At 58.0% G+C, this 57,671-nt stretch carries 46 protein-coding genes, 1 tRNA gene and 5 pseudogenes (1 of these 52 only partly in view); 31 read left to right on the top strand and 21 right to left on the bottom strand.

Annotated elements, in window-relative coordinates; genetic code table 11:
- Together ACYVG8_RS18500 and ACYVG8_RS18505 are read left to right on the top strand one after the other, a co-directional pair.
- Positions 1-316: the final stretch of an NAD(P)H-quinone oxidoreductase gene (locus ACYVG8_RS18500; RefSeq protein ID WP_028498256.1), read on the top strand. The gene continues 653 nt to the left of window position 1, outside the view; 316 of the gene's 969 nt are visible here — the last part of the coding sequence; its start codon lies beyond the left edge, outside the window; its stop codon occupies positions 314-316.
- 27 nt (positions 317-343) lie between these two features.
- Positions 344-571 (top strand): annotated as a pseudogene (locus tag ACYVG8_RS18505) (type II toxin-antitoxin system RelE family toxin); the annotation flags it as partial.
- 9 nt (positions 572-580) lie between these two features.
- On the opposite strand, the gene ACYVG8_RS18510 reads toward ACYVG8_RS18505, so the two are convergent.
- From ACYVG8_RS18510 to ACYVG8_RS18540, 7 genes are all read right to left on the bottom strand, one after another.
- Complete coding sequence (locus ACYVG8_RS18510) at positions 581-1,282, bottom strand: MOSC domain-containing protein (protein WP_281660299.1); 702 nt, start codon at positions 1,280-1,282, stop codon at positions 581-583.
- A gap of 14 nt (positions 1,283-1,296) precedes the next feature.
- Positions 1,297-2,406: a PrpF domain-containing protein gene (locus tag ACYVG8_RS18515; protein WP_281660300.1), complete on the bottom strand. Its 1,110-nt coding sequence runs from the start codon at positions 2,404-2,406 to the stop codon at positions 1,297-1,299.
- Complete coding sequence (locus ACYVG8_RS18520) at positions 2,403-3,623, bottom strand: multifunctional CCA addition/repair protein (protein WP_028498258.1); 1,221 nt, start codon at positions 3,621-3,623, stop codon at positions 2,403-2,405. Before ACYVG8_RS18520 ends, ACYVG8_RS18515 begins: the two co-directional genes overlap by 4 nt.
- 5 nt (positions 3,624-3,628) lie before the next feature.
- Positions 3,629-4,342 carry a MarC family protein gene (locus ACYVG8_RS18525; protein WP_051528670.1) on the bottom strand — a complete coding sequence of 238 codons (714 nt, stop codon included), beginning with the start codon at positions 4,340-4,342 and terminating at the stop codon, positions 3,629-3,631.
- A 122-nt stretch (positions 4,343-4,464) separates the two neighbouring features.
- On the bottom strand, positions 4,465-5,706 hold the full coding sequence (locus ACYVG8_RS18530; protein ID WP_199489755.1) for a nucleoside recognition domain-containing protein: 1,242 nt from the start codon (positions 5,704-5,706) through the stop codon (positions 4,465-4,467).
- Positions 5,707-5,787: 81 nt separating this feature from the next.
- A complete protein-coding gene (locus ACYVG8_RS18535; protein WP_028498261.1) occupies positions 5,788-5,991 on the bottom strand; it encodes a 2-hydroxymuconate tautomerase family protein in 204 nt (67 codons plus the stop codon).
- Positions 5,992-6,004: 13 nt separating this feature from the next.
- Entirely contained in the window at positions 6,005-7,159 is a 1,155-nt protein-coding gene (locus ACYVG8_RS18540) for a YbfB/YjiJ family MFS transporter (protein ID WP_028498262.1), read from the bottom strand.
- 109 nt (positions 7,160-7,268) lie between these two features.
- Here ACYVG8_RS18540 and ACYVG8_RS18545 point away from each other — a divergent pair, with 109 nt between their 5' ends.
- The 11 genes from ACYVG8_RS18545 (at position 7,269) to ACYVG8_RS18595 (ending at position 18,249) form a co-directional block, all read left to right on the top strand.
- The gene (locus ACYVG8_RS18545) at positions 7,269-8,174 is read left to right on the top strand and encodes a LysR family transcriptional regulator (RefSeq protein ID WP_028498263.1); all 906 of its coding nucleotides are present in this window, start codon (positions 7,269-7,271) and stop codon (positions 8,172-8,174) included.
- A gap of 32 nt (positions 8,175-8,206) precedes the next feature.
- Entirely contained in the window at positions 8,207-9,154 is a 948-nt protein-coding gene (locus ACYVG8_RS18550; protein WP_028498264.1) for an alpha/beta fold hydrolase, read from the top strand.
- A gap of 21 nt (positions 9,155-9,175) precedes the next feature.
- A complete protein-coding gene (gene rseP / locus ACYVG8_RS18555; protein ID WP_036385228.1) occupies positions 9,176-10,522 on the top strand; it encodes an RIP metalloprotease RseP in 1,347 nt (448 codons plus the stop codon).
- Between the two features lie 10 nt (positions 10,523-10,532).
- Positions 10,533-12,830 (top strand): outer membrane protein assembly factor BamA, encoded by a 2,298-nt coding sequence (bamA, locus tag ACYVG8_RS18560; RefSeq protein WP_028498266.1) that lies wholly within the window; start codon positions 10,533-10,535, stop codon positions 12,828-12,830.
- Positions 12,831-12,844: 14 nt separating this feature from the next.
- Entirely contained in the window at positions 12,845-13,330 is a 486-nt protein-coding gene (locus ACYVG8_RS18565) for an OmpH/Skp family outer membrane protein (RefSeq protein WP_028498267.1), read from the top strand.
- A 64-nt stretch (positions 13,331-13,394) separates the two neighbouring features.
- Complete coding sequence (lpxD, locus tag ACYVG8_RS18570; protein ID WP_028498268.1) at positions 13,395-14,432, top strand: UDP-3-O-(3-hydroxymyristoyl)glucosamine N-acyltransferase; 1,038 nt, start codon at positions 13,395-13,397, stop codon at positions 14,430-14,432.
- A gap of 67 nt (positions 14,433-14,499) precedes the next feature.
- Complete coding sequence (gene fabZ / locus ACYVG8_RS18575) at positions 14,500-14,958, top strand: 3-hydroxyacyl-ACP dehydratase FabZ (protein WP_028498269.1); 459 nt, start codon at positions 14,500-14,502, stop codon at positions 14,956-14,958.
- Position 14,959: 1 nt separating this feature from the next.
- On the top strand, positions 14,960-15,733 hold the full coding sequence (lpxA, locus tag ACYVG8_RS18580; RefSeq protein ID WP_028498270.1) for an acyl-ACP--UDP-N-acetylglucosamine O-acyltransferase: 774 nt from the start codon (positions 14,960-14,962) through the stop codon (positions 15,731-15,733).
- A gap of 3 nt (positions 15,734-15,736) precedes the next feature.
- A complete protein-coding gene (lpxB, locus tag ACYVG8_RS18585) occupies positions 15,737-16,909 on the top strand; it encodes a lipid-A-disaccharide synthase (protein WP_028498271.1) in 1,173 nt (390 codons plus the stop codon).
- A 146-nt stretch (positions 16,910-17,055) separates the two neighbouring features.
- Positions 17,056-17,131, top strand: a tRNA-Thr gene (locus ACYVG8_RS18590).
- 116 nt (positions 17,132-17,247) lie between these two features.
- Positions 17,248-18,249 carry a site-specific integrase gene (locus ACYVG8_RS18595; protein ID WP_460746528.1) on the top strand — a complete coding sequence of 334 codons (1,002 nt, stop codon included), beginning with the start codon at positions 17,248-17,250 and terminating at the stop codon, positions 18,247-18,249.
- Positions 18,250-18,983: 734 nt separating this feature from the next.
- Here ACYVG8_RS18595 and ACYVG8_RS18600 read toward each other — a convergent pair.
- Entirely contained in the window at positions 18,984-19,334 is a 351-nt protein-coding gene (locus ACYVG8_RS18600) for a helix-turn-helix domain-containing protein (RefSeq protein ID WP_460746529.1), read from the bottom strand.
- A gap of 215 nt (positions 19,335-19,549) precedes the next feature.
- On the opposite strand from ACYVG8_RS18600, the gene ACYVG8_RS18605 reads away from it, so the two are divergent.
- Positions 19,550-20,167, top strand: coding sequence for a hypothetical protein (locus ACYVG8_RS18605; protein ID WP_460746530.1), 618 nt, complete (start codon positions 19,550-19,552; stop codon positions 20,165-20,167).
- A 97-nt stretch (positions 20,168-20,264) separates the two neighbouring features.
- Here the strand turns inward: ACYVG8_RS18605 and trfA are convergent, their stop codons facing one another.
- Complete coding sequence (gene trfA / locus ACYVG8_RS18610; protein ID WP_460746532.1) at positions 20,265-21,371, bottom strand: plasmid replication initiator TrfA; 1,107 nt, start codon at positions 21,369-21,371, stop codon at positions 20,265-20,267.
- Between the two features lie 1,106 nt (positions 21,372-22,477).
- Here trfA and ACYVG8_RS18615 point away from each other — a divergent pair.
- The gene (locus ACYVG8_RS18615) at positions 22,478-22,702 is read left to right on the top strand and encodes a transposase (protein ID WP_460746533.1); all 225 of its coding nucleotides are present in this window, start codon (positions 22,478-22,480) and stop codon (positions 22,700-22,702) included.
- Between the two features lie 446 nt (positions 22,703-23,148).
- Here ACYVG8_RS18615 and ACYVG8_RS18620 read toward each other — a convergent pair whose 3' ends face one another.
- The gene (locus ACYVG8_RS18620; RefSeq protein WP_460746534.1) at positions 23,149-24,153 is read right to left on the bottom strand and encodes a GlxA family transcriptional regulator; all 1,005 of its coding nucleotides are present in this window, start codon (positions 24,151-24,153) and stop codon (positions 23,149-23,151) included.
- Between the two features lie 116 nt (positions 24,154-24,269).
- On the opposite strand from ACYVG8_RS18620, the gene ACYVG8_RS18625 reads away from it, so the two are divergent.
- The 3 genes from ACYVG8_RS18625 to ACYVG8_RS18635 are packed head-to-tail and all read left to right on the top strand — an operon-like array spanning position 24,270 to position 26,072.
- Positions 24,270-25,091 (top strand): alpha/beta fold hydrolase, encoded by an 822-nt coding sequence (locus tag ACYVG8_RS18625; protein WP_460746536.1) that lies wholly within the window; start codon positions 24,270-24,272, stop codon positions 25,089-25,091.
- 24 nt (positions 25,092-25,115) lie between these two features.
- A complete protein-coding gene (locus ACYVG8_RS18630) occupies positions 25,116-25,733 on the top strand; it encodes an FMN-dependent NADH-azoreductase (protein ID WP_460746538.1) in 618 nt (205 codons plus the stop codon).
- A 27-nt stretch (positions 25,734-25,760) separates the two neighbouring features.
- Positions 25,761-26,072, top strand: coding sequence for a YciI family protein (locus ACYVG8_RS18635; protein WP_460746540.1), 312 nt, complete (start codon positions 25,761-25,763; stop codon positions 26,070-26,072).
- Between the two features lie 95 nt (positions 26,073-26,167).
- Here the strand turns inward: ACYVG8_RS18635 and ACYVG8_RS18640 are convergent.
- Positions 26,168-26,380 (bottom strand): annotated as a pseudogene (locus tag ACYVG8_RS18640) (DDE-type integrase/transposase/recombinase); the annotation flags it as partial.
- On the opposite strand from ACYVG8_RS18640, the pseudogene ACYVG8_RS18645 reads away from it, so the two are divergent.
- Positions 26,376-26,603: pseudogene (locus tag ACYVG8_RS18645) on the top strand (integrase core domain-containing protein); the annotation flags it as partial. The pseudogenes ACYVG8_RS18640 and ACYVG8_RS18645 overlap by 5 nt on opposite strands.
- Positions 26,604-26,625: 22 nt before the next feature.
- Here ACYVG8_RS18645 and ACYVG8_RS18650 read toward each other — a convergent pair.
- On the bottom strand, positions 26,626-28,608 hold the full coding sequence (locus ACYVG8_RS18650; protein WP_460746542.1) for a hypothetical protein: 1,983 nt from the start codon (positions 28,606-28,608) through the stop codon (positions 26,626-26,628).
- A 312-nt stretch (positions 28,609-28,920) separates the two neighbouring features.
- Between ACYVG8_RS18650 and ACYVG8_RS18655 the strand changes: the two genes are divergently transcribed.
- The 6 genes from ACYVG8_RS18655 (at position 28,921) to ACYVG8_RS18680 (ending at position 37,781) form a co-directional block, all read left to right on the top strand.
- Complete coding sequence (locus ACYVG8_RS18655; RefSeq protein ID WP_460746543.1) at positions 28,921-30,501, top strand: hypothetical protein; 1,581 nt, start codon at positions 28,921-28,923, stop codon at positions 30,499-30,501.
- Positions 30,488-31,222 carry a hypothetical protein gene (locus tag ACYVG8_RS18660; protein ID WP_460746544.1) on the top strand — a complete coding sequence of 245 codons (735 nt, stop codon included), beginning with the start codon at positions 30,488-30,490 and terminating at the stop codon, positions 31,220-31,222. The genes ACYVG8_RS18655 and ACYVG8_RS18660 overlap by 14 nt, the downstream gene beginning before the upstream one ends.
- A gap of 1 nt (position 31,223) precedes the next feature.
- Positions 31,224-32,018 (top strand): hypothetical protein, encoded by a 795-nt coding sequence (locus ACYVG8_RS18665; protein ID WP_460746546.1) that lies wholly within the window; start codon positions 31,224-31,226, stop codon positions 32,016-32,018.
- 16 nt (positions 32,019-32,034) lie between these two features.
- Positions 32,035-33,170 (top strand): IS3 family transposase gene (locus ACYVG8_RS18670; RefSeq protein ID WP_301753625.1). Its coding sequence is split into 2 segments (ribosomal slippage): positions 32,035-32,287 and positions 32,287-33,170, totalling 1,137 coding nucleotides; the frame shifts between segments, so codons are not numbered across the junction.
- The gene (locus ACYVG8_RS18675) at positions 33,088-36,777 is read left to right on the top strand and encodes a coiled-coil domain-containing protein (RefSeq protein WP_460746547.1); all 3,690 of its coding nucleotides are present in this window, start codon (positions 33,088-33,090) and stop codon (positions 36,775-36,777) included. The genes ACYVG8_RS18670 and ACYVG8_RS18675 overlap by 83 nt, the downstream gene beginning before the upstream one ends.
- On the top strand, positions 36,774-37,781 hold the full coding sequence (locus ACYVG8_RS18680; RefSeq protein WP_460746549.1) for a Wadjet anti-phage system protein JetD domain-containing protein: 1,008 nt from the start codon (positions 36,774-36,776) through the stop codon (positions 37,779-37,781). The genes ACYVG8_RS18675 and ACYVG8_RS18680 overlap by 4 nt, the downstream gene beginning before the upstream one ends.
- Before the next feature lie 103 nt (positions 37,782-37,884).
- Here ACYVG8_RS18680 and ACYVG8_RS18685 read toward each other — a convergent pair whose 3' ends face one another.
- Complete coding sequence (locus ACYVG8_RS18685) at positions 37,885-38,205, bottom strand: hypothetical protein (protein ID WP_460746551.1); 321 nt, start codon at positions 38,203-38,205, stop codon at positions 37,885-37,887.
- 58 nt (positions 38,206-38,263) lie between these two features.
- Positions 38,264-39,145 carry a helix-turn-helix transcriptional regulator gene (locus ACYVG8_RS18690; RefSeq protein ID WP_460746553.1) on the bottom strand — a complete coding sequence of 294 codons (882 nt, stop codon included), beginning with the start codon at positions 39,143-39,145 and terminating at the stop codon, positions 38,264-38,266.
- Between the two features lie 83 nt (positions 39,146-39,228).
- Here ACYVG8_RS18690 and ACYVG8_RS18695 point away from each other — a divergent pair, with 83 nt between their 5' ends.
- The 5 genes from ACYVG8_RS18695 (at position 39,229) to ACYVG8_RS18715 (ending at position 45,014) form a co-directional block, all read left to right on the top strand.
- Positions 39,229-40,419, top strand: coding sequence for a ComEC/Rec2 family competence protein (locus ACYVG8_RS18695; RefSeq protein ID WP_460746554.1), 1,191 nt, complete (start codon positions 39,229-39,231; stop codon positions 40,417-40,419).
- 5 nt (positions 40,420-40,424) lie between these two features.
- Entirely contained in the window at positions 40,425-42,674 is a 2,250-nt protein-coding gene (locus ACYVG8_RS18700) for a ThiF family adenylyltransferase (RefSeq protein ID WP_460746556.1), read from the top strand.
- A gap of 12 nt (positions 42,675-42,686) precedes the next feature.
- Complete coding sequence (locus ACYVG8_RS18705; RefSeq protein ID WP_460746557.1) at positions 42,687-43,352, top strand: hypothetical protein; 666 nt, start codon at positions 42,687-42,689, stop codon at positions 43,350-43,352.
- Complete coding sequence (locus ACYVG8_RS18710; protein WP_460746559.1) at positions 43,349-44,215, top strand: ComEC/Rec2 family competence protein; 867 nt, start codon at positions 43,349-43,351, stop codon at positions 44,213-44,215. Before ACYVG8_RS18705 ends, ACYVG8_RS18710 begins: the two co-directional genes overlap by 4 nt.
- 178 nt (positions 44,216-44,393) lie before the next feature.
- Positions 44,394-45,014: a DUF6037 family protein gene (locus ACYVG8_RS18715; RefSeq protein WP_460746560.1), complete on the top strand. Its 621-nt coding sequence runs from the start codon at positions 44,394-44,396 to the stop codon at positions 45,012-45,014.
- 450 nt (positions 45,015-45,464) lie between these two features.
- Here ACYVG8_RS18715 and ACYVG8_RS18720 read toward each other — a convergent pair whose 3' ends face one another.
- The 5 genes and pseudogenes from ACYVG8_RS18720 to ACYVG8_RS18740 all read right to left on the bottom strand — a co-directional run.
- Complete coding sequence (locus ACYVG8_RS18720; protein ID WP_460746562.1) at positions 45,465-45,740, bottom strand: helix-turn-helix transcriptional regulator; 276 nt, start codon at positions 45,738-45,740, stop codon at positions 45,465-45,467.
- Between the two features lie 225 nt (positions 45,741-45,965).
- Positions 45,966-47,176 (bottom strand): annotated as a pseudogene (locus ACYVG8_RS18725) (IS3 family transposase); the annotation flags it as partial.
- A 1,130-nt stretch (positions 47,177-48,306) separates the two neighbouring features.
- Positions 48,307-48,753, bottom strand: coding sequence for a hypothetical protein (locus ACYVG8_RS18730; RefSeq protein WP_460746563.1), 447 nt, complete (start codon positions 48,751-48,753; stop codon positions 48,307-48,309).
- 899 nt (positions 48,754-49,652) lie between these two features.
- On the bottom strand, positions 49,653-50,285 hold the full coding sequence (locus ACYVG8_RS18735) for a hypothetical protein (RefSeq protein ID WP_460746565.1): 633 nt from the start codon (positions 50,283-50,285) through the stop codon (positions 49,653-49,655).
- 302 nt (positions 50,286-50,587) lie between these two features.
- A pseudogene (locus tag ACYVG8_RS18740) lies at positions 50,588-51,052 on the bottom strand (integrase core domain-containing protein); the annotation flags it as partial.
- Positions 51,053-51,758: 706 nt separating this feature from the next.
- On the opposite strand from ACYVG8_RS18740, the gene ACYVG8_RS18745 reads away from it, so the two are divergent.
- Positions 51,759-55,019: an EAL domain-containing protein gene (locus tag ACYVG8_RS18745; RefSeq protein WP_460746566.1), complete on the top strand. Its 3,261-nt coding sequence runs from the start codon at positions 51,759-51,761 to the stop codon at positions 55,017-55,019.
- A 7-nt stretch (positions 55,020-55,026) separates the two neighbouring features.
- Here the strand turns inward: ACYVG8_RS18745 and ACYVG8_RS18750 are convergent, their stop codons facing one another.
- Both ACYVG8_RS18750 and ACYVG8_RS18755 read right to left on the bottom strand, forming a co-directional pair.
- Positions 55,027-55,551, bottom strand: coding sequence for a GTPase family protein (locus ACYVG8_RS18750; protein ID WP_460746568.1), 525 nt, complete (start codon positions 55,549-55,551; stop codon positions 55,027-55,029).
- Between the two features lie 354 nt (positions 55,552-55,905).
- Positions 55,906-57,156 (bottom strand): cystathionine gamma-synthase family protein, encoded by a 1,251-nt coding sequence (locus tag ACYVG8_RS18755; RefSeq protein ID WP_460746569.1) that lies wholly within the window; start codon positions 57,154-57,156, stop codon positions 55,906-55,908.
- Positions 57,157-57,671: the final 515 nt, after the last annotated feature.

Consider the following 57,671-nt stretch of genomic DNA (forward strand, 5'->3'; position numbering starts at 1 on the left):
GTCACGCAACCTGGCCTGCATGAATCCGGGCGGCCGGCTGGTCGTCATCGCCTTCATGGCCGGTCGGCTGGCCGAACTCGATCTGGCGCAACTGATGGTCAAGCATCTGACGCTGATCGGCTCGACCCTGCGCAGCCGGCCGCTGGCCGACAAGGCGCGGCTGGCCGGGCGGCTGGGCGATACCGTGTTGCCGGCCCTGGCCAGTGGGCGAGTCCGCATCACGCTGGACAGCTCGTTCCCGCTGGCCAGGGCGGCCGAAGCCCATCGTTATGTCGAGGCCAACCGCAATCTGGGCAAGGTCGTGCTGACGGTATAAGGGCCGCGGCTTGACGGCGCAGTCCGGGCGCAGTTCAAGAAAAAGCTTGCGGAAAGGCTGCGCCATCCACACGTGCCAAAATCCCGCTTGAGCGGCATGAAGGACGGCTACAAGATCAGGCTGCGGCGTGCGGGCTATCGCCTGGCATACCGGGTGGACGGTGACGGGATCCTCGTCACCGTCCTTGCCATCGGTCGGCGGGAAGGCAACGAAGCCTGTGCCGTGGCTGCCGGGCGAACAGGCAGTGGCGACTGAGGCGTCGCCTCAGCCATGGGCGCCGGGCGTATGTGCCGGCGGCCACTGCACGCTGTCAGCCTGGTTCTGCTGCAGCCAGTCGGCACGGTCGAGCAGGCGCTTGCGCCAGGAGGCGGTCAGCGCCGGCACGGCGGCGGCACGCAACTGCGCCGGGTCGGGGCGGTGCGAGGCCATCAGTACCATCAGCGCGTCCAGGGTCAGGGCCTCGCTGTCGCCGGGCAGGGGCTCGATGCGGCTGTCGAGGTGGATGCCGCCGGTCTCGATCACCCGACAGTACCAGCCGGTCAGCCGCTGACGGGCAACGGTCGCCGCCACTCCCTTGCAACCGAAACGGGCGTCGATTTTCCAGCACGGGCTGCGCGGCTGGCTGACTTCCAGCAGCGCCTCGCCGACACGCAGCCGGTCTCCGACGCGCAGCGTCGTTTCCAGCAGGCCGGTCAGGGACAGGTTTTCGCCGAGAAAGCCGGGGCCGAGCCGGTCGGCCACCGCCGGATAGGCTTCGGCCAGTCGCGCGTAGTGTTCTGCCGGGTACAGATGCACCGCCTTGTCCGGACCGCCATGCACGCTCAGATCGGCCTGCTGGTCACCATCCAGTCCGGTCGGCCCGATATGGGCGGAGGAAACCGCGCTCTTGACGATGGCGGACAGGCGGCCATCGTCGCCGAGCGGGGCGGCGCGGCCGGTATACAGACCTAGCAAGCGAATGGACATGCGGACTCCGGGGATCAGTAGTCGAGAGGGATGAACAGTTCGCCGCGCATCAGCGGCCGGGCGGTGCGGGTCATCACCACCTCGTCGATGCGCCAGTCGCTGCCACTGCGGCTGACCACGGCGCTGAGCGTCTGGCTGCCGGCGGCGTGGCTGAAGCACAGCGGTGTGGCCGGCGCATCCAGCAAACGGCTGGCCAGCGTGTCCGGCAGGGCGGCGGCGGCAGCCAGGCCGATGGCGCCGGTGCCGGTAAAGGCATGATGCAGCCGGCCCATCGACAGGATGCGGGCATTCAACTGGCAGTCCGGGCGTCGTGCCCGGCTCAGAAAAGCGATTTTCGGCGTGGCCGGACGCTGGCGACTGGCCTGTTCCAGGCTGTCGGCCAGACCCATTGCCACGCTGCCGGCTGCGCGCAGGTGTTCGAGGGCGGCCTGGGTGGCGGCATCGATGCGATCCGCGGTTTCATCACCAGCCAGACCCAGTGCGGCGGCATCGATCAGCACCAGCGGATTGCCGGCGTCGATCAGCGTCGCTTCGATGGCACGACCGTCCGGCAGCCGCAGCGTATCGATGGCGCGGCCGGTCGGGAACAGGCGCCCGGCACCGCCGCCGGCCGGATCGAGAAAGCGCAGCCGGATCGGCGCGGCCGGGAAGGCGACGCCATCGATGGCACAGTCGCCGGTCCAGCACGGCTGCCCGTCACGGACATCGAGTCCGGCAATGATGGTCTTGCCGATATTGGCCTGCCAGATGCGGATTTCGGCCGGGCCGTCGTCACGGGCTACCAGCCCCTCCATCAGCGCAAACAGCGGCACGGCGGCAGTCAGGTTGCCGCAATTGCCGGACCAGTCGATCAGCGCCTCGCGGATGGCCACGTGACCGAACAGGTAGTCGACATCGTGGCCGGGACGTTCGGAACGGGACAGCAGCACCACCTTGCTGGTGCTGGAAATGCCGGTGCCGAGGCCGTCGATCTGCGAACCATAGGGATCGGGACTGCCGATGGCGCGGATCAGCAGCGACTCGCGCAGTGCCGGCGCAACCGGCAGCCGGTCGGCCCGGAAAAACAGCCCCTTGCTGGTGCCGCCGCGCATCAGCGTGGCCGGCAGGATATGGATGGCGGTCATGACGGGAAGGCAGCCTGGGCGGTGGTGATGGCGGCGACGCGTGCGGCGTCGACCTGCTGCGGAATCGAGGCCTTGTCCGTGCAGGCGGCGGCGATGGCGCCGGCATCGACGGCGCGGGCCGCCGCGAGCAGGGCGAGCAGATAGTCGGCCTGCGGATACACGGCATCGGCATAGCCGGTGCGGCCATGGCAGTCGGCGCGGCAGACGGCGAGAAAATCCAGAAAGCGCGCCGGCCGGCGCAGCGCATCGGCATCGCGGAACAGCTTCAGCACCGTGGCCGGACGCAGCTCGCGCGCCCGGTGAACGTGGGTGTGGAAGCGGCAGGTGATCAGCGCCAGATCACGGCATTCGGCCGGCACTTTCAGTCGTGCCGACAGGGCCTCGACCGGGGCAACCCCTCGCTGTTCGTGGGCGATATGGCGCGGCAGCACATCGGCCGGCGTCAGCGCCTTGCCGAGGTCATGGCACAGTGCCGCGTAGCGTGCCGCCAGCGGCAGCCCCTCGCGGGCCGCCGCATCCAGAACCAGCTCCATATGGATGCCGGTATCGACTTCGGGGTGGTAGTCGGCCCGTTGCGGCACGCCGTACAGGGCATCGACCTCGGGCATGACCCGGGCCAGCGCGCCGCATTCGCGCAGGGTCGAGAACAGGCGCGACGGGCGGTCTTCCATCAGTCCCCTGGCCACTTCCTGCCACACCCGTTCCGGCACCAGTGCGTCGACCTCGCCATCGGCAACCATGCTGCGCATCAGCGCCAGCGTGTCCGGCGCGGTGGCAAAGCCGAAGCGGGCGGCGAAACGCGCCAGACGCAGGATGCGCACCGGGTCCTCGACAAAGGCGGGGCCGACATGGCGCAGCATGCCGGCCTGCAGATCTTCCTGGCCGTGGTACGGATCGATCAGCCGGCCATCCTCGTCTTCGGCAATGGCGTTGATGGTCAGGTCGCGGCGGGCCAGATCCTGTTCCAGCGTCACGTCCGGGGCCGCGTGGAAGCTGAAGCCGTGGTAGCCGCGCGCGGTCTTGCGCTCGGTGCGCGCCAGTGCGTATTCCTCGTGTGTCTGCGGATGCAGGAATACCGGAAAGTCGCGCCCGACCGGCATGAAGCCGCGCGCGAGCATGTCTTCGGGCGAGGCGCCGACCACGACCCAGTCGCGGTCGCGTACCGGCAGCCCGAGCAGGCGGTCGCGCACCGCGCCACCGACGATATAGGTTTTCATGTCACTCATTTGACGAAGCCGCTGAGGTGGGCCAGGCCGAACTGCAGCACGAGCTGGGTCAGGCCGTCCCAGATGATCTGCACGCCGAGGCACATCAGAATGAAGGCCGACAGACGCATGAACACCATGGTACCGGTATTGCCGAGCACGCGGAGCAGGGTATCGGCATAGCGGTAGCAGGCGTACAGCGAGAAGGCGATCAACCCGGTGCCGACCAGACTGGCCAGTACCAGCACCGTCACGTGCTGGAGGCTGGCGCTGGCCAGCGTGCCGCTGCCGCGCAGGTTGGCGGCGACGGTGATGGCCACGGTGGTCGCACCCGGCCCGACGGTGATCGGGAAGGTCAGCGGGTAGAACGCGCGCTGCGACAGCTGGTCACGGGTCAGGTGGCCGGTATCGCCCTGGTCGCGGGCGATGTCGTGCTTGTCGGTCAGCATCTCCCATGCCGCCATCGTCACCAGAAAGCCGCCGCCGACCTGCACGATCGGCAGCGAGACCTCGAACAGCTTCAGTACATAGCCGCCGACATACATGGCAGCGAGCAGCAGCACGAAGCTGTAGATGCCGACCTTGCGCGCGAGGATGGCCCGTTCTTCATGGGTGTTGTGCGCCGTCAGCGACAGGAAGATCGGCGCGTGTCCGGGCGGATTCAGGATCGGGAACAGCGCAGCGATGATGAACAGCACCTTGCTGAAGAACAGCGTGATCGTTTCCAACATGACGGGCCTTGGCTTCAGTAATGGGGCGGGGACGGTAACGTGTGGCGACGGCTGACATCAAGCGCGGGTTCGCGTTGCTGCAGATCCCTGTCTCAATGCCCACCGGCCGACCCCCCATGGTGTCATGCCAGATGGCCGAAGAACAGATAGGCAACGCCGACCGCCGCGATAAAGCCGATCAGGTCGGCAAACAGCCCGCAGCCGGCGGCATAGCGGGTGTTGCGGATATTGACTGCGCCGAAATACACCGCCAGCACATAGAAGGTGGTTTCGCTCGATCCCTGGATGATGGATACCAGACGACCGACAAAGCTGTCCGCACCATGGGTCTTCATGCTGTCGATCATCACCGCGCGTGCGCCGCTGCCGGACAGCGATTTCATGATCCCGTTCGGCAGTGCGTCGACCCAGCGGGTATCGAAACCGAAACCCGCGACCGCGGCACGCACCGCGCCAATGGCCAGTTCCAGCGCGCCGCTGGCGCGCAGCAGCGCGATCGCCACCAGCATTGCCACCAGATACGGAATGATGCCGACCGCAACCTGGAAGCCTTCCCTGGCGCCGTCGATAAAGGCCTCGTACACATTGATCCGCCGCCACAGCGCGGCAACGATCATCAGCGTGACCACGGCGAGCAGCAGACCATTGCTCCACATGGCCGACTGGCGCTGCATCTGCTCCGGCGGCAGGCTGGCGAACCAGGCAGTCACGCCGCCGACCAGCAGCGTCAGCCCGCCGGCATAGGCGAGCACGACCGGATCGAACAGCTTCAGGCGCTGGATGACGCCGGTCAGTGCCACCCCGGCCAGGGTGGCGATATAGCTGGCCAGCAGCAGCGGGATGAACACATCGGTCGGGTCGGCGGCGCCGAGCTGCGCGCGGTAGGCAAAGATGGTGACCGGAAACAGGGTGACGGCGGCGGTATTGATGACCAGGAACAGGATCTGCGCGTCGGTGGCGGTATCCGGCACCGGGTTCAGCGTCTGCAGCTCGCGCATCGCCTTCAGACCCAGCGGCGTGGCGGCATTGTCGAGGCCGAGCATATTGGCGGCGATATTCATGGTCATGCTGCCCAGCGCCGGATGGCCGTCCGGCACGCCGGGAAACAGGCGGCGGAACAGCGGCGCCAGACCGCGTGCCATCAGCGCGATCAGCCCGGCGCGCTCGCCGATCTTCATGATGCCGAGCCACAGTGTCATGACGCCGGTCAGCCCGAGGGCGATCTCGAAGCCGGTGCGGGCGGTGTCGAACATGGCCCGCACCAGCGCCGGCAGGATATCGGCATTGCCGAACACCAGCGTCTGGACGAAGGCGGACACGACGGCGACCAGAATGAATCCGGCCCAGATGACATTCAGCAGCATGGTGCGCACAGGAGGAGTGATGGCGCGGCCATGATACGGGGGCGGTTCCGGCGCGGCCAGCGGCCTGGCGGGCGCCCGGTGCTAGCGACCGTCCTTGCGGCGTTCGGTCACGCTTTCGCCGGCAATGCCCCAGTTGTCGGTCTCCACCTCGTCGATGATGACAAAGGTGGTGGCCGGGTTCTTGCCGAGCACATCGGCCAGCAACCGGGTGGCGCCTTCGATCAGGCGCTGTTTCTGTTCGGCGCTGGCGCCTTCGCGGGTAATGCGGATATTGACATAAGGCATGGCGGGTTCCAGTTCAGGGTTGGGGTGGGGAAACGGAGCGGCGGCTGCCGCAGGCGGCCGGCACCAGCGGCAGCGCCAGCAGCAGGGCGGCGCCGGCGATCAGGCACGGCAGGGCGAAACTGCCGCTGCTGTGGCGCAGCCAGCCGGCCAGCAGCGGACCGGCCAGCTGGCCGAGGCCATAGGCGGCGACGATCCAGGCCAGCGGATGATGATTCGGCCGCAGCGGCAGCGAGCGGGCCAGCGGCATGACCAGCGTGACCGTGCCCATGAAGGTGCCGCCGATCAGCACGGCAGTCAGGTACAGGCCGGCCTGGGTCGGCCACAGCGCGGGCAGGGCGGCGCCGATCGCCTGCAGCAGCAGGTTCAGCGTCAGCATCGGTGCGGTGCCGTAGCGGTGGTTGGCTTTCGCCCACAGGATGGGCGACGGCATGGCGGCGAGGCCGGCGACCAGCCAGATCCAGCCGCCGGCACGGGTGTTGCCCAGTGTCTCGGCCGCCAGAGTGGGCAGATAGGTGGCAGCGATGATGTAGCCGAAACCGGCCAGCCCGTACAGCCAGGTCAGCGCGGACTGGGACACGGCGCTCCGGGTGGCCGGCGCGGCCTGCGCCGAGCGCGGTGCGGCAAGTGGCCGGGCAATCCAGGCCAGCGACAATAGTCCGAGCAGCGCGCCCAGCGCCCAGGTGACGGCCGACGACAGGCCGAGTCCTTCACCAAGGCCGGACAGCAGGCCGGACAGCACGATGCCGACGCCGACGCCGGCAAACAATATGCCCCGGGTGGCGGCATCCGCACGCGGCAGCACCAGGGTCGAGATGCAGACGAACATCAGCGCTGACGCAAAGCCGGCGACAAAGCGCAGCGCCGACCACAGCGCCGGCGGGCAGTCCGGAATCATGGCGGCCATGGTCAGCACCGTCAGCCCGGCGCCGGCCATCAGCCCGCGCCGCAGGCTGAGCCGGCGCGCGAGCGGGTAGCGTGCCATCACCATGCTGCCGGCCAGGTAGCCGGCATAGTTCCAGAATGCCAGCGCCGAGCCGTCGGCCAGTGTCAGCCGCTGCTCGGCCAGCATCGGCGGCAGCATCGAGGTATAGAAGAAGCGTCCCAGCCCCATGGCGAGGCAGAGTGCGACGAGACCGTAGAGGCCGGGGCGGGACGTGTGGACGGGCATGGGGGCTTCCGGGCTGGGCTGATCTTCAGACTAGCCAATATTGATCATCATCAGAAACGATTTAATATGAACACATCGTTCGTTATTGATGATCCGGAAGGCCGTTGCAATGGAATTGTCCAGCCTCAGACTGTTTACCGCCGTGGCCGAGCAGGGGGGCGTGACCCGGGCGGCGCAGGCGCTGCACTGCGTGCAGTCGAACGTCTCCGCCCGCTTGCGCCAGCTGGAAGACGAGCTCGGCACGGCGCTGTTCCATCGCGACCGGCGGCAGATGATCATGACCCCGGCCGGGCGCGAGCTGCTCGGTTACGCACGGCGGCTGACCGCGCTGGCGGATGAAGCGCGCGAGGCGGTGCGCGGTGCGGCGCCGTCGGGCCAGCTGCGGCTCGGTTCGATGGAAACCACGGCGGCGATACGTCTGCCACTGCCGCTGGCTGATTATCACCGCCGTTATCCGGCCGTTCACCTGTCACTGGAAACCGGGCCGACGCGGACGCTGATCGACCAGGTCTGCGACTACCGGCTGGACGCCGCGTTCATTGCCGGGCCGGTTTCCGACCCGCAGCTGGATGGCTGCCGGCTGTGGCGCGAGGAGCTGGTGCTGGTGACTGAAGCCGGCCACGCTCCGGTCGGCCAGGCGGCCGACCTGCCGGCGCCGACGCTGCTGGCCTTTCGCGCCGGCTGTGCCTATCGCGAACGGCTGGAGCACTGGTGCCGTACCGAAGGCGTGTTTCCGGCCTCGATTCTTGAATTCGGCTCCTTCCAGGCCATCCTCGGCTGCGCGGCCGCCGGCATGGGCATTGCGCTGTTGCCGAAGACGGTGGTCGATGCCCAGCGCGACATGCACCTGCCGCTGGCGCTGCACCGCCTGCCCAGTGCCGTTGCCGATGCGGAAACCTGGCTGGTGTGGCGGCGCGACCGGGCGCCACGCGCCCTGCTGGCGCTGGTCGAACTGCTCGGGCCCGGCCCGTCAGCCGATCAGCATGCGGCGCGCGATGCCGCCGCGCCATGCTAGACTCTGCCGCCTGCTTTTCATCCGGCATCCGCATGAAACTTTCGTCACAGACCGTACTTCGCTGGCTGAGCGCCACTCTGCTGGCCGTGTCGCTGACCGCGTGCTCGCCGTCGGCGATGCAGGCGTGGTGGGCCGACTCGGTCGTCAGCGGCAAGGGGTTCGTGTCGAAGACGCTGGATCTGCCCGACGGGCGACTGGCCTGGCGCGAAGCCGGCAGCGGCCAGCCGGTGTTGCTGCTGCACGGTTTCGGCGGCAACGGGCTGGTGAACTGGCAGGCGCAGATGACTGACCTGGCGCGCGACCACCGCGTGCTGGTGCCGGACCTGCTGTGGTTCGGCGCGTCGACCTCGCAGCGCCCGCCCTCGCTGGATGCGCAGGCGGCGGCGCTGGCCGCGCTGCTCGAACGACTGGACCTGCGCGAGGTCAGAGTGGTGGGCCTGTCCTATGGCGGATTTGTCGCCCAGGCACTGACGCGCCGGGTGCCGGAGCGGATCAGCCAGCTGGTCATGGTGGACTCGCCGGGCTGGATCTACACCGACGCCGATGCCCGCGACCTGCTGTCCCGGGCCGGGGTGCCGTCGGCCGAAGCGCTGTTCGTGCCGGATACGCCGGAAGCGCTGCGGCGGCTGGTCAGGCTGGTCTACTCGCATTCTTCCCGCGATGCCCCGGACTGGGTGCTGCGCGATGTGCTCCAGTACTATTTCGCCGGTCGCCGGCCGTCGCAACTTGCGCTGATCCGCGAACTGAATGCCAACCGCGATCACTATGTTGCCACCCTGGACCCGGCGCAGCCGTGGCCGCTGCCGGTGGTGATCTGGGGCAGCGATGACCGGATTTTCCCGCTGCCGATCGGCCAGCGTCTGGCCCGCGCACTGAATGCGCGGCTGATCGTGGTGCCGGGGGCCGGCCACAATCTGCCGGTCGACCGGCCGGAACACGCGACGCGGGCGCTGCGCGATGCGCTCGCCATGACCCGCTGACTCAACAAGGATTTTGCCTGGATGCTGACAACCCTTCTTGCCTTCCTGGTCGCACTCGGCGTGCTGGTCACGTTCCACGAGTTCGGTCACTACTGGGTCGCCCGACGCCTTGGCGTCAAGGTGGTCCGGTTCTCCATCGGCTTCGGCAAGCCGCTGGTGACCTGGCGGCGCGGCGAGACCGAGTGGGCGCTGGCACCGATCCCGCTGGGCGGCTATGTGAAGATGCTCGACACCCGCGAGGACGTGGCCGTACTGCCGGAGGAGCGGGCGCGGGCGTTCGATCTGCAGCCGGTCTGGCACCGGATCGCCATCGTGGCGGCCGGGCCGGTTGCCAACATGCTGCTGGCGGTGGTGCTGACCTGGCTGACCCTGCTCAATGGCGTCGAAGGCATCCGCCCGGTCATCGGCATGGTGGCGCCGGACACGCCGGCGGCCATGGCCGGGCTGCGCGCCGGACAGTCGGTGGTGTCGATCAATGGCGAAGCGGTCGAGGACTGGCAGCAACTGCGGCTGCAACTGGTGGACGGCGTGACCGATCGCGGCTCGCCGCTGGTGGTCGGCATCAGCGATGGCGGCGTCGAACGCAAGGTGAGCATTCCGCCAGCCCAGCTGGCCAATCTGGACATCGAACGCGGCATCGGGCCGTTCGGCCTGTCGCCGCTGCGGCTGACCACCCGGCTGGCCTATATCGAGGCCGGCAGCGCCGCCGACCGCGCCGGGCTGCGGACCGAGGACACCGTGCTGGCCGTCAATGGCGTGGCACTGGACGGTGACTGGACACGGCTGGTGACCGCCGTGCTGCACAGCGGCGGCAAGCCGCTGGCGCTGACGGTCGAGCACAGTGGCGCCGCGCCGCGCACGGTCAACGTCACGCCGCAGCGTGCCACGCCGGACGGTCCGTGGCGGCTGGGCATTGCGCCGGCACCGGACGCCGACTGGATGAACGGGCTGCAGTTCCGCCGCGATCCCGGCCTGCTGGGCGGGATCGGCGAAGCCTTCACCCAGACCTGGCAGTCGGTATCGCTGACCACGCGGATGATCGGACGCATGGTGACCGGAGACGTGTCACCGGCCAGCATCAGCGGGCCGATCACCATGGCCGACTACGCCGGCAAGAGCGCGCGCGCCGGCTGGGAAGCCTTCCTGGATTACATGGCCTTGATCAGCATCAGCCTCGGCGTACTCAACCTGCTCCCCATTCCGCTGCTGGACGGCGGGCATTTGCTGTATTATGCGGCCGAGATCATTCGTGGTCGGCCGCTGTCTGCGCGAGCGCAGGAAATCGGCCGCCGCATCGGGTTCTCGGCACTGGCCGCCCTGATGTTATTTGCTTTTTTCAACGACATAACCCGTCTTTTTGCGGGATAACCGCCACCTTATGAAATTGACACACATTGCCGCGGCCGTCATCGGGCTGATCGCGCTGCCGGCCTGGGCCGTAGCGCCCTTTGTTGTCCGTGACATCCGGGTCGAGGGCTTGCAACGCACCGAGCCCGGCACGGTATTCAACTACCTGCCGCTCAAGGTGGGGGATACGTTTACCGACGATCGGGCCGAATCCTCCATCAAGGCGCTGTTCGCCACCGGCTTCTTTAATGATGTCCGGGTGGAGACCGAAGGCGACGTGGTTATCGTGTCGGTTGACGAGCGCCCGGTCGTTGCCCAGTTGAGCATCAACGGTTCCAAGGAGTTCGACAAGGAACAGTTGAAGAAGGCCCTGAAGGAAAACGGTCTCGCCGAGAGCCGGATTTTCGACCAGGCGCTGCTCGACCAGGCCGTCCAGGAACTCAAACGGCAGTATTTCAGCCGGGGCAAGTACTCGGTCGAAATCAAGCCGTCGGTCAGCAAGCTCGATCGCAACCGGGTTGCCGTCACGCTCGATATCAGCGAAGGCGCTGCCGCGCGCATCAAGCAGATCACCTTCGTCGGCAACAATGCCTACGATGCCGACGATCTGACCGACCAGATGCAGCTGTCGACCCCGGGCTGGTTCTCGTGGATCACCAAGGACGACCAGTATTCGAAGCAGAAGCTGACCGGTGACCTGGAGAAGCTGCGCTCGTTCTATCTGAACCAGGGCTACTTCGAGTACAACATCGACTCGACCCAGGTTTCCATCAGCCCGGACAAGAAGGACATGTTCATTACCGTGAACATGACCGAGGGCAAGAAGTACAAGGTGACCGACGTCAAGCTGGCCGGTGACCTGATCGTGCCCGAGAGTGAACTGAAGCCGCTGCTGGTCATCCAGCCGGGCGAAGTGTTCACCCGCGACAAGATCAACCAGTCGGTTACCGCGCTGACCGATCGCCTCGGCCAGGACGGCTATGCGTTCGCCAACGTCAACGCCGTGCCGGAAGTGAACAAGGAAAAGGGCGAAGTCGCCTTCACCTTCTTTGTCGACCCGGGCCGCCGCACCTATGTGCGCAAGATCAACGTGACCGGCAACACCCGGACCCGCGACGAAGTCGTGCGCCGTGAAATGCGCCAGATGGAAGCCGGCTGGTACGACGCCAAGAAGATCAAGCGCTCGAAGGAACGCCTCGACCTGCTTGGATACTTCACCGACGTCAACGTCGAGACCCCGGCCGTGCCCGACACCGCCGACCAGGTCGACGTGAACTTCAAGGTGACGGAAAAGCCGACCGGCAACGTGACGCTGGGCGCCGGCTACGCGCAGGACGAAGGTCTGATCCTGTCCGCCGGGATTTCGCAGTCGAACTTCTTCGGCTCGGGCAAGGCCGTCAGCGCGTCGTTCAACACGTCGAAGCTGAACCGCTACCTGAACTTCTCCTTCACCGACCCGTACTTCACCGAAGACGGCGTGTCGATCGGCTACGATGCCTACTATCGTCGCTACTCGCCGAACGAGACCAATACCCAGCAGTACCGCACCGACACCGTCGGCGCCGACGTCCGCTTCGGGATTCCGATCACCGAATACGACACGATCAACACCAGCCTCGGTGTCGAGCAGACCAAGGTCAAGGTCTTCGACAGCAGCCCGAGCCGCTACAAGAAGTATGTTGATGACTTCGGCACCAACAACCTGAACTATCTTTGGAAGGTAGGCTGGGCACGCGACACGCGCGACAGCTACCTGTGGCCGACCACCGGCCGCATTTCGCGCATCAACTACGAAATGTCGGTCCCGGGCAGTGACATCAACTACATGCGCCTGGTTGGCAGTCAGCAGACGTTCTTCCCGCTGACCAAGCGGCTGGTGCTGGCGCTGAATGGCGAACTGGGTGCGGTGCAGAGCTACGGCAAGACCGATTCGGTGCCGTTCTTCCAGAACTTCTACCTGGGTGGTATCGGTTCGGTGCGCGGTTACGAGAACGCGTCGATCGGCAAGAAGGACGAGAATGACGATGCCTACGGTGCAACCCGTCGTGCCATCATCAATGCCGAACTGCTGTTCCCGTTCCCGGGCATGAAGGATGACAAGACGCTGCGTGCGTCGGCGTTCTTCGATGCCGGTACGCTGTGGGGCGGCGATGGTTCGACCGCAACCTGGCGTGACAATGTGCGCTACTCTACCGGTCTGGCCCTGTCGTGGCTGTCGCCGATGGGCCCGATGAAGTTCAGTTACGCGTTCCCGCTGAAGAGTGAAGACAGCGGTGAAAACAAGGATAATCTGCAGCGCTTCCAGTTCTCGCTGGGCACAACGTTCTGACCTGAGGGGGATGCATGAATCTGTCCCGCATTTTGCTGCCGATGCTGGCGTTGACCATTGCGATGCCGGCCCTGGCCGATTTCAAGATGGGTTACGTCAATATCGAGCGCCTCTACCGCGAGGCGGCGCCGGCCGTCGCCGCGCAGAAGCGGCTTGAGCAGGAGTTCGCCGGTCGCGATGGCGAACTCAAGCAGCTGGCTGACAAGGCCCGCGACCTGAAGCAGACGCTCGACAAGGGCAAGCTCAGCGCGAACGACCGCAAGTCGAAGGAGCTCGATCTGGTCTCCATCGAGCGGGAGTTCCAGCAGAAGCAGGGCCAGTTGCGGGCGGAGTTCACCACGCGCCGGAACGAGGAATTCGCTTCGGTGCTGGACCGTGCCAACCAGGCGGTGCTCGACATCGCCAAGAAGGAAGGTTACGACCTGATCGTGCAGGAAGCGGTTTACGTCAACCCGAAGCACGATCTGACCGAACGCATCCTGAAGGCGATGGACAACTGAGCACTGTGCGTACGGTGCAACACGCGGCCGGCCTAGTCGGCCGCGGTTTTTTTGCAAGGCCATCATGCTGACCCTGAACGATCTGGTCGCCCGGCTGGGCGGCGAACTGCATGGTGATGGCGAACGGGTCATCACCGGCGTGAACACGCTGTCCGCAGCCGCGGATGGCGATATCGCCTTCGTGACCATCAAGCACGCCGCACAGGCGGCGACCAGCGCCGCTGCGGCGCTGATCGTCCCGACCGCACTGGCGGGCACGCTGGCACAGCCGCATGTCGCCGTTCGCGATCCGCAGTTGTACTTTGCCCGTGTCGCCACGCTGTTTCACCCGCTGCCGGTCGCGGTGCCTGGCGTGCATCCTTCCGCCCATGTCGCCGCCAGCGCCCGCGTGGCGCCGGATGCGCAGATCGGGCCGAACGTATTTGTCGGCGAAAATGCCGTTATCGGCCATGGTGTCATACTGTCGGCCGGCGCCTGCGTCGGCGACGGGGCGGTCATCGGCGACGGCACGCTGCTGTATGCGCATGCGGTGGTCGAGCACCATTGCGAGATCGGCCTGCGCTGCATCCTGCATCCGGGCTGCGTGATTGGCGCCGACGGCTTCGGCAACGCGTTTGCCGGCGACCACTGGGAAAAAATTCCGCAGATCGGCCGCGTGCTGATCGGCAACGACGTCGAGATCGGCGCCAACACCACGGTCGACCGTGGTGCACTGGGCGATACCGTGATCGAGGACGGTGTCCGCCTCGACAACCTGATCCACATCGCGCACAACTGCCGGATCGGCAAGCACACTGCCATGGCGGCCTGCGTCGGCGTGGCCGGCAGCACCCGCATTGGCGCGTACTGCCTGATGGGCGGGGCGGCGATGATTTCCGGCCATCTCGATATCGGCGACCGGGTGCAGGTCTCCGGCGGTACGCTGGTGGCCAAATCCATCCGCACCCCCGGCGTCTATACCGCCGTCTACCCGCTGGCCGAACATCGCGACTGGCTGACCAATGCCGCGCGGGTGCGCCAGATCGGCAGCCTGTTCGACCGCATGAAGGCGCTGGAGCAAGAACTTGACGCCCTGAAGCGCCGGGACGGCAGCGGCGAATGAACACCAGTGCCACGGTGCTGTGCCAACCGTTGGCAGCAACTTACGAATTCAAGACAGGAAGACCCTCATGAGCGACGTCTCCAACCATATCGACATCCGCGGCATCATGAAGCTGCTGCCCCATCGCTATCCGTTCCTGCTGGTCGACCGCGTGCTGGACATCGAAATCGGCAAGCGTATCCGGGCGATCAAGAACGTGACCGCCAACGAACAGTTCTTCGTCGGTCACTTCGAGCAGTACCCGGTCATGCCGGGCGTGCTGATCATCGAAGCGCTGGCGCAGGCCGCCGGCATCCTGGCCATCAAGACCCATGATGGCGACGTGCGCCAGGAAAATGCGCTGTACTTCTTCGTCGGCATCGACAACGCCCGCTTCAAGCGCCAGGTGGTGCCGGGTGACCAGCTGGTGTTCGAAGTGGAAATGCTCCGCGTCGCCCGCGGTATCGGCAAGTTCTCCGCCCGTGCCCTGGTCGATGGCGAAGTCGCCTGCGAAGCCGAACTGATGTGTGCCCGCCGGGAGATCTGACATGTCGATTCACCCTACGGCCCTGATTGACCCCGCCGCGCAGATCGACACTGATGTCGAGATTGGCGCGTACGCGGTCATCGGTCCGCACGTGAGTGTCGGCAAGGGCAGCAAGATCGGTCATCACACCGTGGTCGAAGGCCATACCCGCATTGGCGAGAACAACACCGTGTTCCCGTTCGCCTCGCTGGGCCAGGCGCCGCAGGACAAGAAATACGCCGGCGAGGAAACCCGCCTCGAAATCGGCAACGGCAATACCATCCGCGAATTCTGCACCCTGAACCTCGGCACGGTGCAGGACGTGGGCGTGACCCGGGTCGGCAACGACAACTGGATCATGGCCTACGTGCATATCGCGCATGACTGCCAGGTCGGCGATCACTGCATCCTGGCCAACAACGCCACGCTGGCCGGTCACGTGACCCTCGGCGACTGGGTGGTGCTTGGCGGCCTGACCGCACTGCACCAGTTCTGCCATGTCGGCGCCCATGCCATGACGGCCGGCGGCTCGATCGTGGTGCAGGACATTCCGCCGTACGTGATGGCCGCCGGCAACCATGCGTCGCCGGTCGGCATCAACAGCGAAGGGCTGAAGCGTCGCGGGTATTCCGCCGAGGCGATCAAGGCCATCCGCATGGCGTACAAGCAGCTCTACCGCAACGGACTGAGCTTCGACGATGCGAAGGCGCAGATCGCGAAGGGGTCGGAAACGGTGACCGAGCTGGCTCTTTTCAACGAATTCTTCGCCCGGACCACGCGCGGCATCATCCGCTAAACCATGACGCTTTTTCACCGCACGACTTCCTTTCGAGTAGCCATGGTCGCTGGCGAAGCCAGCGGAGACGGCCTGGGTGCTGCCCTGATGGCGGCGCTGAAGGCGCTGCATCGCGACATCGAGTTCGTCGGCATCGGCGGACCCCGGATGCAGGGGGAGGGGCTGAACAGCCTGTACCCGCAGGAGGCGCTGGCCGTGCGCGGCTACGCCGAAGTGATCCGCAGCCTGCCGCGCCTGCTGCGCATCCGCCGTGGCCTCAAACGCGCGCTGCTCGATGAACGCCCGCACGTGTTCATCGGCATCGACGCACCCGATTTCAACCTCGGGCTGGAAACCGCACTCAAGCGTGGCGGTGTGCGCACCGTGCACTACGTCAGTCCGTCGATCTGGGCATGGCGCGGCGAACGCATCCACAAGATCAAGCGCGCGGTCGACCATGTGCTGGCGCTGTTCCCGATGGAAGCGCCGCTGTACAAGGCTGCCGGCGTGCCGGTCACCTATGTCGGCCATCCGTATGCCGACAACTTCGACCTGGAACCGGACCGCGAAGCGGCGCGCAAGGTGCTGCGCGTGGCGCAGGACGTGCCGGTGTTCGCCGTGCTGCCCGGCAGCCGCGTGTCCGAAGTCGACTACATGGCGCCGCTGTTCATCGCCACCATGCGCCGGCTGCTGGCCTCACGCCCGGATGCCCAGTTTGTGGTGCCGATCGCGACCCGTCCGACCATGGAACGCTTCCGCCACCACCTTTACGCCGAAAAGGCCGAAGACCTGCCGATCCGCGTGCTGTTTGGCCATGCGCGTGAAGCGATGGTCGCTTCCGACCTGGTACTGGCCGCCAGCGGCACGGCAACGCTGGAAGTGGCGCTGGCCAAGCGGCCGATGGTCATCAGCTACAGGGTGTCCAACAGCACGTATCGGCTGGTGAAAAAGAAACTGCGCCTGCCGTACGTGGGCCTGCCGAATATCCTGTCCGGCCGCTTTGTCGTACCGGAGCTGCTGCAGGATGACGCAACCGCCGACAACATCGCCCAGGCCGCACTGAACGCGCTGGACGACCCGCGCTACCGCGAATGGCTGTCGAAGCGTTTTGCGAGCCTGCACCGCGAGCTGCAGCGCGACGGCGCCAGCCTGGCCGCGCGCATCGTGCTGCAGATCGCCGGCGTCGGCTCACGCTGATCCCCGCCAGGCCCCGCCGCTACTGGCTTGCGGGGCTTGACGGCGGCGGCGGCAGTCTTTATTATTCGCACCCTCAGTCAGCGAACGATTCGCGGCTCGGGACAGTTTATGGAATGCCGATTCATCGACATTCCGCAGGTCAGGTTGCCGTTGTAGCTCAGTTGGTAGAGCAACTGATTCGTAATCAGTAGGTCGAGTGTTCGATTCACTTCAACGGCACCAGTAAAATCAAGGGGTTAGCGATTTTTCGCTAACCCCTTTTCATATGTGACGGGTTTTTGCTGCAATTATGCTGCACTTCCCAAGCTATACCCTGTATCCAACCAAGGAACAGGAATATGGCAACCATCACTCATCGCGGTCCGCATCAGTATCAAGTCACCATTCGTCGCAAAGGTTTTCCTGCGCAAATCAGGACGTTCGAAACAAAACGGGAGGCGCAAGTTTGGGCCAATACCATCGAGTCGGAGATGGCTCGGGGTATCTTCGTTGATCGTTCGGAAGCCGAGCGCACCACGTTAGGGGAGGCGCTTCAGCGTTACGCCCGGGAGGTAACACCTCGAAAGAAGAGTGCGGCAAAGGAGCTCAACACCCTTCGCAAATGGCTTGCCCATCCCCTGGCTACGAGAACTTTGGCTTCGCTCCGGAGTGCTGACTTTGCCGCTTATCGTGATGTCAGACTGAAAGAAGTCGGTGCGAACGCGGTGCGTCTTGAGTTGGCGCTCATGTCGCATTTGTTCACGACGCTGCGTAGTGAGTGGAGTATCCCCGTTGATAATCCTATTACGTCCATTCGCAAACCGGAGCTGCCGCCAGGACGAAGCCGCCGCCTGGTCGACGATGAGGAGGCACGTCTGTTTGCCGCAGCAAGCAATAGCATGACTCCATCGCTTTTGCTTGCAATCCAGCTCGCCATTGAAACCGGGATGCGCGCAGGGGAAATGGTGCAACTGACATGGAGGCAAATCGACCTGGCAGCCAAAGTCATCAGATTACACAGGACCAAGAACGGTGCCGCACGAATCGTGCCTCTGTCCGAAAAGGCCGAGAGGTTGCTATGTGTTCTTCCATGTCCGCTAGACCGCAGTACGCGACTCATGACGTTTCATGACTCGAACGGCTTGTCTGCAGCCTTTCGGCGGGATTGCGTGCGAGCAGGCATTGAAGGGTTGTGTTTCCACGACTTGCGGCATGAAGCAGCCTCCAGAATGGCACCGAAGATGGAGGTCGCAACGCTGGCAAAAGTCATGGGGTGGAAAACTTTGCAGATGGCAATGCGCTACTACAATCCAACCGATGCAGAGCTGGTTCATGCCGTACGGAAGGCAAAGGCAGTGTAACAAGCGCCATTTCAATGAGCCTTGTGCCCACCTGACTATGTCGTTTGCCCACTTACAGCAGATTTCCCTTGGCCTGTTGAGTAAAATTTGCTTGCCGGAGCTTCTTACTTGTTAGCAAAGAGCGTTGATTGCTCATAAAGAAAGACCGGGAATTTTCCCGGTCTTAAGTCCCGCAATCTCTATGAGTGGCTGCCTGCGTCTTCGCAGCCTGGCCGCCAAAGGCCAGGGATTATCATCCTTCCTGCTGCTAAGCGGAGAGTGAACTAGGTTTGACCTCTGTAGTTCAGGACGCCTCTCCCTTTAGTGGATATTGCCGCTAAGCGCGGAAACTCTTCGGGGAGACTGTAGTTTTGGGTGCGGTACGAAAGAATACAGCCTGACGCACCACAGTGCACACCGTACCCGCACTAGGCGGCACAGGGTAAAGACGATTCAAATTGCTCTTGGACTGCATATACATCGGCTGGCTCAATGAAAATCCTATGAGGCTGTTGATGATGTAGATAGTGCGGTAGACAAGGCTGCTACCTGTCGACGTGACGAAATCATCTTCACTCTTCTAGTCATTCCCTAGCAGGCCGAGTGCTTGCCTTGCTTCAATAGTTCGATGAGCTGCGTCTTAGCCGTTTGTACGGGCAAGCCAACACGCTCATAGAACTCGGCAAAGGGCAGGATGTGCAGGGTAGAGCAATCAGAATCGCGCCTTGGACTGACACCGGTCCTGCCGGGGCGTGTCAGTCAGCTGCATCCCGTAAGTCTTCGTCGCCCATTTGCATGGTTGCAATCAGATGCTTGATGCGTTCACGGTCTTGTCGTGCTAGGCGGCCGAAGGTGAGTATCAGGTCCGCAAGCTCATCATCTTCGCAATAGAGATATGCCGTAGGCACCGATAACACATGCGCCAGTTTAGCTGCGATGTCAAATGGTGGTTCATGTGCACCCGTTTCATAGCGGCTAATCCTTGCACTTGCAGTTCCCTCATCCAGGCCAATTTCGATGCCCAGGCGGTCCTGGGGCATGGCTGCCCGTTGTCGTGCTTCACGCAAGCGATGGCCAAGGACGGTAGCTGGCTGTTTTCTTACCATCCTGCGATATTCGTAGGATGGACTTGCAATATCTCTACGTAATTCGTAGAATTAAACGTCATTTATTGATGGTGGAAGGATGCGTGTTGGGTCGGATGGGTGTCCGCTCCCAAATCGAGCCGCTGCCAATTTCAGCAGCGTGCGTGCTCCCCTATCTAGGTACCGGCCTTGCTCAAGTCGCCGGTGTATCGTCTATCCCTCTTGAATAGTTGAATATGTTTGAACTCATCATGGCTGGGGCCAACCTCCTAGGGTGGTCTGCGGCAATGGCATTCAGTATCACGCTTCACTTATCCCAGACGTATTATCCGAACGTTAACCTGAATGACGTCGACACAGTGACGGCGGTTAGCGCCTATAAGGGAGGGCCGTGGTTCTCGACGTGCAATGCTGAGGGTGTGGCAGTTCCATACGCGCGGAATTGGCCGGAAACTGTCCGCCAGGGGAGACAGGAAGTTGTCCTGCCTCCAGAGCCGGACAAGACGGTCGGGCAGGCCTACATCTTTACGAAGATGAAATGCAAGGGCAAGCCGGAAGAGCGCGTGTTGCTCGTAGACCAAGATTACCGGGCCGTCTCTCGCCTCGCCGAAGGCCATACGCTGACCACGCAAAGCTTCTACGGGATGAGGCCAGACCAGCGTCCGAAGTGGTTTGGGCAAGTAATCCAGCGTATCGAACGTGCGGCATCACAGAATCCGAGCGCGAAGCAGGTGCTCGACGACATCACAGCGTACGAGTCACAACTCCAGAACGAAGCTGCGGCGTCAGGTAGCCATCAAGCAGTACAAGCGGACGTCGCCAATAAAACAACTCCCACTAGCTGGGGTGAATAGTTATCGCGAAAAGGGAATTGTATTTTACTGTGCTTTTTATTTTGTGGTCATTCGAGGCTGGGGGTGGCATTCTGAGAAAATTTGCAGCCAGGAGCGGTTACTCGGAAAGCACTTTTGTACTCCAGACTGAGCAAACGACCATCAGTTTTGTGCCATCTTTCGAGAAGTGATAGGCACTTACCCTGCTGCAGGCTGGCCTTTTCTCATGCTTAAGTTTGTCCAGTGCGCGGACGAGACTGGCCTTAAAGTTGCGCATATGTGATTCATAGCCAGATAGCTGATATAAGCGCATAACTGGTAGCCATTGAGGTCCCGAGTGGCTGGCGTAGAAGCTTGCCAGCCAGCCCATGAGTCCGTCATAGCTCACTGCTTCTTTGTCGACAGCTGTCCAGGCTCCGGGCCCAAATAGCTCTGCAACGGATTCTGTGACTCGCAGTAGCAGTATGTCACTGCCCTTAAAGCCCTCCCCGACTTCTCCATCGGCAAAGCTCACTGTGAGTAGCTTTGGGACCTCAAGATTCAGTCGGTTGAAGCGCAGCCGCATCTGGGCGAAGCTCAAGCGAAGCAGGCTGGCCCGGATGGCCTTGTGGGTGTCCAGGCTGTAGCTGCCGCCCATGTGAGTGGCAAACTCGTAAAATGAGGTGCGGATGTGATGTGTGCACGCTTCAGGTGAGAGTGGTCTCTCCCGATAGTAGTCCAGGCAGGTTGCATAGACCTGGCGGTCGAACTGGCAGAGCTCATACCCACTGAAGGTCAGGGTCACATTCTGAAAGGTCACAATCACTTTTTCTGCTATCAGAAGGGTCTGGTCACCTGCCAGCACCTTGGCATTCTCAGTTTGGACACTGCGGCAGGAGGAGAAGAGGGCGGACCGCAGGAAGGCATTTGGTAGGGCCTGGGACATAGCGGACCAACTGGGGAGATAGACATCGGCGCCTCGGCAAGTAGCCTGACGGCGACGTGCCGTTCGTACTTCTTCCGCTGTGGCATCCGATGGGAGCATGGCGATTGCTGGTTCGACAGCCTCCTTTTTTGCCTTACGCTCGATGTTGCCAGCAATGCGGTCAAGACGCTCTGCAGCTTCCAGAACGGTCAATTGCTGGTCTGGCGCAGCGGTGAGAGCGGCATCAGAGGCTCGGCGCGCCAGCGCTCGTAGCTCGTTGACCTGGTCCTGGGTGGCTTTTGGTGCAGTCTGCTTATTCATTATTGCTGTTTGGCCTTTTGAACAAAGAGCTCCCTCAACGTCCGTATCATCTTGGAACCGATTGTCCCTCGACTTTTGCAAGAATCGTAAAACTGTGCGTGAAGCGAGGATGGGATGCGGACAGCGAGCTGGAGCGTACTGGAGGAGTGACGGGAAGTTTTTTGGCGGTTCATAATCTACATACATTAATTGAGACCCCTGTGTATATACAAAATTGGCCTGAATTATTTCGCCAAAGGCAGTATTGCATAGCCATCTCAGGTAAAAGGAGAACTAAAAGCGGCTAGGTTTTTTCTGGAGAGGGTTGTGCTTGTGGTCTGCATCGGTTGTGCTTGGGGTCTGCATCGATTTTGCTTGGGGGCGGCATCGATTTTGCTTGGGGGCGGCATCTCCTTTGGCTTAGAAAAGAAGAAAAATCCATCTGAATACGGGGTGTTTTCGCACGTATATACGCCCGACTAGTATTTATAGACTTTGTAGTATCGTTAGCCCAGTTAGCCAGGCTTGGAGGCTGGTGAGGTGCTGCGTAATTGAAGAGCTTCTGGCGGCGTGGAACGGGAGGCTGCCGGCTTGTGCTCACAGACCGGAAAAAGCAACTGTCCCCACAAGGTGATTTCAGTCTGCCGGCCGCTGGTAATCTAATAATCTCTTAATCCTCACCATCGCTATCCCCCTGGCTCTGCGCCTCATCTTGTAAAAAGGAAACGCATGTGGAAAACAGCGATTCGCTGCCCAAGACGAGCATCATGCAACGCACAGCCCCCGTTAGCAATGCTGACAGACCTGAATGCCGGGCCGATACCGGCCCGCCTGGCTGCCAGGTCCGCATGATAAGGGGTACGTAAAACACGCTTCGGGAGGAGCAGTGGAGGCACGGCGGCAGGCGTCATTGAGAAGAGCATCTTGAGCGAAGCTATGTTGGCTTAACCTCGGTCGCCACCACGATTGGCCTGCCGGTTAAGCCATATGTCCGCAACCAAACTGAAACAAGGGCGAGTGCATAAGCAAACGGCCTGGCGCTGGTCAGCAAGATGTAAGCGCCCGGCCAACCACTCTTGAGGCCATGTTCAGTCCTGCTTAGTGTCCACCTCTTTTTGGTGGGCACCATGCCGAAGACCGATCTCTCCTCTTTACGCCAACGGCACTCTTATCCCAAATCCCTCAAGGCCCGAATCGTCGCCGAGCGTGCCCAGCCCGGCGCCTCCATCGCGGTAGTCGCGCTGCCGCACGGCATCAATTCCATCTGCTGCACAAATGGATTCGTCTCGACCGCGCTCGCTCTCAGGCAAGCGCGCGGGCATTCGTGCCAGTCGGAGTGCTACCAGCCATGATGCCCACGAGCCGCTCAATCGAGATCCGCCTGCAACGCGGCGAGGTTCTGGCGACGGTGTCATGGCCAACCAGCGAAGCGCCTGCCTGCGCGAGTGGCTACGATGATTCGCGTTGACACCATCTGGCTGGCCACCGCACCACTAGATATGCGGGCTGGTGCCGATACGGTGGGCGTCCGGGTAATAAGCATGCTGATTGTGCCAGAAATTTTTGGCTCAGCCGCCGCTATGCGCCGGCTGAGTTTGGCCAGAAGCCACCCATCGCCGCGTCTCTCTCTAATGGCAGTTCCTCAGCCGAAGCAGAAGTTCATGTCTGGCTGATCAATGACACCTTAGCGTTGTAAAGCCGCCTTTTAACAGTCGACGGGTTAATGGCTGGTTTACATTGAACTCGGGCAGGCTCTGATGAAAAGTGAGCAGGTGTGGACACTACTGAAGTTAACTATTTAGCTGTGGCGGCTTTGCATCCTGCGGCGGTAATCCACCGGGGTCAGACCCATGGCCTGTATGAAGGCCCGTCGGAAAGCGGTTTCATCACCATAACCACACTGGCTGGCCACCTGCTTGATGCCGATGCCCGGCGTACCCAGCAACACGCAGGCCGTTTCGATGCGGACGCGGGTGATAAAGGCTTTGGGTGACTCACCGGTCAGTTGCTTCAGGCGGCGGTGCAAGGTGCGCTCACTCAGGTGCAATGCCTGGGCCAAGGCCTCCGCCGTTATCCCGGGCTGGGCATGGCGGATGATTTGCTCTGCCTGCAAAAGCAGGGGGTTGGTAGTGTTGACGAAGCCACGCGGGGCATACAGCAATTGGGGCAAGGGCAGGCTATCGGCTACCGCAATGTCTGCGGCCAGTCGGGCCAGTTCCGGGCCGGCCAGTCGCCGGATGACATGCAGGGCCAGATCCACCCAGGAGAGCGGACCTCCCGTGGTAATGATGCCATCTTGCTCCTCCATTGCACTACCCCACACATGGCCGGCAGCAGGAAAGCGCTGCTTGAATACATGGTGTAACCACCAAGTGGTGGTACAACGACGCCGGTCGAGCAAACCGGCCTCTCCCAGCACAAAGGTGCCAGCACAGGCGCCGCCAATCAGCACGCCATCTTGATGGCGGGATGACAGCCAGCGAGCAGCCTCCGCTTGTGCCTCGGCATGCGGGGGCAAGCCGTCAGGCCCCAGTGCCATGCCGGCAATCAAGATGGCATCGTAGGCGGTTTCTGTATCGAATGTCGCATCAACCGGAATCAACCGAGATTGTGGATCGCGCAAGGGCTGGCCATCGGCACTGACAATACTGGTATGAAACACCGGACCCGGCATGCCTGCCAGTCCCACCTCCACCCCAGGTGGCGGATTGTGGCTAGCCTGATTGCAGATCCAGAACATGTCCGCCAAGCCGCTGATGGCGGATAACAAACTGCCTTCCAGTGCCACGATTGCGATCTGCATCACCTTCTCCATTGCCTGTTTGGCGAATTTTCCATGAACAATGTCAAATTCGCCATCTTATTTACCTTCATCCTCCCGGCTACACTGTATGACATTGATCCACCAGGATAAAAGAAATGTCACAAGCAAATGATCCAAAAGGATTTTCAAGCAAAAATTCCAGCGCACGCCCCCCCTATGACTGGAAGCAGAAACTGCTTGCCCTTGTCGGTGTGGTATTGACACTGGCAAGCTCTCCGGGCCAGGCCGCGCCCGCCATCCGCAATATTGTGTTGGTGCATGGCGCATTCACCGATGGCTCCAGTTGGGGGCAAGTCATCAGCAGATTGCAGAGCCTGGGTTATCACGTCAGCGCAGTACAAAACCCACTGACGTCCTTGGCTGACGATGTTGCTGCCACCGAAAAAGTACTGCAGCGGCAAAGGGGAGATGTGCTACTGGTTGGCCACTCCTGGGCCGGAGCGGTTATCACGCAGGCGGGCAATGCCCCCAATGTGAAGGGCCTGGTCTACCTGTCGGCCCTGGTGCCGGACAGTAATGAATCAGTAAGTGACCTGCTGACGCGCTTGCACGCTCCCATGGGCGGACTTGCTGCCGATGAGCATGGCATGCTCTGGCTGGACCAGCCAGTCCAGTTTCGCCAGGTGATGGCCGCTGATGTGCCCATCAAGCAGGTGCGACTGTTGGCCGCTGTACAGCAACCCATCGCCATGTCCAGCTTTGGCAGCAAGATCGGGCATGTCGCATGGCGCGACAAGCCCAGCTGGTATGTGCACACCACGCGTGACCAGGCATTGCAGCCCGAGGTACAGCTACGTATGGCCAGGCAAATCAGCGCCACTATCTGGTCGGTGCCATCCAGTCATCTCTCCATGATTTCCCGCCCGGCGGCCATCGCCAGCCTGCTGGATCAGGCAGCCAGAGCAGCCAGTCGCTAACACCTCTCCCATCAAGAGACTCCTATGAACATTTTGCATATTGATGCCAGCATCCTTGGCGAACATTCCATCACCCGTGACTTGGCTGCTGCCGTGGTGCAGCAGCTGCAAGCCACGCGCCCTGAAGCCCGGCTTGTCTACCGCGATGTGGTGCAGCAGGAAATCCGCCATCTGACCGGTGCCATCGCAGCCGGATTCCGGCCTAGCGGCGTGACCACGTTTGACGAGGCCACGCTGCAGGAACATCAATTATCGGAGTTGCTGCTTGAGGAGCTCATGGCCAGCGATGTCATCGTAGTGGGCACCCCCATGTACAACTTCTCCGTCCCCAGCCAGCTCAAGGCATGGCTGGATCGCCTGGCCCAGGCGGGGCGAACCTTCCAGTACACCGAACGCGGCCCTGTTGGTTTTGCCGGTGGCAAGCGAGTGATTGTCGCCTCGGCCCGGGGTGGTTTCTATGCTGCAGGCCCGCTGGCGTACATGGACTTCCAGGAGGGCTATCTGCGCGCATTCTTCGGCTTTCTGGGTATCGACGATGTGCATTTTGTCCGTGCGGAAGGCGCATCGAAAGCCGCTGAAATCCGTGAGGCAGGCATTGCCAAAGCCAAAAGCGCCATTAACCGTAGCCTCGGCGGACTGTAAGTCACCTTTCATTACCGGAGAAAACGCATGCTATTTGCCATTACCCTCAACTACCTGCGTCCAGAGCAGGAAGTCCAAACACAACTGGAAGGCCACAAGACATGGTTAGCCGACAATATCCGGCAAGGCCCCATCTTGTTCGCAGGCCCGTTGGTCAGCGGCACGGGCGGATTTATCCTGGCACACGGCGAGCAGGAGACTGACATGCAGCAGATGATTGCAGCCGACCCCTTTGATATCCACCAACTGGCCAGCTTCAGCATTCAGGCCATTGCACCGGCAATCCGCGCCGAGCAATTCCCTCAGATATGGGCAAACGAAGCCAAGGCAGTGGCTTGAAGTACGGGGGTAAGTCCAGTCGACCCGCAGACAAGTTCACCCTTAGGCTGGATGGGGAATATCACCAGGACGGCTTCTCCCTTCTTGCTCCTTCCCCCTTTGGTGGGCAGCTGTTCACTGTAACGGATTGAGACGTATTGCGAGCTGCGATCGCTGTGGTGGATCAAAGAGGCGCGACTCGGCTGCCGCGCCCACAACGCTTGCTTCAGCGCATCAAGCACAAACTCGGTGTGCATGCTGCGGCTGACGCGCCAGCCAACGATAAAGCGGGCGAAGACGTCAACGACGAAAGCGACGTAGACGAAACCCACGGATAATGCCTTCATCGAGTCGTTCAACGGCAGTCTGCGGGATGAGTGCCTGAACGTGCATTGGTTTCTGTCGCTGGCTGACGCGCGTGACAAGATCGAGCGCTGGCGGCAGGATTACAACGAATTCAGGCCGCACAGTTCGCTGGGCGACCGGACTCCCAGCGAGTTCCGGCTAGCCCATCTTGAAGCCGGAAATCTCCAGCTTAGACCGCTCGGTTAGTCGGGAGGAGGTCAGAGGAGCTTCACATCCGGCTGAACTGAGAACCGAGCAATCGTCCCATTTCTCGCGCGCCATCGTTGCTGGTTAGCCCGTCATAATGCTTCTCTATGGTCGCCACCCGGTCGTTCAGTACCCGTGCGGCCGTTTTGTGAGTGCCGCCCTCTGCTTTCAAAATGGACGTGGCGACGATGTGTCGGAAGGCATGGGCCCTGAAACCTGAACACTGGGGGATGTACTTGGCCGTCAGCTCACATATCTTTGCGCTCAACTCCATCCAAGGTCGATGGGAAGTAGTCCCGCGCTCGAGTCTGGTCAGGAAGGCCAAGTCGGTGGGGGAGCGCAGTAGTTTGGGCCGATAGATGAACAGATAGCGTTCAAGGTCTGCCCAAGCAGACGATTGCACTTCGCTGTCATAGATGGAATCCCCAGCGGCACCGTTACGATTCTTGAACTTGGTTTTGGGAATGCAAATCCACCATGACCCATCAGTGCGTTGATAGAGTTCCCCTGTATTGTCCGGGCGCCATGTCAGGTGCGCCAGGTTCCTTCGACGAAGCGGGTTAGAGATGATGAGCTTGATAAGGGCGAGGTCTCTGGCCCAGATTGCTTCCAGAGAAGGAGAGCCTACGGGGCGGTTGGCGCGCATGCGTTGAATCATATCCACGATAGCTTCCATCGGCTGACGCAATTCGACAAGCTTGCGGATAGGCTCAAACGAGTCGCGTGAGACTTCGATTTCACTCTGGTAGGCCGATACCAGTTGCTCGGTCAAATCAAATTGCCGCTCACAGAATGCTGTCCAGCCTTCAGTGACGTATTGAGCGGGCAAGGTCGCCAGCATGCTGGGTTGCTGCCACAGGTAGCCAAAGCGTGGGCGAACCAGTGACCCAACGAATGCCAAAAACTGAGTGCTGCCCCGGTTGCGCGTCCCGACCCGCTCCTTGCACCAGTCTAGGTACTCCTCCAGAAAGTCAGGGACGGCCAGCCAGGCCAGCGTCTGTACGCTATCTATAGACAACCCCTTGCCGCCTCGTTCCTGGGGAAGAGACAGCCATCCAAGGTAGGAAGATGTTTTGTGCCAGGCAATCCGTGCTGAGGCGACTTCTCTGCCACCATGGAATGCCCACCAGTTTGCATCAGTGCTTGAGGATAGCGGACATGGAGAGAATCTCCACTTGCCACGCTTGGTCCGCTTTAAGGTGGGAACGGCTGCAGTCTTGTACGCCATGTATTTGTACCATTGCTGACGCAAGGGGGACTCCGGTTCCGGCTTGCAGCAGTAGTGCTGCTGGGTAAGCGCTAGGACCGTTTGATTGTATTGAATCGGGGCTGGCGGCCCGCCGAGTTGGGTTTTGTAACCCCGTGGCTTCACGCCGGCTAGGTTGATGAGACTGCTTCGCTCCAAGCCAAAGAACGCTTCGATGCGTATGAGATACTTGACACTGGATGGGCGCGGTTGCTTACCGAGCAGCCATCCCCTCAGCATGTCCTGAGGGACGCCGGCTTGTCTGGCAACGCGTTTCACGGGAGAGTTCGCGATGACACCCTTGAGAGCCTGGACGAACGGCGTACCTTTCTCTGCGGCCAATGCCTGCGCGGTGTCGTGCTCAATGATGGCGTCGCGCCATGGGCGAAAAGCGGCACGGGTGTTGGAGATGGAGCGTGACGAGCGTCCTTCCGCTTCAAGCATGCGAACAAGCCGCTCAATGGACTCTGGATGTTTGAGGCGCATTTCGTCGCCGACGACATCATCCAGGCGCATTTTGTTGGCGCGAAGGAAGTTGCGCAGGGCCGTTGCTCGATTGGCGGCCGTTTGTTCGTTCAGGCCTTCCAGTTGAATTTTTCGGGTTTGCTCGTCCAGTAGACGTTGGTAGGTAAGAGGCATGACCCTTCCATGGGCCCGCTTTTTCTTCTCTTTCGGCGTCTGCGAGGCTGTTAGAGACGCCGGAGTGAAATACCTGCAAAATTTGTAATAGTCTGTTTTTACGCGTTTTTTATTGTCCACTTTGCCTCTCCTTTGAAGTTGGAAGGAGGCAGTGGTGCAGGTATGGCTCGGTAGAAAAAAATGCAGGCATTAATCTGCTCGCTCTCGGTATAGCGCGGAGCGAGGGGGATGCCATTTCAAGCGTGTGCATCAGACGTGATTGTGCTGGTTACCATCAAGTAACCCTATGGTCGCAACTTAACTTGGGTCATGGCCTGAGACAGGCAAGCCGGTGGGGTGGGGTGTATGCCTTCCACGACTTGATGCGTGCCTGGCTTTCTAAAGGTATGCTGCAGTAATGGGTGCTTTTATGTGATTTTCATGGGGTGTGGCATGGACCTAACCAGAACTGATGTGACTGAAGGTGTGCCTACCAATGTGCCTACGAACCTAAATAGTGAGGCCAGTGTTCAAAGGAAAGGTTTTCGGGGGCAGTTGCCTCAGGATGAAGAACAGCTTGGCAAACCTGTGGTCGGACTAGAGCCATTTACCAGTGGACTCTTGGACTTATCCCGCCAGCAACGTAATCTCCTGCTTCTACGGCCCTTGTTCTTTCTCGAGTTGAACAAACAGCGCATTGGTTCCGATACGAATGGTGACCAAGGGCTATTCGAGGGAATTGATACTCACTATCTTGCCTTGTCGGTACTCGACTTCATGATGGAAGCGACAACCATTCAGATGGGATGTCTCTTTGAAGAGGCCCTCGACCACTTGAAGAAAGTGGCCCACTCCATGAAGCCTGCGTTGAGTGAGAAAAATGCGACAAGAGTGGCTGATGTTGTGCTTGACTCCCTCTGGAATCGGGGACGGGAATTCAGTTCTGATTATTTCGATGCCCCGACTCGGAGCACCAAGTTCATACGCTTCCGCCTAATTGAGGGGGAGCCCTCCGGTATCGAGGACCGGTACCACTACCGCCCTACACCGGAGGGCTATCTGGTCTACCTGGGGATGCTGGACCTCTCTGTGGAAGACTCCCAGGAGCTAATGGCCAAGATGCTCGACCTGTTGGTGCAGCGAGGGCGTTTTGAGGCCGCACTGGAAGTGGCGAAGCGGGCACGCAAGCTCTCCATAGAATATCGCCAGCTCATTCGAGACCGGCTCAGCAGGGCGTACCGGGCGCCTGGGTCTATCAACTGGTCTAGGGAGATGAGCGGTAAGCTCAATGATGCTCGCCAGCATGTGCAAGCTCGGCAAGCGGAAGACCAACGGATGGAGGAGTCCGTCAGGGATAACTTGGTTCGTGCCGAGGACCCCAGGGTCCGCCAGGATCTGCATACGCTCTTCAAGATGGTCCATAGTGCCGGTTTACTCCGCTCTCAGCTCGTGAGTGACATCACGGTGGCTCCTGAGAGATTCCTTGACGCGCAACGGGCCATGTTTCGAGCCCGCCGGCCTTCCGGTCTGCCTGACCTGGAAACGCGGCTCCTGCCACAGCTCTTGGACCTACCTGGGGACGTGTTGGTGGAGAAGGCCGATACCGTCATCAGTGGCCTCTACCCGCCCGCTTGGCCGAAAGTTTACGACCTCAACACGGTGTTTTCCCTCTTGCTGGAGCGTCGGGCGGAAGACACGGAACCCGAGGCCGACGATGGAGAGTTGGAACCCTTCCAGCCTATTCTGGACCAGTTTTCCCGGGAACTCATTGCCGGGGTGGAGGAGTGGCTGCGCCAGAAGTTTGCCTTGCCACAGCCCTACCGAGTCGAAGAGCTGTTGGTCTTAGCCCAATCCGATGGCCTTGACAATGTGCAGCGTCGGTGCTTGGTCCTGATTCTTTACCGCTGCTTTGCCCAATCCGAAACCCTCTACCCGCAACGCCGTGCCGAAGCTGAGGGTCGGTTCAAATTTGATGTGGCTGAGGGCGTCAATCTCACCTTCTATCCTTTAGGAGCGGCCCATGATGATGCTTGAGCCAACGGTCGAGAACGCTGCTCGTCTCGTGTACAAAGGGTTGCAGAGCAGCCAGTCGCCGGCAACTGACGGCCAGTACCGGGAGCTGCTGGGGCTCTACCGCGCCTTACCCAATTTTGCAGAAATGGTCCGCAGCATAGCAGCCGGCCTGGAATTGGATGTCTTGGACTTTAGCGAACGAGGCCTAATGCTGGCCCCTACCTCCAAGGACAGCCGCTTTGCAGTGCGTATGACCGACCTGAGGGCTGGGCTGAAACCTGACCAGAAGGCGGTGTTACTCCTCGCTCATGTGGCCATTGCTTCGGTGTTCTTCCCGACCACGGATGGTGTGGAGGACGACAACTATGTGCCGCCGCCGGCGAGCATCGGAGAGTTCCGCGATGCTCTCGGTACCCTAGCTCGGCATCTCAAGGAAGATGCTCAAGAGAACCCAGAAATTCCGCAGGAACTAGCCCCTGGCTGGGACCTTGTGTGCGCCTTACCTGGTGTTGTACCTTCCGCCCAGCGTGCCTCGCCCAATTCTGTCACTGGGCTGGTGAGCATAGCTCTTAATAATATGCAGCACGGCGGCTTAGTACGTCTTGACCGGGAAGCCAGCGAAGAAGCTCAAATGACTTATACGGCGACTCATCGACTGCGGGTCCAGTTGCGAGAGCTGACTTTGCGTGCGCTTTTCGAGCTCGCCCAATATGTGGTGACGACCAAGAGCGAGGTGGCCTGAGATGCAGAAAATCACGCGAATATACCTAGGGAACTATGGTGTACAGAGTGCCTGGTATGACGGTATCACCTTCAGCCTTGTGGACCCTACCACTGGTTTGCCTACCGACACCATCATCAACCTTGAAAACGGAGGAGGCAAGACAACGCTCTTGAGCCTCATCTTCTCCTGCTTCGAGACCCCTATTGAGCGCTTCCTTACCCATTTACAGAACAAGAACCACCGCTTTTCGGACTATTTCTCCCATGATGGGTTGCCGGGGGTGGTGCTCATCGAATGGGAGATGCCTGGCAAGAGCCCGGGAGAGGCACCTTATCGCCTTGTGATTGGCCAGGTAGTGACCATTCGAACTTCAGCAACCGGGCAGTCCATCATCGACCGGGTGTATTTCAGTTTCGTGGCCAACGACACCCTGAACTTCAATGCCGTACCCGCGCCCAAGTTGGGCCCCTCGCCCGCCAACACCCACACCGAATTCATGGGCTGGATTCAGGAAGCGGGCAAGTTAACCCCTGATTTCTTCCATACCCGGGTGCAGCAGGACTGGCATCAGCACGTGAGAGACGAGCGGCTCATTGACATCGAGATGCTCCAACTCCAGGTCAATTTCTCGGCCCAGGAGGGGGGCTTCGACACGGGCTTCCTGAACTTCAATACCGAGGCTGATTTCGTCTGCAGGTTCTACGACCTCACTCTGGACCCAGAGCAGTGCGCCTCTGTGCGGACTTCTGTGGTCAATATCTGCGACAAGCTGGACTGCCCCGGCTCCAGTAGGCATTCCTGCCCTATGATTTGAGCATAGGAGGATGTCCGTGAGTACGCAGCGTTTTACCCCAGAATTCAAAGAGGAAGCCGTCAAACAAGTCACCGAACGGGGCTACTCCGTCGCCGAGGTTGCCGCCCGGCTTGGGGTCTCCAGCCACAGCCTGTACAAGTGGGTGAAGGCGGTTACCCCTGACAATAGTGAGAAGCAAGCCGCCGAACTGATCGAGGCCAAGAGCGAGATTCTTCGCCTGAAAGCGCAACTGCGCCGTACCGAAGAAGAGCGAGATATTCTAAAAAAAGCCGCGCGGTACTTTGCCAGGGAGTCCGAGTGAAGTACCGCTTCATGAACGAGCATCGGCATACCTGGTCGCTGGTCACCATGTGCCGTTTGCTGCAGGTAGCACGTGCCGGATTCTACAAATGGCTGCACCAACCAGAGTCGGATCGGGCCAAAGAAGATGCCCGCTTGCTCTCCCTGATTCGTGATTCCTGGCGTGCCAGCGGTGGGGTCTACGGCTCCCGTCGAGTGTTGGGCGACCTGCGCGAGATCGGGGAAGTGTGTGGCAAACATCGGGTTGCCCGCCTGATGCGACTCCATCACATCAAGGCGCAGCGCGGTTACAAGGCGCCACGCCCCATCGCCGGACGTCCTTCTCTGTTGGCCCCCAATCACCTGAACCGGGCATTTACGGTCGCGCAGCCCGACCAGGTCTGGGTCACCGACATCACCTACATCCGCACCTGGCAGGGCTGGCTGTATCTGGCGGTAGTGATCGACCTGCACTCGCGCAAGGTGGTGGGCTGGTCGATGAAGCCGACCTTGAGCCGCGAACTGGCGCTCGATGCCTTGTTGATGGCGCTGTGGCGCCGCAAACCCTCCGGCCGGGTCCTGGTTCATTCGGATCAGGGTTCTCAGTACGGCAGCGACGATTGGCGCCGCTTTTGCCAGTCCCATAACCTGGAGCCCAGCATGAGCCGTCGCGGCAACTGCTGGGATAATGCGGTGGCAGAGTCGTTCTTCAGCAGCCTGAAGAAGGAGCGTATCCGCAAACGGATCTACAAAACCCGCGATCTGGCCCGCTCAGACGTGTTCGACTACATTGAAGCTTTTTACAACCGCACCCGCCGCCATAGTCACCTGGGTGGCATCAGTCCCGAGGCCTTCGAACGGGCCTCGGCGTGAGGCAGGTATTTGTCTACTGACCCCGGGACAGTCCAAGCAGAACAAGCGACCTATATACGAAAAACGGCTTGCCCAACTGACCACCCTACAGACAAGCCTTTCCCAGTTCGGCATTTTTGCCAAGGAATATCTGGCCGCCCAGTCCACCCTGTCCCAGGCTTTCAAGACAGGCAGTGGTCTCATCCTCAGCCTGGAAAGCCGTCAGCAGAAACTCCTGGACAAACAGACCGCTGAGACAGCCCGCCGGACTCAGCTGGAGGAAACGGTCCAGGACAAGGAAAAGGAAGGAACCAACTGGGCCAGCGAAACCATCGTCCTGATGGACCTCAGGCAAACGCGCCTCATCGCAGCTGCAGAGGCGGCCATGATGGTAGCCGACGCGCACCTAACCGCTATGAACTTGAAGCTTAAGCATATCCAAGCCGCTGAGGCAGTGACACATATCAAGCAGGCTGAGGCCCTGCGGGATGAGCTCGCTGAGCTGGCCGTGCAGGAGCAGGCCCAACTGTTGCCTTGGCGGGAAAAGGCCGAACAATCCGGTGCCCTGCTGCGATGGGCCCTGAATGCCGAAGAGCAGGCCAAACGCAAGGAAGCCGCCTCCGAAAATGCAAAGGAAGAATCGGCCAAGAGTCAGCTCAAGGCCTTCATCAAGGAATTGGGAAACATTGGACTCTCCGAGCAGGGACTGCAACGCGAGCTGGCAAGACTCAATGCCGAAGAAGAAGAGCAAAAGCGCGCTCACATCCGCCTCGTGCGCGAGGGCTACCTCCTCGACGAGGAAACGACCACTGCAGGCATCGTACGGTGGCAAGCGGAGGAAACTGAGCAGCGGGTGAGCGTGGTGCGGTTGGGAAATGAAATCGCCGAATTGCAGGGGCAGGAAAAGACCGCTCAAGCCACCATCAAGAGCGAGTCCGAGCTGCGGGCACATCTCACCGTGGAGAGGGCACGGGGGCTTCAGTACCTGGGCGAAGGGGAAACCCAACGGGAAGCACTCGCCCAAATGCCCATCCTGCGCCAGGCAGCCGATGCCGAGGTGGCGGACCCCGAATCACCGGCCCTGCCAACTGCCCTGGACCGCATGATGATGAGTGCGGAGCGGGAAATCTCCCATTCGGATGTCAGGCTGGCAGAACTGCGAGCCATTCGTACCTCCATTGAGGAAACTGGCGTAGCGGGCAGTTCCCGGGACGTGGATTGGGTGGTCTCTGCTCTTAAGAGCCTGGGCATCCGGTCGGCTCAGCCCTACAACCGCTACATTGCCGGAGCGCTGCCCGATTCAGACAAGGCCCGGACTTTAGTAGCCAGTAATCCCAGCCGCTTCGCAGGGGTGTGCGTGGCGGCCAGCGAGTTCGAGAAAGCCCGGGGCATCACGGAAATTCCCCTGAGCCTGACGGCCCCCGTCATGGTATCCACCGCAGCGCTCGATGCGGAACCGGGTCGTAGTGACGCCATCGTACTCTCCGCCGAGGACGATGCCAGGTTCAATGTGGAAGCTGCCAAGGTCCTGTTGGTTTCCCTGGAAAAGCAGGTAACGGACGAGGAGGCCCGGCGAACCGCCCTGGTGCACCTGCGGGACGATGCTTGGAACGGCAAGCAGAAGGTGCATGCTTTCCTGGAGCGCTACAGCGCCGTCAAGATGCAGGAAGCACGGGTAAAAACCGAGCAGCAGGCGCTCGATATAGCCGCCTCCAGTGAGCAGATTAATCTGGCCGAACAGACAGTGGCCGAATGCCAGACTCAAGTCAGGCTGTGCCAGAAGGCGAGCCAGGAGGGCATTCTCGCGGCAGAGGACGCCAAGCGTGCTGCAGCTGACATTGCTCAATATCAGAAAAACCATGAGGAGGGCCATGCCCACCGCTTGGCCCAGTTGCAGGAAATTGAGGGCGCGTTGAAGGACTGCTGGGAGCGCCGCGCAGAGATTGATGAGGCCAAAGTAGCGCTGGAGGACTCCAAGGAAGAAGCCTTCCGACAGCAACTGGTACTGGAGGCGGCCGCAGATGGACTGGCCCAGGAGCGAGGGCAGCTGAAGCATGTCAACAGAGCGTTTCATGCCAAGGAAACCTTGGAGGCGCAGCCCGAGGGCCTCACGACCCTACGGGACCGCCACAGGACGGCAGTGGAAACTCTGGAGACAGAGGAAAAGCAGCGGCTCGGGTTACTGCAGCAGCGATTGGAGCAGGTGCGTGAAGCAGTTACTGCCAAAACCCATGCCTTCACCAAACAGTTTGGGGGAGTTGTTCGCTCCGAAGTCATACCCTACATGGGCTTGGATTTCGAGCAGGTTATTCCCGCTGTGGGGCGCGAAATCGTGGCGGCGGACAAGGTACTACGGGAGGCAGAAAGCCTGCTGGCGGTGGAGAATAGCCGCCAGACAGACTTCCGGGTCAAGCACACACCGGCCTTCTTGCCGACAGAAACCATGCTGGCCCTAGAGGATGAAGCTCTTACTGCCCGAATCGATTTGGCCGTGGAATCTCATCAGGCCTGTCTGAAGGCGGTGGAGTCCTACCGAGAAGAGGCCCAGAAAGCAAGGCGGCTTGCTTCGGAAGCCGAGCAGGATGCGAAATTGGCCCAGAAACACGCGAGGACCCTGACAACTCAGCTTCAGCAGAATCGGGTGCCGGCTGCTTTGCCCGTCGAGTTGGAGGAAGACGTCGAAAACCAGGTCCTTGCTGTCCAAGAGGCGCTAGCGGCCGGTGCGGATGTGCAGACCAAAGCCAAGGAGAAGGCGAGGAAGGCCTGTGATGCCCTTAGGTTGGCTGCAGGGAACAAGGACCTGGTGGAAGTCGAGCCGGATATTGCGAACATTCTCCAGCACAATGAATTTGAGGCAGCCTGTGTCGACAGTGCCAGGCTCCTGGAAGGGATTGAGGACAGGATTGCAACCACCCAGGCAAACCTGGACGCTATGCAGGCCGATTTCGAGACCTGTGTTGGGGAGCTGCAGGGACTTGCCAACAGTGCCATTGTGTTGCTCGGCTCGGCACTAGAAAAGAAGAAGGTGCCGGCCGCCGCCCCCTATGTGGGAGGCAAGGCCATCATGCAGATGAAAGGAGACCTCAAACACATTCCTCAGGAAGTCCGCCGGCAGGCGGTGGGCATCTATATCCACTCCCTTATCGAATCGAAGGTTGTACCCGCCCGGGGCACCGAGTTCGTGGCCGCCGCCGTGCTCGCTATTCATGGCAAGCCCTTGGGGCTCAAGATACTCAAGATGGTACCTGACGCAGAGCTGCAGTACGTGCCAGTGGACAAGATTCAGAAGTCGGGAGGAGAAGGCGTGGCCATGGCCATGTTCCTCTATCTCCTCATTAATCAGCTGCGTGCTGAAACTCAGCCCAAGCTCAAGAAGTCGGGTGGCCCCCTCATCTTAGACAATCCCTTTGCCAAGGCGACAAACCCCGTCTTTTGGCGGGCATTGAGGATGCTGTCGGAAGCCATGGACGTACAGCTTATCTTTGCGACGGCACTGCCCGACTACAACACCATTGGCGAATTCTTCCACTTCAACCGCCTGCGCAAGGCCGGGAAAAACTCCAAAACCTCACGCTGGCACCTGGAATTGGCCGACTTTGACCTTAACAAGCATGGGGTGCACGCATGAACATCGAGCTGTTTGCCCGGCTGAACCAAAGCAGCCGCAAACGGGTGCCCCTGCAGGAAGTGCGCCGGGCATTCTTCGAACTGCGCCCCGAGATCGCGAATAATCCTGACCGCAATGCCCTGCTGCTGGCTGACCTGCGTGGACTGGAAGTGGCCAAGCTCATCCAGTTGCCGGCAACCGGAAGTTGGGAGAAGCGCGGTAATCCCCCAATGCCCAACTGGATTCAGCTAGTGAGGGCTGAGGAGGCACCGCACCGGGATTATGCGGCGGTGTCCTGGGTGCCCGAACTTGGGTTCTGGCCTGAATTGAAGTGCAATTCTCTCGAAGCGGCATTTGCTATCAACGAGTTTCTTTTGAAGCGACGAGGTACCTTGCGGCAGGTTCCTATCAAAGAGCGGTCTCTTCAGATTTTCGGTGATGAGAAGCGTCTGGACTACCTGCGCACGGGCGACACCCTGTTTGCTGGGCGGCTCCGCCTATCGACGCTTGGGGCTTTTCAGGTACCTTTGCCATTGCCCTACCGGCAGGCAGAAGCACCGGGCAAACCGGTATTAGTTCTTGAGAATCACAATAGCTTCTGGAGCTTTGGAGAGTGGAACCATGAGGCCTGTAGGTATGCTGCCGTAATCTATGGAGCAGGAGAGGGGTTCCGGAGCAGCGGACGGGCTCTGGGCCAGGTTCTTCAGGAGGTGGATGGTGTGGATGTCGAATACCTCGGAGACCTGGACCCGATAGGGGTGCAGATACCCCTTGATTTCAATACGGCTATCAGAGGTGAGCCTGCAGTGAAGCCTGCAACCTCGTTTTACCGGTGGCTTCTGGGTCATGGGATACGTCGGCCTCTGGATACTGAGAGTAATACGCACAGTATGATAATTGTGGCTCAGGAGTGGCTGGGTGTAGAATTAGGAGGTCTACTGGTCTCTCTCTGGACAGATGGCTTCTGGATGCCCCAAGAAGGGTTGGGCATTGAAGCCTTGAATGACCATTTCACCCAGAAATGAATTGTTTCTCCCCTGTGATGAGTTAAAGTCGTTGTCCTGACTCGAGCAGAGCGCGGTATGGCAATCAGCGTCAAACGTTTTGCCACCATCAGCCAAGTTCTGCCTATCCGGTAATGAAGAACCCTGCATGTTCGAGAGAAGGTCTCCTACTCGAGAGACTTCCACTTGCTGGAATGATGATGCGGATACTGGGTGTAAAATTAATGTCGAATCCTGCCCCCGCAACCACATTTATCTGACTCTCGGTCAAAAAATCGGGTGTCAGCGCGAATAGCGAGAAAAGGCCGGCTGCCATGCCGGCCATTTTTGCTTCTACGGTACCATCTTCTTTCGGCATTAGTTCAGCCGCACCTCCTAGCGTTTGAATTCGTCCGTGAAATGTCTTCTGCTTCGTGTCATCGCTTCCCTCTCCAGGCATGATCATGCTATCTGATCTGTCCGGAGGGACGGGGCAAGCCCATTCAGTTGCTCAATGAACTTCATCATGTTTGAGGACTTCGGGTACGAATAGCATCGAGATAGGGCTGTACGTCCGCCTGATTCTTAAGGCAGATGTGTTTGGTGACCGGACTGCCTTCTGCTGCTAGCCCTAAGTGCTTCAAGGTGTAGAACAATAACGCTTGCCGGCAGGGTAGAAGAACCTCTCCATCCACCATTCCATAGTCGAACTCGATTGCTGCACGTTTCTCTTTAGGAAGGTCCGGATGTGGAATAAGTATCAAGCTGACCTGTGTGTTCCATTCCGTGTCCTGCTCGAGGCATATAGAGGAAGCTCCGTTGTCGCGAATATTGCTCAACCGAGTCAGCACGAAATCGCTGAATCTGTTTCTCAGGTGGCAAAATGCTCGGACATGCCAGCGAAATCCGTCATGACCTAAGGCTAGGGGGGATAACTCCCGCTCCCCATCTGAAGAAGACATTGATTGATATTGGACGATAACCGTACGCCGTCCTTTGATGGCATGGACGAGTGATGCCACTATCTCCTCATCTATCGCGCGGCTCGGAGCCGGCGCAAAGTCGACCTCGACTCCAGGACCAATAAACGAGCCACTGGATTCCAATAATCCCGCCTTGGTAGCCAGAAGCTCGGCTAAGTATCGACCAGCCGAGCTTTGTGCATAGACGGGACTGAATTTGTCTGTCGAGTGATAGCTTCGGGAGCTGGAATCGTAACTAAGGTTGGTTGGAGCCAACTCGAGGTACTTCGCGATGTCGAGCGAGGCTTGGGGGATGGACACCCCAAAGTGCTTGATAAGGTCCTTCCGATTGAGTCGACCCTCCCAGCGAAGCCTGAAGTCGATGAACTGCAGGCGTCGCTCTTGTCCCCACGAGGTCTTGGGCTTCACTGTTGTGGTAGGCATGGTCTTGCCCCTTACGTATAAAAACTAGACTCGCATAATTTTTATGCGTATAGTTAGTATACAGTCTTTGCTGGGAGCCAACAATGCCGACCACTATCACCTTCTTTCCCGTTGATAACGGGGACATGACCCTAGTGAAGCTGGGGGATGTGTCTGGTACTACTTTGCTCATCGACGCCAACATCCGTCTTACTGCGGATGACTCAAACAATGATGATGCTCGGGATGTTGCTAAGGACCTGCGTGAGCGATTGAAGAAGGATGAGAACGGGCGGCCGTATGTCGATGCGTTCTTGTTGAGCCATCCTGATGAAGACCACTGCCGCGGTCTTGACCGGCACTTCCACTTGGGGCCGCTGGCAGACTATCCGGACGATGATAAGGACTACGCGGACAAGAAAATCGTTATCCGGGAAATTTGGTCCTCACCGTTGGTATTTCGTCGGGCCTCCAAAAACCATACGCTCTGCGACGATGCAAAGGCCTTCAACAAGGAGGCGCGTCGGCGCGTTCAGGTGAATCGTGATTCTGAGTTCAATGTGGTCCACGGCGACCGTATCCAAATCATGGGAGAGGACATCGATAGGAAGACGGATGACTTGGGGCCCATCTGTCGCAAGGTGAATACCGTATTCAGCACCATCTGTGGCCGTACTTCGGACTACTTTTCCGCGCACCTCCTTGGCCCATTTGAGCCTCAAGACGACGAGGGCAAGGAAGAGTTGTTGGTCAAGAACCAATCGAGCGTCATCATCAACTTCGCCTTGGCTGCGGATGCCTCCAACCCTGATGGGGCAATGTTCCTGTCTGGCGGTGACGCGGGGGTCTACATCTGGCGGGAGCAATGGGCGAGGCACAATCACGAAACCCACGTTCTTCAATACGACCTGCTGCAGGCTCCACACCACTGCTCTTGGCACACGTTGTCTGAAGACAGCTGGTCAGACAAGAAGCGTAAGGCAAAGGTCGACAGCGATGCCCGTTCCGCTTTGTCCCAAGCGAGGAGGGGGGCGTTTATCGTTTCGAGTTCCAAGCCGATTCTTGATGATGACAATGACCCGCCGTGCATTCGTGCCAAGGAGGAGTATGAAGACATTCTCAAGGCCACTGGTGGAACCTTCTATTGCACTGGTGAGTACCCGAAGAAATCGGCAGTCGAACCGTTAAAATTTACTGTTGGCTATGGGGGGCTGACTCCGCCTGCGAAGAAGGATGGAGGCGCAAAAGCTGCGGGCATTATCGGCGCGGCCCGGTCTCCGATGCCACACGGTTGATAGCAATGCAGGCCGTTCGAGATGCAGTGGTCCTGCTACAACGCCATCCTGCGTTGTCCAGCGTGGGGCAACCTATGTTGGACAACGGCGGATTTGAAATTGAGGCGACGATAGAGGTATCTCTACCTAGTCGCTTTCGAGTTGATGGAGTTACCCCAAATGGCATTCGCGCTATCGAGCCGTGCTGGCTAACTTTCCCTGTTGATTGGCCGATGCGGGCCCCCGAGGTCTGGTTGCGGGAGGACTTCCCTCTCAATCTTCCGCACATAAACCCGCACAAGGTAGGCCAGAGAGTAAACCCCTGCCTCTTTGAGGGTTCCTTGGATGAAGTGCTTCACCGATTTGGGTTGGAGCGTATCGTTGACCAACTTAGCGAATGGCTAAGCAAGGCGGCGTCTGGGCAACTCATCGATATGCAGCAAGGCTGGGAGCCTACGCGGCGTGATTCGTCTCCGTCAACCGTGGTTTTCAGTGCAGAGGATGCCATCGCGAGGGTTCCTCTGGATGGAGCTCTATTGCTTATACGAGGAAGCTACTTCGCCTATGACGGTACCCTGTTGGCCTATGCCGCAGAAGACATGCAGGCAGTCGAGCCGGCGTTTAGTCAGCAGCATTATCAGCGGCGTTCTTTTAAGTGGGCTGGTGGCGATTTGCCATTCTTGTTCGCCCGCTGTGTCGATGACTCTGGGGCGCCGCGAGTTGTGTCGGAATACTTGCCAGAAACAGTAGAAGACCTTCCGTCCCTCTTGGAAAGGGCGGCCTCACTAGGAGCTAGAAGCGAGCAAATTCAGTCCGTACTGCACCGCTATGTATTCCAGATGACGCTGCAGCGCCCGGCGGATGCCGACTGGTCGTCCGGTGTGTTCGCAGCCGTTGTGCTGCTCGTTCATCGTCCCGCTTCTCTTGTTGGTTCACCAGGGAGGCAAGTCGAGGTGTTGCCGTACGTAGTCCGGTTCACTTTGAATGAGCAGAAACCGCTGGAGCCGGTCAGCCATGCCCATCCGGCGTTTCATTCCCATCGGGTGTCGCCAGCACTACTATCGCTTGCCTCTGGCCTGCCTGCAGACCAAAAGCGGCTAAAGCTGCTGATGCTTGGGTGTGGCAGCTTGGGCTCAAAGGTGGCCTTGCATTTGGGGCGTGTAGGTGTAGGCAACATGACTTTTATAGACAACGAAGTCATGTCCCCACACAACGGAGCTCGACATGCCCTGATTCCTCGCAGGCAGATGGCCTTCAACCCGTACAAGGCAACACTAATGGAGCAGGCCTTGGGGGAGCTCGGCCATGACGATTGCGAGTCATATCAAATTGATGCGGCAGACGTGCTGCTCAATGAGGAAATCGCTGACCAACTGCTTGGTCAGGATGAGGCCGTCATTATCGACACGACCGCTTCACTTCTCGTGGCCTCAGCAGCCACAGTATCGGTTCCACTGACCAAGGTGCTGTCTCGCCGCTTGGTGCAAACAGGTATGTATGCGCAGGGTAAAGCCGTCTACTTGTTCGCAGAAGGAGCACAACGGTCCGTTACAGCCGAGGACCTCCGGGCGCGTTTGTTTGAGCATTGCCGGCATGATGCCGCGTTGAGAGCCCGGATTAGTGGTGAAACGTCAGACCCAACCCGCATCTTCGTTGGAGACAACTGCCGGTCTTTAACAATGCCAATGACTGATAGCAAGGTCTCTAGGGCTGCGGCAATGGTGGGGAGTCAGCTGGAACGGTGGTTGACGCAGGAAATGCCTGTCCTTGGGCAGCTCTGCTTCGGCTTGGAGGACGCGTCTGGCGTAGGTATGAACTGGGCGAGTGAAGAGCTACAGCCTTCCGTCGTGTTATCACCAGCACATGAAGATGGCTGGACCGTGCGTGTCTTGGCTTCAGTCGCTCAAGCCATTGACGTCGACGCAAAGCAGTGGGGCCGACTCGAGACCGGGGGGGCGCTCATCGGTCACGTTTCCCATACTACTCGGACCATCATTGTGGCGGGCTTGATTGATGTCCCTTCAGATAGCAAGCGTTCTGAGTCGAGGTTCGTTTTGGGGATTACTGGTCTCGTTTCTGCACTTAGCAGCGCACATGATGATTCGTTAGGGCATCTGCACTTTGTTGGAACTTGGCATAGCCATCCCATGGGCGGAAAACATTCGAGCCTAGACCGGGATACCTTGAGTCGAATTGCCAAGGATTTTGAAGGTTGCCCGGCGGTCTCTCTGGTGTGGACCCCGCAAGGCATTGTTGTCGTGGTTGAGCAGCTCTGAGGCCTAGCAGCTATGGAAAAGATTCCGTTCACTTCCTACGACTTTTGGGCCTATCTATCCGCGGGCTTCCTGCTGTTGTTCGTTGCCGACCAAGTCGCTGGAACGGAATTGCTCGTCAGGGATTCGTGGACGATTGTGCAAGGTGTGGTGGCCGTGGCAAGCGCGTACGCTTCGGGCCAGCTAGTAGCTAGCATGTCGGCACAGGTCTTCGAGCACCTGTTCGTTGGTAAGGTTCTTGGCTTTCCCCGCAGGGTGCTCTTCGGTCGCTCGAATGCGCCTAGATGGCTGCGAGCCTGCATGCCTGGTTACTTCAAGGCCTTGCCTGATGAGACAATTGCCCTGGTTTTGAAAAAGGCTGCGACCGAGGGGGTGACGAGCCCGGGTGAGGGGATGTTCTGGGTGGCCTACGCTCGAGCACGGTCTGACTCAGTGGTTATGGCGCGGCTTGAGAACTTCTTGAACCTCTACGGCTTTTGCCGCAACACGGCGCTGGTTGCGCTCATCGACGCGGTACTACTTTACTGGTCCTACCGCTGGAATGGTGGCGCTGAAGTGCACCTGTACTGCTCTTGGGCTGCTGCCACCGTCGGAGTGGGCATGACCTTCCGATACCTTAAATTCTTTCGTCATTACGCTGTAGAGGTCTTCACCTCATACGCCCACAGCAAGGACACGTGATGGTTCCTATCTCGGTGAATGATGCACTCCTTCAAATTTTCAACGTGGAGCACGGTGCGTGTGCCTTACTGACCACACCTACGGGAACTGGCAACTGGCGAAAGGTCCTCATTGACTGCGGGCACAACGCAACGACGGGGTGGTATCCCGGGCGTCACCTGCGCAGCATGGGGGTGACCTATCTTGAAAAATTCATCGTCACCAACTACGACGAGGACCATGTTTCAGGCTATCCCGACCTGCTGGCTCAAGGAGTCAACGTGGACTGGATAGTCCGCAACACATCTGTGACGCCAGCGACCATCCGTCACCTAAAGAGTGAAACCGGGATGGGAAAAGGCATTGATGCCTTGGTTCAAAGCCTAGGGAACTATTTCCCTCCTGGTGGCTCGCCCAATCCTTCGCCGACCTTCCCTGGTGTATCACTGGAATACTTCTATAACGACTACCCCATCTTCGACGACGAGAACAACCTTAGCCTAGTGGTCTATCTAACGGTCTACGGAACATCGTTCCTTTTTCCCGGCGATATGGAGTGCAATGGCTTCGAGCACCTTTTAGCGACAAATGCTCGGTTCCGTCAGATTGTCCCGAATATCAATGTGCTGGTCGCGTCCCATCATGGACGAGAGAATGGCATCTGCAAGGAGATGTTCGACACATACGGATGTCGCCCACAACTGGTGGTTATTTCTGACGATTACAAGCAGTACAGCACTCAGGAAACTACGAAATATTACGCTAGTAAGGTAACGGGCATCGCTGACTTTCGTGCTCCTGGCAATAACCGTTTTGTGCTGACTACGCGTAGCGATGGAGATGTTTGTTTTACTTGGGCAAGCGGTCGGTGCACTGTCTTCTAAATGTCGTTTAGGTGGCCCGTCTGACTGAAGTGCGGTGTGATTAATCATCAAGAGGCATTGTCACGGCGACAAGCTGGAATGCAACCAATAGATTCTCGGTTTGAGTAACATGAACCAGCAAAAAACTTCGATACAGTACTAGGTAGCAGCATTGTCACTTTGCAAAAAGGGGATGGCCATGTTCATGAAAAACCTTAAGGCTCTGCATGAGAGCATGCTCAACATGTTTAATGCTCACGGTGAAGCTGTAGAGCATCAACGTTTCAGAAGTAGGCAAGGTGGGGTGACGTTTGAATGTATTTTCTCAACGGGTGAGACGCCTTTTATTTTTTCATTAACCTCAAGAGGAACAGAGGCTCAGCCCCAGTCCGAGTTCTTTTTGTTTGAAGTTTCGGAAGACTATAAAATTGCAGGCTATTTTGGCGATATGTATGGCCGGTTAGCCAAAGTGCTTTCCACCAATGGAGGGCAATCTGAAAACAAGTTGCTGCCTAATGATTTTCTTGCTGAGCTTGACGCCAATATTCCAACAAAGGCTATGCAAAATAATATTCCTAGCCCAGAAGAAATCATTGCAGGTAGGCCTGATATAACAGAGGACCGAGAGAAACCCTACTGGAGCCATTGGGCTCATCCCCGCTGCAAAGCGGATGGGTCTCCTGGCAGCGTATCAGACGAGAATCGTAAGAAAACAGCCGCTCTTCTGGGCTCGGTTGCATTGGCTTACAGTAAAAAAGTCCGTATGTCTTCGTGCTGGAGTCCTACTCCTGCGCATGCTAATTGGAAGCCGCAGGAGTAGTGCGACAGGCGGGCCGCCAGTAGCCTAGAAGCTGCTTGGGTATGGCTTGTAAGCTTTGACTGCATGTACAAGCCGAGGACAAGTAGAGGCCCGCAGCCGTGCTTGGCCTCGATTGCGGTCATCTCCATTACCTAACCGGGGCGTCCACCAGCCAATCTTGACGGATTCAGTCACCTCCTGTGTTTGAGCTTTGAGGACGTGAACTTCCTGAATCAGCGGACCGGGCAATCGATTCGGTGGAGGGGGCGACTACCGACCGGGTAGGAGTGAGACACGGGCACACCTCGTGTGTGTCCTGCAGCAACTAATTAGCTTTGTCCTCGGTATTGCAACAAATCTCTGTCCCCGCACTGAGCGGTGAACTGCCCCCAAAAGTTGGACACCGATCCAACGCTTGGGGTGCAGTTCAGTTCCCGCCGGGGCATTTTTCTGAGTGCAAAGGGGGATAACTCAGTGACGCTGTCGTGCCGCGACCTGTTCGGCCTTGGTTGGACGACCGCGTCGTCTGGGTGTGAGAGGCTGGGTAGGGGGGAAGGATAGCGGTGTAGCGCAGGCTTGGTGCTTTGCTTCTAGCCAGGCCTCGACGTCAGCCAAGCGGAAGCGCAGCAGGCGGCCAAGCTTGATGGCCTGGGGCAGGTCGCCGCCGGTCGAGTGGCGGTTGTAAATGGTCTGCTCGGCAAGGCCAAGGTAGTTAGCAAGCGTCTTCGGAGAGAGGAGTTTCTCCATGAGTCACGGTACTGGGCAAGCAGTCACATGACTGCAATCAGTATAAGCAGGCATTACCTCCATTTACCGTGATTGCCAATCAAAACACTGCAAAAAAAAGTATTAACACGGCACAGAGACAAGAGCTGGAAACTGGCACCTCGAAAGGTCACCAAAATTGTACGCACTGGACTTGCCCCCGTACCTTAGGACACCCGTACCCGCCTCAGGTTGAAGGAATCGCCAGCGTCTGAACTCCCGGGGTGACCGGTAGCCCAGCGCACTGCGCGGGTGGTGCTCGTTATAGTGCTCGAAGGCCTGCGCCAGGTTCGCCAGTGCGGTTTTCCCGTCCGGCTTTGGCATGAAGGCGATGTAATCCCGCTTCATCGTCCGGACGAAGCTCTCCGCCATCCCGTTGCTCTGCGGACTGCATACCGGGGTCGTCACCGGCTCCAGTCCGATCTCCCGGGCAAAGCGGCGGGTCTCTTCTGCTGTGTAGGCACTGCCGTTGTCACTCAGCCATTGCACGGCATACGGCGGTCGTTCCAGGCTGAAACGGTGCTCGACCGCCGCCAGCATCACGTCGCGTACGTCGTCACCACGGTATCCACGCCGACTGGCGATCCTGCTCAGTGCTTCCCGATCACAGCAGTCCAGTGCAAACGTGACCCGCAGTTTCTCGCCGTTGTCGGCATTGAACTCGAAGCCATCCGAACACCAGCGCGTGTCGCTGGCTGCCACGGCCACACGGCCTTCGTGCCGGCGCGTCTGCCCGGGCCGCTTGATGCGCCGCGCCAGCAACAGGCCATGCTCCCGCATGACCCGGTAGACCCGCTTCCGGTTCACTCTCGGCAAGGCCAACTGATCGCGCTGGCGACGCAGCACGCCCCAGGTGCGGCGATAGCCGTAACTGGGCAGATCAACGATGACAGCCTTCAATTCGGCCACCAGCGCCGCATCATCCCGGCTCCGGTGCCGGCATCCATCCTGCCAGTCGTCAGGTCGGTGAAGACGGACCATCAGGGCTGAGCGCGCCACGCCGAGACTTCCACTGACCGCCTTCACTGGTCGTCCCCGGGCAACAAGGGCATGCGCGCAATCCATTTTCGCGAGTGGGCGATCTCCACCGCTTCCTTGAGAATCTCGTTCTCCATGGTCTTCTTGCCGAGCATACGCTGCAGATCGCGGATCTGCTTCATGGCCTCAGCCAGCTCGGAAGCCGGGACGACAGACTCCCCGGTCCTGACGGCAGCGAGGCTGCCTTCCTGATAAAGCTTGCGCCACTTGAACACCTGATTGGCGTGCACATCATGCTGTCGCGCCACGGTGGAAACGGAACGACCGGGCTCGAAGGTTTCCCGCACGATGGCCAGCTTCTGCTCGACGCTGAACCGGCGTCGTTGCTCTGGGTGGGCCAGCACATCGACCCGCTCGATTTTGGACATGGGTTTGAACATGGTTTCAAGACTACCGCTTAGTTTAGGCGGGATGCGGTGTCCTGTCGTTCGGGGGGCTCATCCACACTCTGCGGTCAGTGCATGCAAATGGAAGGGAAGGTCACCAAAATTGTACGAATATGGCGTCGGAACTGCGGCAAGCTGCGCAAATTTGATGAATTTCACGGTTGAACTCGTGGAAGAGGAAAATTTTGGTGACCTTCCCTTGGGTAACACCAATACGCAGGTTAATTTCGATGAATTTCCCTAGATGCTCGTCCTGACCTTTCCCCATTCAATCAGTCACAAACTAGCAGGCGGCAAGCATCTTTCCTGATAACTGAAATTATCAGGAAAGGTGGTCCCATTTCGACTATCGTCAGGAGAACAGCCTAACTTTGTCGCATTTTGAGAATAAGGGGGGCATCGGTTAGAGTAGCTGAAGTGGCAGTCAAGATAGCGGATTAGTCGAGGACGACATGTCTCAAGATAACAGTATCGACCTGGAAGTTGCACTTAAGGAAATCCACGAGCTAGCGCTGGCCGATGGTGATCTTGGGTACGCCTACTGGTACCAAGTCGGCCAGTTGCTCAGGCGAGCTGCGGGTATGCAAGCCGAAATAGATGCTCTTAGCAAAGAACTTGAGTGGTACCGCGCTCGACGCGGTAGCTAACACTATATCCTTTCTAAGTTTTTAATGCTAAAAATTATCATTATCGGATGCGACAGGAACTGGTGCAGGCCACCTTGACGATGGCGGTTGCTCGCCGCCGCCCCCAAGGTGAAGTGCTGTAGCACTCCGACTGCGGCAGTCAGTATTGTGCGTTCGATTACCAGCAACTGTTACGGCTGAATGGTATCACCCCAAGATATTCCCGGGCCGGCAACTGCTGGGATAGACCACAACAACGAAAAGCGCTGGCAATGATGAAAAGCCGGGAAATGCCAGTTTCTGAGATTTCGAGCTATTTTTGCGTGTTTAGGTCGACCCTCTACAACCTGAATGCGGTTAATCGGTGATGAAAAATAATCGCGTATTGATTGTGGATATTACCAGCTAGAAAATTATGGCTCCGTATCAGCTCGGCTCTCAGGCTGGTAAGGGGTCAACTGGCAAGTGGTTTGATTGCCATTGCTTGATAGTAGGCTTCTACGATTTAGGCGCGGTCAGCACCAGCAGAGCTCGCATAGCTGCTTCTTCAAAATTTTTACCTTCTACAGAGATGCCGTCCATAGCGCATCGTACACTGCCATCGCTTGCATCGAAAGTGCCCCCCTCTTTCTGCACTAGCTCAAATGCTACGGAAATTTCCTCCGCCCAAGGGGGGGCTCTGTTTTCCACGCATTTCTCATTCAAAAAATATGTAATAATGGTACCTTTATTCTCATTAAAGAGAGAGAACGCAGAATTAGGCTCTCCCACTATATTGACGCCAGATTGTTTCCAGAATTGATAAATCAAGTCCAGATTTGTTAAATTTCCGGCCTTGGCCTCTGTTTCCTCCTTGAAAACCGTAAAATCTTGCGCCTCACTTGGTAGAGGATTATGCAGAAAATGCATGTCCACCCAGGATTCAATAGCTTTCTTTTGTTTCATAATAATTGACTACCTTTGACTCAAACCTCACTTTGTAATTTGCAATGCACGTGCGGAAGAGTCGCATTAGTGCAGCCGCCATGCAGACTGAAATGAGCTTTCCAGAGTTGCGATGCTTATTCTCTATGGCTTTTCTATCCTCTATTTTGGAGCCTAGATTATTACTATGGATTTTTCGGCGCAGCATTGTCCAGGCCGGCTGTCTGCCTCTGTGACTTAGACTTCTCTCCGAGGTGCTTGACCAGTGGCCCCACATCTTCCGGCAACTTCAATGACGTGGCCGCATGGGACGCAATGAATGCCCTGGCCCCCTCATCCTACTAGGTAATCCGTTCGATACGATGCCGCACCTGTTCCAGCCACTTGAGTGTTTGGCCAGGCTTTATCTCGGTGACGTCGTAGGCAGGAAAAGAGTGTTTGTAGAGGAGCGCCCCCTTCAGACTTAGCACCTCACCCATGCGGAAGAGTGGTTCCTCTTTGTCCACTCACAGCTTACAGTTAATGATGAATGCCTAACCCGCAGTCTTGTCCGGCTCGGGAGGAAAGACAGTTGTACCTTCTTTGCGATGTTGAATCACTTATTCCCAAGTCGCGTACAAAGGGAATCATCGTATCTGCATACTTGCAATTGTCATTGCTATCATCACGCTACAATTCACGGTGAGTGCTGATGGCGACGACGCTTGCCCGATTTTCAGGGAATGGATAATTCTCATAAGAATACAGAGCTATATTTGAGAGAAACGTTTCAGAAAAAAGAAAATATTGATGATATCAAGCATTCTGTTTTTTACAATTTTTCGAATGCAATGGATATTTATTAAAAAGAAAAATTACCACTGTATCTTATGCGATAAATTACTGGCTTATAACTTATCTTTGAGCCGTGGTTTCGTTGTCTATTGAGACACGATAGCCCGCCATCCTTTTTCAGTTTTCATAAATCCGGACCAGGCTTGTCGCGGAACCCTATCGCCAATAGCTGCGTTGTCCTTGAATCCTAGCTTCTCCAATTCCGACCAAGCTACGATAAAAGCGTTCCAGTGAAGGTTTCGTTCATTCTCACTACCCCTTGAAAGAAAGTCAGTGCATAACTTGCATTTAAGCAAAAGAGCATCTCTTCGTGCCGGGAAGGTGTCTCTTTGAGACGCTACCCAGTTATCGGCTTCCGTATAAATATTGAGGTCCGTTTGCAGTGCCTCAACCCCCATAAATCCTGAGTTTTTATGGCGTTGTTGGACCGTTTTCACGAGTCCATTCGCAAGCCCGAGGACAACTTCCGGGAGGGGCTTGGTTAACTTTAAATTGTATTCGTAACGAACGTTATACTTATTCTCCGCAGAAGTGTCTTGCCAGCCATTCTCTTTCTTAAAATCGTCGATAACTAGTCCATCAAGCTCATCGTTTTTGGCATACGGCAATATGGTTTCATAGGCTAGTTTGTCGTTGGGCGCATTCTCCGTGCACGCAGTCAATAACGCCATTAAGCTAAGGGCAGTGAAAATGGTGAGAGGCTTTCGATTCATTTTCATAGGCAGTCACAAAATTCAGATAAGAAGGTAAGCACAAGTAGCCAGGGCAGTACTGACCACCCGGATAGGCAGGGGGAGTGCAAAAGCAAGTAGATGCTCTGGGTGCTAGTAGGAATCTTGATTCTACGTTTTACGTAGATGCTTTGCAAGGGCATCCTACGAAATTCGTAGAATATGCGCTAAACCACCTGCATCGATATTTGGTAAACGACTACGAGGAGCTCGCCTATAGCGAGGCATTCCTCGAGACAAGATTGGCGTCATGGTTGGGCTCGATGAGAGCACGGATGACCTCATCCCGACTAACCGGGCGGTCTAAGCTGGAGATTTCCGGCTTCAAGATGGGCTAGCCGGAACTCGCTGGGAGTCCGGTCGCCCAGCGAACTGTGCGGCCTGAATTCGTTGTAATCCTGCCGACAACGCTCGATCTTGTCACGCGTGTCAGCCAGCGACAGAAACCAATGCACGTTCAGGCACTCATCCCGCAGACTGCCGTTGAACGACTCGATGAAGGCATTATCCGTGGGTTTCCCGGGCCGCGAGAAGTCCAGCGTGACACCTTGTTCGTACGCCCATTGATCCAGCGCCACCGAAATGAATTCACTGCCGTTGTCGACCTGAATCCGTTGCGGCGTCCCGCGCAAGGCTTGCACATGCCGCATTGTCGCCACTACGTCCGCGGCTTTCAGGGCGAAATCCACCGTGATCGCCAAGCTTTCCCGGCAAAAATCATCCACTACAGTTAACGCCCGGATATTTTGGCTGTGGTGGCACACCAAAAATTCTGAGCATATAAAAAGCGAGGAATATAATGCCCAAAAATAGGTATTTGCTGCATCGTAAAGTTTACTTATCCTGCTGCTGGAAGGAGGTGGCTTATGGAGGCCGGTTTTTTTTGCGAATTGCCAACAGAGGTTTCGCATGGAGGATACCTCTCGCATGGCAATAATGTGTTTGATTGATAATCAATATTTGGAAGTGCTTGTCAGAATGCAGAATAAACCAGTCATGATGCTGTGGTGCATGCTTGACTTTTTGCCTTTTCTGAATATAAATTGTTGATCCGATAGCTAATCCAATTATGAAAACCTGCTTCGCTATCAGCAGGAAGCACATAAGCTGCCGCAGGGGGAATCTGTGAAAATTCATTAGATGAAACGTTAGATATAAATTCATGAGATTTGATGTAAAATAAAAAAATAAGACTGGCGAGAGCTACTTGTTATTCTATATCTCATGGTGACGTGATCAGCCTCGGAACTGTACTTTGATATCATTTTGATCCGTGACGGGAGTGCCCCCACGGTGATGGCTTGCGCTTCAGTGCGATGCCATTTTCATGAAGATGACCTGGATCAATGCAGTGCTGAAGCTGAGCTGTAACGTATTCAGTCTAGGAGTGACGATCCAGCCACCGTATTCAGATGAAAACTGTAAGCAGTGCAGCCAACGGCATCATTAACGAACTGGGCCATGAAAATGAATGTGAGCTTGAGATGGAAGATTCTGGCCGGCAGCTTGATAGCAGGGGCCTTGGCAGCGATCTTGGCCGGCGTTGACATCCATAGCGCAGTCAAAGATCTTGTAAAGCAAAAAAAGGCATCGAACCAATTGGCTGCCTTTGAACTCACACTGAAAATTGCTAGCCAGATTCCACGGGAGAGAAATGCCTGGGATGTGCCATTGACAAGACAAAATCCGGCAACGCTGGCCCAGATTGATAATGCAAACAAAGAAATAGCCAAAACCGATGCACTAATGAATTCAGCCCGGCAAGCGATGCTCGCTGCGGGATTGGCTACTACTAGGCTTGATGCTAGCGCCGCGATCTTTCGACAAATTCGTGTCGAAGTAAAAGAAGCGGCCGCCAGACCAAAAGAAAAGCGTCCCCACAATGTCCATCCTGACATTCAGGACGGTTTTGCCCGAGGGCTTACCCATCTGACAGCAGCGACAGATGAAACCTTTCTGGCGTTGGGGCAGTCTGGCAACAGCCATCTGGTTCAAGCTGCTGTGCTGGCCCGTCTGGCCCAAGAGATGCGGACGGTCAATGGGATACGAGCGGCAAATTTGGCCGTTTTTGTTTATGGTGAGGAATTTGCCGAAGACAGAGTTATCACCGTTATTGAAGAATCCGGTGCTGTAGCTTTGTTGGCGAAGCAATTGGAAAAAATGGTTGGTGATCTTGGCAATCAACCGAAACTGGTCAACGCTTTGGCCACCATGCGCACAACGTTAATGATGGAAGGAGAACAACGGTTTCGTTCCATCATCACCGCGGCACGGGAGGGACGACCTTGCCCCATATCTGCCACAGAGTGGCACAAATGGGTGAGGCCGGCATTGGACTCGTCCCTTATTCTCCGGGATGCGGCCTTGGATGTGGCGCATGACCAGAGTTCCAGTTTATTCTTGGAAACAGTGGTAAATTTAGTGTTTGCTTTAACCAGTCTGATTGTGGTCACCATTGTATTCGCTGGCACCGTATTCCGGGTCAACAAGATGGTGATTCGCCCTTTGACTGTCTTGACCGGACTCGTCCGCCGTCTGGCAGATAATGACCTGACCATTAGCATACCTCGAACGACTCGGGAAGATGAAATTGGAGAGCTGACAAAAGCAATTGTTGTGTTCCGCGAGAACGCCATTCAGGTTGAACGACTGGAGGCTGAGCTACATGCAACGCAACAGGCACATATCCTCTCCATCACCAATGCGCTGCCAGACATTGTTGCCGTGCTTGATACCGATCTTAGGTATGTCGTATGTAATCCCGCATATGTAGGCTGTTTTCAGAAAGTATTTGGCGAACATATGGAGCCAGGTGCGCTGTTTCTGGAGAAAACCATAGCCAACCTGCCGCGGCGCGGAGAGTTTGAAAATAAATGGCGCAAAGCGCTGAGTGGGGAAAATTTTTCTACTGAGTGGAAATATGACGAAGGTGAAAATGAAATCACGTATGACTCCCATTACGGGCCAATATTCAATGCTGCTGGTGAATTAATTGGTGCCTTTCACATCGGGCGGGATATTTCTCAGAGAAAGAAAGACGAGCTGGAGTTGCGTAAGCTCTCCATGGTGGTGGAGCAGGGGCCGATGACCGTTGTGATGACGGATGCAAAAGGGCATATTCAGTACGTAAACAAGGCTTTTACCGAGACAACCGGGTATCAGCTTGGTGAAGTTCTGGGGAAAAATCCACGGATACTGAGTAGCGGGATGACGCCAGCGAGCGAATACTCTTCTCTATGGACACAGGTCAGAAATGGCCATCCGTGGACTGGGAGGTTCCGAAATAAAAAGAAGGATGGTAGCTTTTATTGGGAAGATGCCGTTATTTTTCCAATTCTTGACGACACTGGAGTCATCAATCATATTGCGGCAATCAAACAGGATGTCACAAAAAGGCTTGAAGCTGAAGAGCATATTGCATTCCTAGCTTCACACGATGATTTGACCAGGCTTCCTAACCGTCTGCTTAGTCGGGACCGTATGGAGCAGTCCATGGCGAGCGCTTATCGGGAAAACTGCAAGGTAGCGCTGTTTTTTATAGACCTTGATCGATTCAAATGGGTCAATGATTCCCTTGGACATTCAGTTGGGGATACGCTTCTCAGAATGGCGGCGGAGCGCATCAAGGGTTGTATACGAGAGGCTGATACTCTTGGGCGTCAGGGGGGGGACGAATTTCTTGTCATCCTTTCCTGTCTGAATGATTTTAATGTAATTAACCGCGTGGCGACCCGGATTTTGGAACAAATGGCTGAGCCGTTTATTATCGACGGCGCCGAGCTGTTTTTGTCTGTTTCAATCGGAATTTCTGTTTATCCTGATAATGGAAGAGATTTTGATACTTTGCTGAAACGGGCTGATAGTGCAATGTATCTTGCCAAGGATTCCGGCCGGAATACTTATCGCTTTTTTACCGAGCAATCGAATGTTGATGCAAATGAATATGTCAGCATTCTTGGCGGGCTGAGGAAAGCTCTGGAACGTAATGAATTTGTTCTGCATTATCAACCTCAAATTGATTTGGCTAGCGGTCAGGTAGTAGGTTTTGAGGCGCTGATTCGCTGGAATTCTCCGCAACAAGGTCTGGTTCCACCTCGGATCTTCATTCCTGTGGCTGAAGATAGTGGCCTCATCATCAAGATCGGAGAGTGGGTTTTGCAGGAAGCATGCCGGCAAGCTGCAAGATGGCAATCTATTTGCAGCCATTTGGTGGTTGCGGTTAATCTGTCGGCATTCCAGTTCAAGCGCGGCAATATCCTGCAATGTGTCCAGGATGCGTTGGCCAATGCTAATCTGGATCCATCGCTCCTGGAGCTGGAGTTGACAGAGTCTATCCTGATAAAGGATACGGATAATATACTGGCTACAATAAGGGGCTTGAAAGCGCTAGGGGTCAGATTGTCCATTGATGATTTTGGCACCGGATACTCCAGCCTGACTTACTTGCGGCAATTCAATGCGGATAAATTAAAAATTGACCAGTCTTTTGTCCGGGGAGCCATCCATAATAATGATGACAATACAATTATCAGGGCAATTGCCCAGATGGCGAGGGAGATGGGTATGAAATCCATTGCCGAGGGGGTCGAGGATGCGGAAACCCTAGATATTGTCCGAAGCCATGGTTGCGATGAAGTTCAGGGATACTACTTTGCCAAACCTATGCCGGCAGATGAGATAGCCGATTTCTTGACCAGTGCAACGCCCTCGACCCGGATTTGAATGGTAGCTATGGATGCCGCGGAGGAAGTTTGTTAGTGAAGAACCGAGCTAGGCGCTTTCGGTGACGATCTGCGCCTTTCGGCATTCGGAGCAGGAACAGCTCCAGTGCCTTCTTCGTCGGCTCGTACAGGTCGAAGTCGAGGTAGAGTAGGGAAATGATGGTGTGCGGATTGGCTTCGAGGTACTGCGCAGCGGTCTGGGTGAAGTCGCTTTTGACCAGTTCGACATTCGGGATGTGTGCCAGGTGGCGCTCGCTGTTGTACTTCTCGACTGAGCGTTCGAGCTCTTTCATCAGGCTGGCATACAGCTCGGTGTAGTTGGCGTCGCAGGCGGTGCTTTCGCCCACGTCGGGTACATCGAGCAGCGACAGGCCCTTGCCGTTCTGATTGCTGAGGGTGATCTCCTGCGGATGGCGGGTGCAGGCTTCAACATCACTGACGCTGGCCGTTTCCTGACCGAATAGCGCATTGCACAGCGAAGACTTGCCGGCGCCAGTCTTACCGAGTACGCCGACGACCGCTTGGTATTGCACGACCTGGCGGATAAGGACGCAACAAGGACTCGCAACCCTCAACTTCAAACAGCGCATCGCTGAGCTCGATGGCCCAGTCCATACCGGCTTCGTGTTGCCAGACATCCAGCGGTTGCAGGGCGGACAACGGGTTCCCGAGGCCGTGCCAGGGGACTTGGCCGACGTAGGCCATGGTTTCGATGAGATGAGACATATCAGACTCCCGGAAAAATGCCCTGGTGGTGGCCAGGGCGGGTGGAGGAGGGCGGTGAAGGGGTGTCACTGCCTGTTACCGGGTAGGTGATATGTGGCTGAAAAATTTTGGGATGGGTGTATCTGCGCAGCGGGTAGTTCCTGCCGATTGTCCACGATAGCTTACTGCAGTCCGTGGAATGCCTGTGTGAAGTCCTCAATGAGATCCTCAACTTCCTCAATACCGACGGACACCCGTATCAGACCGTCAGGAATCTCCATCTCCTTGCGTCTGGCAGGACCTGCCTCCCAGAAAATTGTGGATGCCACAGGAATGATCAAGGTTCTGGTGTCACCTAGACCGGTTGCCTTAATCGGAACTTGCAAGGTGTTGAGAAACTCGTTTGTCCGTGCAGCATCGCCTAGCTCAAACGACAACAGCCAGGAGCTGGCGCGAAAGAGCTGCTTAGCGCGCTGATGCTGCGGATGTCCAGGTAGCCCTGGATAGGACACCTTCTTGACTGCTTGATGTGCTGCTAAATATTCGGCAAGTGCCTGAGCGTTTGAGCTGCTTTGGCGTACGCGCAGCTCTAGAGTTTCCATACCCACCGAGATTTGGTTGGCATGCTCTGATGACAATGAAGCGCCCATGTCACGGAGCGCTTTCTTGCGCACCTGTAGCAGTCCTTGCTGTGCAGCTGGTGCACGACGATATTCGTCTGCGATGTTTGTGTATCTTGCCCAATCGAACAGTCCAGTATCGGTCACTGCGCCCCCTAGCGCTGTGCCGTGGCCCGATAAGGCTTTGCTCAATGAGTTGACTACTAGGCTGGCCCCCACTAAGGCTGGCTGGAACAGAGCAGGGGACGTAATGGTGTTGTCCACCACGTAAAGCAGTCCACGCTCTTGGCACAGTGTGCCAATACCTTGCAGGTCTGCGATTTGGGTGCCTGGATTGGCGATGGTTTCGACAAAAACCATTTTGGAGGAAGACGTCAGCGCATCAGCGACAGCCTGTGCGGATGCCATGTCAACTAGCGTCACCTCAACGCCAAGCTGTCGCAAGGTTCCCAGTAGGCTACTGGTGTTCCCAAAGACATGGCGGCTAGAGACGATATGGTCGCCTGCCTTGAGCAAGCTGAAGAAGACTGCAGTGAGTGCTCCCATACCAGTCGCAAAGCATACTGTTCCCACCCCACCTTCGAGTTCGTTGATTTTGGCTTCTAGCAACGCTGTGGTGGGTGTGCCTTGGCGGGAGTAATTGAAACTGCCCTTTTTTGTGCCTTGAAATATGCCAATCAGATCCTCCACCTTTTCAAAGCCATATTGGACCGATGTATGCACCGGCGCACGCAGTGCGCCATGCTCCATGCCGATCCTGCGGTCCCGATGGATGATAGTGGTGGTGAGTCCGTTCTTTTCTTTTCTGTCCATGGAGCATGAGTCCTTACAGTGGTCGATGGTTGGCGCGTTACGGAGCCAGAACGGAAGTTGGCCAGCCATATTGTTAGCAGACCGGCGGAGCTTTGCTCGGCCGTAAGAAACTGCCGGGGTTGCCCCTTTTTTCATGGAGCTGGTGCGTCGCCGGCCTACCGCTTCATCGAAGCCATACATTCATGATTTTTCCAAGCGGGTAAGGCTGGCAGTGCCTATCAGGCTACTGCGTGGCTCACTGTTGTGCAAAGCCGCCATCGACAATGATCTCTGTGCTGAGCATGTAGTGAGGTTCGTCACTGATTAAAAACACCACTCGTGGGTGATCTCCTCCAACTGCCCCATGCCGCGTGCTGGAACCCGCGGAGCCATCTGGCGCTTGCGGCCAGTTGAGCGGGCGTGGCGCTCTCCAGCTTGAAGATGGGGGTGTTGTTTGCACCAGGACTGACGGCATTGATGCGGATCTTGCGATCTGGCAGCTCATTACGACCACGAGTGCGCGAGCAAGCGCTTAA

The organism is Microvirgula curvata (genome assembly GCF_054781615.1).

Bases quoted from the DNA above. Each gene is read 5' to 3' on its own strand.
- ACYVG8_RS18510 (WP_281660299.1), bottom strand. From the start codon at position 1,282: ATGTCCATTCGCTTGCTAGGTCTGTATACCGGCCGCGCCGCCCCGCTC.
- ACYVG8_RS18515 (WP_281660300.1), bottom strand. From the start codon at position 2,406: ATGACCGCCATCCATATCCTGCCGGCCACGCTGATGCGCGGCGGCACC.
- ACYVG8_RS18520 (WP_028498258.1), bottom strand. From the start codon at position 3,623: ATGAAAACCTATATCGTCGGTGGCGCGGTGCGCGACCGCCTGCTCGGG.
- ACYVG8_RS18525 (WP_051528670.1), bottom strand. From the start codon at position 4,342: ATGTTGGAAACGATCACGCTGTTCTTCAGCAAGGTGCTGTTCATCATC.
- ACYVG8_RS18530 (WP_199489755.1), bottom strand. From the start codon at position 5,706: ATGCTGCTGAATGTCATCTGGGCCGGATTCATTCTGGTCGCCGTCGTG.
- ACYVG8_RS18535 (WP_028498261.1), bottom strand. From the start codon at position 5,991: ATGCCTTATGTCAATATCCGCATTACCCGCGAAGGCGCCAGCGCCGAA.
- ACYVG8_RS18540 (WP_028498262.1), bottom strand. From the start codon at position 7,159: ATGCCCGTCCACACGTCCCGCCCCGGCCTCTACGGTCTCGTCGCACTC.
- ACYVG8_RS18545 (WP_028498263.1), top strand. From the start codon at position 7,269: ATGGAATTGTCCAGCCTCAGACTGTTTACCGCCGTGGCCGAGCAGGGG.
- ACYVG8_RS18550 (WP_028498264.1), top strand. From the start codon at position 8,207: ATGAAACTTTCGTCACAGACCGTACTTCGCTGGCTGAGCGCCACTCTG.
- rseP (WP_036385228.1), top strand. From the start codon at position 9,176: ATGCTGACAACCCTTCTTGCCTTCCTGGTCGCACTCGGCGTGCTGGTC.
- bamA (WP_028498266.1), top strand. From the start codon at position 10,533: ATGAAATTGACACACATTGCCGCGGCCGTCATCGGGCTGATCGCGCTG.
- ACYVG8_RS18565 (WP_028498267.1), top strand. From the start codon at position 12,845: ATGAATCTGTCCCGCATTTTGCTGCCGATGCTGGCGTTGACCATTGCG.
- lpxD (WP_028498268.1), top strand. From the start codon at position 13,395: ATGCTGACCCTGAACGATCTGGTCGCCCGGCTGGGCGGCGAACTGCAT.
- fabZ (WP_028498269.1), top strand. From the start codon at position 14,500: ATGAGCGACGTCTCCAACCATATCGACATCCGCGGCATCATGAAGCTG.
- lpxA (WP_028498270.1), top strand. From the start codon at position 14,960: ATGTCGATTCACCCTACGGCCCTGATTGACCCCGCCGCGCAGATCGAC.
- lpxB (WP_028498271.1), top strand. From the start codon at position 15,737: ATGACGCTTTTTCACCGCACGACTTCCTTTCGAGTAGCCATGGTCGCT.
- ACYVG8_RS18595 (WP_460746528.1), top strand. From the start codon at position 17,248: ATGGCAACCATCACTCATCGCGGTCCGCATCAGTATCAAGTCACCATT.
- ACYVG8_RS18600 (WP_460746529.1), bottom strand. From the start codon at position 19,334: ATGGTAAGAAAACAGCCAGCTACCGTCCTTGGCCATCGCTTGCGTGAA.
- ACYVG8_RS18605 (WP_460746530.1), top strand. From the start codon at position 19,550: ATGTTTGAACTCATCATGGCTGGGGCCAACCTCCTAGGGTGGTCTGCG.
- trfA (WP_460746532.1), bottom strand. From the start codon at position 21,371: ATGAATAAGCAGACTGCACCAAAAGCCACCCAGGACCAGGTCAACGAG.
- ACYVG8_RS18615 (WP_460746533.1), top strand. From the start codon at position 22,478: ATGCCGAAGACCGATCTCTCCTCTTTACGCCAACGGCACTCTTATCCC.
- ACYVG8_RS18620 (WP_460746534.1), bottom strand. From the start codon at position 24,153: ATGCAGATCGCAATCGTGGCACTGGAAGGCAGTTTGTTATCCGCCATC.
- ACYVG8_RS18625 (WP_460746536.1), top strand. From the start codon at position 24,270: ATGTCACAAGCAAATGATCCAAAAGGATTTTCAAGCAAAAATTCCAGC.
- ACYVG8_RS18630 (WP_460746538.1), top strand. From the start codon at position 25,116: ATGAACATTTTGCATATTGATGCCAGCATCCTTGGCGAACATTCCATC.
- ACYVG8_RS18635 (WP_460746540.1), top strand. From the start codon at position 25,761: ATGCTATTTGCCATTACCCTCAACTACCTGCGTCCAGAGCAGGAAGTC.
- ACYVG8_RS18655 (WP_460746543.1), top strand. From the start codon at position 28,921: ATGGACCTAACCAGAACTGATGTGACTGAAGGTGTGCCTACCAATGTG.
- ACYVG8_RS18660 (WP_460746544.1), top strand. From the start codon at position 30,488: ATGATGATGCTTGAGCCAACGGTCGAGAACGCTGCTCGTCTCGTGTAC.
- ACYVG8_RS18665 (WP_460746546.1), top strand. From the start codon at position 31,224: ATGCAGAAAATCACGCGAATATACCTAGGGAACTATGGTGTACAGAGT.
- ACYVG8_RS18680 (WP_460746549.1), top strand. From the start codon at position 36,774: ATGAACATCGAGCTGTTTGCCCGGCTGAACCAAAGCAGCCGCAAACGG.
- ACYVG8_RS18685 (WP_460746551.1), bottom strand. From the start codon at position 38,205: ATGATCATGCCTGGAGAGGGAAGCGATGACACGAAGCAGAAGACATTT.
- ACYVG8_RS18690 (WP_460746553.1), bottom strand. From the start codon at position 39,145: ATGCCTACCACAACAGTGAAGCCCAAGACCTCGTGGGGACAAGAGCGA.
- ACYVG8_RS18695 (WP_460746554.1), top strand. From the start codon at position 39,229: ATGCCGACCACTATCACCTTCTTTCCCGTTGATAACGGGGACATGACC.
- ACYVG8_RS18700 (WP_460746556.1), top strand. From the start codon at position 40,425: ATGCAGGCCGTTCGAGATGCAGTGGTCCTGCTACAACGCCATCCTGCG.
- ACYVG8_RS18705 (WP_460746557.1), top strand. From the start codon at position 42,687: ATGGAAAAGATTCCGTTCACTTCCTACGACTTTTGGGCCTATCTATCC.
- ACYVG8_RS18715 (WP_460746560.1), top strand. From the start codon at position 44,394: ATGTTCATGAAAAACCTTAAGGCTCTGCATGAGAGCATGCTCAACATG.
- ACYVG8_RS18720 (WP_460746562.1), bottom strand. From the start codon at position 45,740: ATGGAGAAACTCCTCTCTCCGAAGACGCTTGCTAACTACCTTGGCCTT.
- ACYVG8_RS18730 (WP_460746563.1), bottom strand. From the start codon at position 48,753: ATGAAACAAAAGAAAGCTATTGAATCCTGGGTGGACATGCATTTTCTG.
- ACYVG8_RS18735 (WP_460746565.1), bottom strand. From the start codon at position 50,285: ATGAAAATGAATCGAAAGCCTCTCACCATTTTCACTGCCCTTAGCTTA.
- ACYVG8_RS18745 (WP_460746566.1), top strand. From the start codon at position 51,759: ATGAAAATGAATGTGAGCTTGAGATGGAAGATTCTGGCCGGCAGCTTG.
- ACYVG8_RS18755 (WP_460746569.1), bottom strand. From the start codon at position 57,156: ATGGACAGAAAAGAAAAGAACGGACTCACCACCACTATCATCCATCGG.